General features: G+C 60.1%; 39 protein-coding genes and 1 pseudogene. 21 read left to right on the top strand and 19 right to left on the bottom strand.

The window, feature by feature from the left end:
- Positions 1–97 precede the first annotated feature (97 nt).
- Both KGA97_RS15255 and KGA97_RS15250 read left to right on the top strand, forming a co-directional pair.
- Positions 98–1681, top strand: a complete 1584-nt coding sequence (locus tag KGA97_RS15255) for a peptide chain release factor 3 (RefSeq protein ID WP_008024413.1) — start codon at positions 98–100, stop codon at positions 1679–1681.
- Between the two features lie 351 nt (positions 1682–2032).
- Complete coding sequence (locus tag KGA97_RS15250; protein WP_223450655.1) at positions 2033–2278, top strand: hypothetical protein; 246 nt, start codon at positions 2033–2035, stop codon at positions 2276–2278.
- 183 nt (positions 2279–2461) lie between these two features.
- On the opposite strand, the gene KGA97_RS15245 is transcribed toward KGA97_RS15250, so the two are convergent.
- The 10 genes from KGA97_RS15245 to KGA97_RS15200 all read right to left on the bottom strand — a co-directional run bounded on the left by KGA97_RS15245 (position 2462) and on the right by KGA97_RS15200 (position 16665).
- Positions 2462–3442: a peptide ABC transporter ATP-binding protein gene (locus KGA97_RS15245; RefSeq protein ID WP_008024408.1), complete on the bottom strand. Its 981-nt coding sequence runs from the start codon at positions 3440–3442 to the stop codon at positions 2462–2464.
- Positions 3442–4410, bottom strand: a complete 969-nt coding sequence (locus KGA97_RS15240) for an ABC transporter ATP-binding protein (RefSeq protein ID WP_223481018.1) — start codon at positions 4408–4410, stop codon at positions 3442–3444. The genes KGA97_RS15245 and KGA97_RS15240 overlap by 1 nt, the downstream gene beginning before the upstream one ends.
- A gap of 10 nt (positions 4411–4420) precedes the next feature.
- The gene (locus KGA97_RS15235; RefSeq protein ID WP_008024403.1) at positions 4421–5344 is read right to left on the bottom strand and encodes an ABC transporter permease subunit; all 924 of its coding nucleotides are present in this window, start codon (positions 5342–5344) and stop codon (positions 4421–4423) included.
- 10 nt (positions 5345–5354) lie between these two features.
- The gene (locus KGA97_RS15230; RefSeq protein WP_008024401.1) at positions 5355–6365 is read right to left on the bottom strand and encodes an ABC transporter permease subunit; all 1011 of its coding nucleotides are present in this window, start codon (positions 6363–6365) and stop codon (positions 5355–5357) included.
- A 74-nt stretch (positions 6366–6439) separates the two neighbouring features.
- Positions 6440–8035, bottom strand: a complete 1596-nt coding sequence (locus KGA97_RS15225; protein WP_008036266.1) for an ABC transporter substrate-binding protein — start codon at positions 8033–8035, stop codon at positions 6440–6442.
- A 77-nt stretch (positions 8036–8112) separates the two neighbouring features.
- Positions 8113–9531, bottom strand: a complete 1419-nt coding sequence (locus KGA97_RS15220) for an OprD family porin (protein ID WP_008036267.1) — start codon at positions 9529–9531, stop codon at positions 8113–8115.
- Positions 9532–9703: 172 nt separating this feature from the next.
- Positions 9704–11305, bottom strand: a complete 1602-nt coding sequence (locus KGA97_RS15215; protein WP_008024394.1) for an ABC transporter substrate-binding protein — start codon at positions 11303–11305, stop codon at positions 9704–9706.
- Positions 11306–11613: 308 nt separating this feature from the next.
- Positions 11614–13239, bottom strand: a complete 1626-nt coding sequence (locus tag KGA97_RS15210; protein ID WP_008036270.1) for an ABC transporter substrate-binding protein — start codon at positions 13237–13239, stop codon at positions 11614–11616.
- Positions 13240–13497: 258 nt separating this feature from the next.
- Complete coding sequence (locus tag KGA97_RS15205; protein ID WP_223434788.1) at positions 13498–15099, bottom strand: ABC transporter substrate-binding protein; 1602 nt, start codon at positions 15097–15099, stop codon at positions 13498–13500.
- Between the two features lie 849 nt (positions 15100–15948).
- Positions 15949–16665: an SIMPL domain-containing protein gene (locus KGA97_RS15200; RefSeq protein WP_192417392.1), complete on the bottom strand. Its 717-nt coding sequence runs from the start codon at positions 16663–16665 to the stop codon at positions 15949–15951.
- 240 nt (positions 16666–16905) lie between these two features.
- Between KGA97_RS15200 and KGA97_RS15195 the strand changes: the two genes are divergently transcribed.
- From KGA97_RS15195 to KGA97_RS15180, 4 genes are all read left to right on the top strand, one after another.
- Positions 16906–18168 (top strand): ATP-binding protein, encoded by a 1263-nt coding sequence (locus KGA97_RS15195; RefSeq protein WP_008037438.1) that lies wholly within the window; start codon positions 16906–16908, stop codon positions 18166–18168.
- The gene (locus KGA97_RS15190) at positions 18161–18721 is read left to right on the top strand and encodes a response regulator transcription factor (RefSeq protein WP_008026845.1); all 561 of its coding nucleotides are present in this window, start codon (positions 18161–18163) and stop codon (positions 18719–18721) included. Before KGA97_RS15195 ends, KGA97_RS15190 begins: the two co-directional genes overlap by 8 nt.
- A gap of 97 nt (positions 18722–18818) precedes the next feature.
- Complete coding sequence (locus KGA97_RS15185) at positions 18819–20546, top strand: ABC transporter ATP-binding protein/permease (protein ID WP_008037437.1); 1728 nt, start codon at positions 18819–18821, stop codon at positions 20544–20546.
- A 180-nt stretch (positions 20547–20726) separates the two neighbouring features.
- Entirely contained in the window at positions 20727–21476 is a 750-nt protein-coding gene (locus KGA97_RS15180; RefSeq protein WP_031318393.1) for a FadR/GntR family transcriptional regulator, read from the top strand.
- Positions 21477–21618: 142 nt separating this feature from the next.
- Here the strand turns inward: KGA97_RS15180 and KGA97_RS15175 are convergent, their stop codons facing one another.
- Entirely contained in the window at positions 21619–21822 is a 204-nt protein-coding gene (locus tag KGA97_RS15175; RefSeq protein WP_223481017.1) for a hypothetical protein, read from the bottom strand.
- Between the two features lie 14 nt (positions 21823–21836).
- Positions 21837–23141, bottom strand: coding sequence for a phospholipase (locus KGA97_RS15170; RefSeq protein ID WP_223481016.1), 1305 nt, complete (start codon positions 23139–23141; stop codon positions 21837–21839).
- Between the two features lie 247 nt (positions 23142–23388).
- Between KGA97_RS15170 and kdgD the strand changes: the two genes are divergently transcribed.
- From kdgD to KGA97_RS15145, 5 genes are all read left to right on the top strand, one after another.
- A complete protein-coding gene (kdgD, locus tag KGA97_RS15165) occupies positions 23389–24300 on the top strand; it encodes a 5-dehydro-4-deoxyglucarate dehydratase (protein ID WP_008026855.1) in 912 nt (303 codons plus the stop codon).
- Between the two features lie 59 nt (positions 24301–24359).
- On the top strand, positions 24360–25805 hold the full coding sequence (locus tag KGA97_RS15160) for an aldehyde dehydrogenase family protein (RefSeq protein WP_008026857.1): 1446 nt from the start codon (positions 24360–24362) through the stop codon (positions 25803–25805).
- A gap of 60 nt (positions 25806–25865) precedes the next feature.
- Positions 25866–27326, top strand: a complete 1461-nt coding sequence (locus KGA97_RS15155) for an MFS transporter (RefSeq protein WP_192227815.1) — start codon at positions 25866–25868, stop codon at positions 27324–27326.
- Positions 27327–27337: 11 nt separating this feature from the next.
- Positions 27338–28891 carry a galactarate dehydratase gene (gene garD, locus KGA97_RS15150; RefSeq protein WP_008037432.1) on the top strand — a complete coding sequence of 518 codons (1554 nt, stop codon included), beginning with the start codon at positions 27338–27340 and terminating at the stop codon, positions 28889–28891.
- 174 nt (positions 28892–29065) lie between these two features.
- Positions 29066–30007: an AEC family transporter gene (locus KGA97_RS15145; RefSeq protein WP_223481015.1), complete on the top strand. Its 942-nt coding sequence runs from the start codon at positions 29066–29068 to the stop codon at positions 30005–30007.
- Between the two features lie 108 nt (positions 30008–30115).
- Here KGA97_RS15145 and KGA97_RS15140 read toward each other — a convergent pair whose 3' ends face one another.
- From KGA97_RS15140 to gatC, 6 genes are all read right to left on the bottom strand, one after another.
- Positions 30116–30496: a carboxymuconolactone decarboxylase family protein gene (locus KGA97_RS15140; RefSeq protein ID WP_008026864.1), complete on the bottom strand. Its 381-nt coding sequence runs from the start codon at positions 30494–30496 to the stop codon at positions 30116–30118.
- Complete coding sequence (locus KGA97_RS15135) at positions 30493–31554, bottom strand: calcium/sodium antiporter (RefSeq protein ID WP_008037426.1); 1062 nt, start codon at positions 31552–31554, stop codon at positions 30493–30495. Before KGA97_RS15135 ends, KGA97_RS15140 begins: the two co-directional genes overlap by 4 nt.
- A 50-nt stretch (positions 31555–31604) precedes the next feature.
- Positions 31605–31976, bottom strand: a complete 372-nt coding sequence (locus KGA97_RS15130; protein WP_008037420.1) for a septal ring lytic transglycosylase RlpA family protein — start codon at positions 31974–31976, stop codon at positions 31605–31607.
- Between the two features lie 142 nt (positions 31977–32118).
- Complete coding sequence (gatB, locus tag KGA97_RS15125; RefSeq protein ID WP_008026871.1) at positions 32119–33564, bottom strand: Asp-tRNA(Asn)/Glu-tRNA(Gln) amidotransferase subunit GatB; 1446 nt, start codon at positions 33562–33564, stop codon at positions 32119–32121.
- A 10-nt stretch (positions 33565–33574) separates the two neighbouring features.
- Entirely contained in the window at positions 33575–35026 is a 1452-nt protein-coding gene (gene gatA, locus KGA97_RS15120) for an Asp-tRNA(Asn)/Glu-tRNA(Gln) amidotransferase subunit GatA (protein WP_008026874.1), read from the bottom strand.
- A gap of 16 nt (positions 35027–35042) precedes the next feature.
- Entirely contained in the window at positions 35043–35330 is a 288-nt protein-coding gene (gatC, locus tag KGA97_RS15115; RefSeq protein ID WP_008026876.1) for an Asp-tRNA(Asn)/Glu-tRNA(Gln) amidotransferase subunit GatC, read from the bottom strand.
- Between the two features lie 214 nt (positions 35331–35544).
- Between gatC and mreB the strand changes: the two genes are divergently transcribed.
- The 8 genes from mreB (at position 35545) to tldD (ending at position 46903) form a co-directional block, all read left to right on the top strand.
- Positions 35545–36582 carry a rod shape-determining protein MreB gene (gene mreB, locus KGA97_RS15110; RefSeq protein WP_002555108.1) on the top strand — a complete coding sequence of 346 codons (1038 nt, stop codon included), beginning with the start codon at positions 35545–35547 and terminating at the stop codon, positions 36580–36582.
- Positions 36583–36720: 138 nt separating this feature from the next.
- Entirely contained in the window at positions 36721–37872 is a 1152-nt protein-coding gene (mreC, locus tag KGA97_RS15105; RefSeq protein ID WP_081500181.1) for a rod shape-determining protein MreC, read from the top strand.
- On the top strand, positions 37872–38363 hold the full coding sequence (mreD, locus tag KGA97_RS15100; protein ID WP_008037410.1) for a rod shape-determining protein MreD: 492 nt from the start codon (positions 37872–37874) through the stop codon (positions 38361–38363). Before mreC ends, mreD begins: the two co-directional genes overlap by 1 nt.
- A 44-nt stretch (positions 38364–38407) precedes the next feature.
- Entirely contained in the window at positions 38408–39004 is a 597-nt protein-coding gene (locus KGA97_RS15095) for a Maf family protein (RefSeq protein WP_008037408.1), read from the top strand.
- A 57-nt stretch (positions 39005–39061) separates the two neighbouring features.
- Positions 39062–40519, top strand: coding sequence for a ribonuclease G (gene rng / locus KGA97_RS15090; protein WP_008037406.1), 1458 nt, complete (start codon positions 39062–39064; stop codon positions 40517–40519).
- A gap of 75 nt (positions 40520–40594) precedes the next feature.
- Positions 40595–44398, top strand: a complete 3804-nt coding sequence (locus KGA97_RS15085) for a YhdP family protein (RefSeq protein WP_008037404.1) — start codon at positions 40595–40597, stop codon at positions 44396–44398.
- A gap of 195 nt (positions 44399–44593) precedes the next feature.
- On the top strand, positions 44594–45442 hold the full coding sequence (locus KGA97_RS15080) for a carbon-nitrogen hydrolase family protein (RefSeq protein ID WP_008037403.1): 849 nt from the start codon (positions 44594–44596) through the stop codon (positions 45440–45442).
- 18 nt (positions 45443–45460) lie between these two features.
- Positions 45461–46903: a metalloprotease TldD gene (gene tldD, locus KGA97_RS15075; RefSeq protein WP_008037402.1), complete on the top strand. Its 1443-nt coding sequence runs from the start codon at positions 45461–45463 to the stop codon at positions 46901–46903.
- Between the two features lie 48 nt (positions 46904–46951).
- Here the strand turns inward: tldD and yjgA are convergent, their stop codons facing one another.
- The gene (yjgA, locus tag KGA97_RS15070) at positions 46952–47476 is read right to left on the bottom strand and encodes a ribosome biogenesis factor YjgA (RefSeq protein WP_008026892.1); all 525 of its coding nucleotides are present in this window, start codon (positions 47474–47476) and stop codon (positions 46952–46954) included.
- Positions 47477–47584: 108 nt separating this feature from the next.
- Between yjgA and pmbA the strand changes: the two genes are divergently transcribed.
- Both pmbA and KGA97_RS15060 read left to right on the top strand, forming a co-directional pair.
- A complete protein-coding gene (pmbA, locus tag KGA97_RS15065) occupies positions 47585–48931 on the top strand; it encodes a metalloprotease PmbA (protein WP_008026894.1) in 1347 nt (448 codons plus the stop codon).
- A gap of 238 nt (positions 48932–49169) precedes the next feature.
- Positions 49170–49348, top strand: a pseudogene (locus tag KGA97_RS15060) (FagA protein); the annotation flags it as partial.

Here is a 49348-nt window from a genome sequence, read left to right as displayed (position 1 = left end):
CTACAAAAGTCCGCGCGTCCGGGCGGGCGGTGGTCCGTGGCGGTCGGTTTGCGCTATACTCGCCGCCCTTTTTTGAATCACCGCCAGGCGATTTCCCATGACCAAACAGGCCGCCGAAGTCGCGAAACGCCGCACTTTCGCCATTATTTCCCACCCCGATGCCGGTAAAACCACCATCACCGAGAAGCTCTTGCTGATGGGCAAGGCGATTGCGGTTGCCGGCACGGTGAAGTCTCGCAAGTCCGACCGCCATGCCACCTCCGACTGGATGGAAATGGAAAAGCAGCGGGGTATCTCGATTACCACGTCGGTCATGCAGTTCCCGTATCGCGATCACATGATCAACCTGCTCGACACCCCGGGCCACGAAGACTTCTCCGAAGATACCTACCGCACCCTGACGGCGGTGGACTCGGCATTGATGGTCCTCGACGGCGGTAAGGGTGTCGAGCCACGGACTATCGCGTTGATGGACGTTTGCCGTCTGCGTGACACGCCGATCGTCAGCTTCATCAACAAACTCGACCGCGACATCCGCGACCCGATCGAACTGCTCGACGAAATCGAAGCGGTCCTGAAGATCAAGGCTGCGCCGATCACCTGGCCGATTGGTTGCTACCGCGATTTCAAAGGCGTTTATCACCTCGCCGACGACTACATCATCGTGTACACCGCCGGTCACGGCCACGAGCGCACCGATGTGAAAATCATCGAAAAGCTCGACTCCGATGAAGCCCGCGCGCACTTGGGCGACGAGTACGATCGCTTCGTTGATCAACTGGAACTGGTTCAGGGCGCCTGCCACGAATTCAACCAGCAGGAATTCCTCGACGGCCAACTGACCCCGGTGTTCTTCGGTACCGCATTGGGCAACTTCGGTGTCGATCACGTGCTCGACGCCGTGGTCAACTGGGCACCGAAACCGCTGGCCCGTGTCGCCAACGAGCGCACCGTGGAGCCGGTCGAAGAGAAATTCAGCGGCTTCGTGTTCAAGATCCAGGCGAACATGGACCCGAAACACCGCGACCGTATCGCCTTCATGCGCATTTGCTCCGGCAAGTACGAAAAAGGCATGAAGATGCGCCACGTGCGCACCGGCAAGGACGTGCGGATCGGCGATGCCCTGACGTTCTTCTCCTCCGAACGTGAGCAACTGGAAGAAGCATTTGCCGGCGACATCATCGGCCTGCACAACCACGGCACCATCCAGATCGGCGACACTTTCACCGAAGGCGAAGTCCTGGGCTTCACCGGCATCCCGCACTTCGCCCCGGAACTGTTCCGTCGCGTGCGTCTGCGTGATCCGCTGAAATCCAAGCAACTGCGCCAAGGTTTGCAGCAATTGGCCGAAGAAGGCGCGACCCAGGTGTTCTTCCCTGAGCGCAGCAACGACATCATCCTCGGCGCCGTCGGTGTGCTGCAGTTCGATGTGGTCGCCAGCCGCTTGAAAGAGGAATACAAGGTTGAGTGCTCCTACGAGCCGATCACCGTGTACTCCGCGCGCTGGATCGATTGCGACGATAAGAAGAAGTTCGAGGAGTTCCGGGTCAAGGCCGTGGAAAACCTCGCGGTCGACGGCGGTGGTCACCTGACCTACCTGGCGCCGACCCGCGTCAACCTGGCGCTGATGGAAGAGCGCTGGCCGGATGTGAAATTCCGTGCGACGCGTGAGCACCACTAAGCGCTGAGCTGCAAAACCAAAAGCCCCGGTTGCGAAAGCACCGGGGTTTTTTAATGCCCGACACAAATCCCCCCCTGTAGGAGCCAGCTTGCTGGCGATGGACCAGAGAACGCCGCGTTAATCCTGACAGCGCGCGTTATCGTTAACGACCATCGCCAGCAAGCTGGCTCCTACAGAAAAGCATCGTGTTAGCGGGTTTGGTTATAGGCCATATTCACAACCAATCTCTAAAGCCATCGCATTCCGTCTCTTCGTTAGCGTCCTATCTGGAGAACCCGGCTGATCGGAACTAGATTTCAAAGAGCGCCAGACAGGTACAGATGTTTCACCTGCAAAAGGATGGAATCGACTATGAACAGGTTGCTACGCGTTGTGCTGCTGTTGAAGGTTTTGCTGATGCTGGCCCTCGGCAGTTCGGCGGTCTGGGCCGAGTGTGAGGATCACGAAAGCCAGGCGTCGAGTGGGCAGGTGACGCACACCGGCATGATGATCGCCAAGTCCGAATCAGAGCCCGGTGATCAGGGGCAGGGCGGCAGTGCGGACGATGATGATACGACCACTGACGAACCGGACAGTGATGAGGAAGAAGGGGCCTGAATAGCAGGCAAAATAAAACCCCTTCGACCCGATTGACGCGCAATCGAAGCAGAAGAGGTTTTTGAACAGAACACCTATCCCTTGTAGGAGCGAGCCTGCTCGCGATGGAGTATCAGTAACAGCCGTGTTGGCTGACACTCCATCGCAGGCAGGCTCGCTCCTACAGGTTTTTTCAGCCCGCTGTTACGCCGCGCCGTCGAGGAACTGCTCGGCGTAGTGGCAAGCCACCTGGCGGTTATCGAGAGGGCGCAGGGCTGGCTCTTCGGTTTTGCAACGGTCGGTCGCGTACGGGCAACGCTTGTGGAAAGCGCAGCCCGACGGCGGGTTCAACGGGTTGGGCAACTCGCCGACGATCTTGATCTTCGGCTTGTTCGGGTCCGGGTGAATGGTCGGTGTGGCCGACAGCAACGCCTGGGTGTACGGGTGCAGCGGACGCTCGTAGATGTCGTTCTTCGGGCCCATTTCCACCGGGCGACCGAGGTACATCACCATCACGTCATCGGCAACGTGTTGCACCACGGCCAGGTTGTGCGAGATGAACACGTAGGCGGTGTTGAACTCTTGCTGCAGGTCCATGAACAGGTTCAGCACCTGCGCCTGGATCGACACGTCCAGCGCCGAGGTCGGTTCGTCCGCTACCAGCACTTTAGGCTGCAGCATCATCGCGCGAGCGAGGGCGATGCGCTGGCGCTGACCGCCGGAGAACATGTGCGGATAGCGCTGGTAATGCTCAGGGCGCAAACCCACCTGCTTCATCATCGCCTGCACTTTTTCGCGACGCTCGGCTGCGCTGAGGCTGGTGTTGATCAGCAACGGCTCGGCGAGTTGATCACCGACTTTCTGCCGAGGGTTCAACGAGGCGTACGGGCTCTGGAACACCATCTGCACGTCTTTGCGCAGTTGTTTGCGTTGAGCCTTGTCAGCACCGGCGACTTCCTGCCCGGCGATTTTCAAGGAGCCGGAAGACGGCTCTTCGATCAGCGTCAGGGCGCGGGCCAGGGTGGATTTGCCGCAACCGGACTCGCCCACGACAGCGAGGGTCTTGCCGGCTTCCAGTTCGAACGACACACCGTTCAGGGCGCGTACGGTCGCATGGCCCTTGAACAGGCCGCGGGACACTTCGTAGTGACGGGTGAGGTCGCGGGCGGTAAGTACGACGGCCATTACGCCACCTCCTGGTTCAGCGGGTAGAAGCAGCGGGCGAGGCTGTTGCTTTTCGGGTCAAGGGCCGGACGCTGCGCACGGCAGCTGTCCTGCACATACGGGCAGCGCGGCGACAGCAGGCAACCTTGCGGACGGTCGTAACGACCGGGAACGATGCCCGGCAATGTCGACAGGCGTGAGGCGCCGAGGCTGTGTTCCGGAATCGCCTTGAGCAGCGCTTCGCTGTACGGGTGCGCCGGAATGTCGAACAGTTGTGGCACATGACCGACTTCTACGGCCTGGCCGGCGTACATCACGCACACACGCTGGGCGGTTTCGGCCACGACCGCGAGGTCGTGAGTGATCAGCACCAGGCCCATGTTCTGCTCTTTCTGCAACGCCAGGAGCAGGTCCATGATCTGCGCCTGAATCGTCACGTCCAGTGCGGTGGTCGGTTCGTCTGCGATCAGCAGTTTCGGCTCGCCGGCAATCGCCATGGCGATCGCAACACGCTGGCTCATACCGCCGGACAGTTGATGCGGGTAGGCCTCCATACGGCTGGCGGCGCCCGGGATTTCCACTTTTTCCAACAGTTCGATGGCGCGTTTGCGCGCTTGCTTGCCGGACATTTTCAGGTGCAGGCGCAGCACTTCTTCGATCTGGAAGCCGACGGTGTAGCTCGGGTTCAGCGCGGTCATCGGGTCCTGGAAGACCATGGCCAGGTCTTTGCCGACGATTTGCCGACGCTGACGGTTGCTGAGCTTGAGCATGTTCTTGCCGTCGAAATTCAGGGCGTCGGCGGTGACGATACCCGGATGTTCGATCAGGCCCATCAGCGCCATCATGGTCACGGATTTACCCGAACCCGACTCGCCAACGATGGCCAGCACTTCGCCCTTGTCCACGGAAATGTCGAGCCCGTCGACCACCGGAACGGCGTTCTTGTCGCCGAAGCGAACGTTGAGATTCTTGATTTCTAACAGTGACATTTGAATCTCCTCAGGCGGCGTTCTTGAGTTTCGGGTCCAGCGCATCGCGCAGGCCGTCGCCCATCAAGTTGATTGCCAGCACGCTGAGCAAAATGGTCAAACCAGGCAGACTTACTACCCACCAGGCGCGTTCGATGTAGTCGCGAGCCGAAGCCAGCATGGTGCCCCACTCAGGGGTTGGCGGTTGTACGCCAAGGCCCAGGAAGCCAAGGGCTGCGGCATCGAGAATCGCCGAGGAGAAACTCAGGGTGGCCTGAACGATCAGCGGCGCCATGCAGTTTGGCAGCACGGTGACGAACATCAGGCGTGGCAGACCGGCACCGGCCAGACGCGCGGCGGTCACGTAGTCGCGGTTCAGCTCGCCCATCACCGCAGCGCGGGTCAGACGAACATAGGACGGCAACGAAACGACGGCGATGGCAATGATGGTGTTGATCAGGCCAGGGCCGAGGATGGCGACAATCGCCACGGCCAGCAGCAGCGAGGGCAGGGCCAGCATGATGTCCATCAGACGCATGATGGTCGGGCCAAGGATGCGCGGGAAGAAGCCGGCGAACAGACCGAGCAGGATGCCCGGGATCAGCGACATCACCACCGACGACAAGCCGATCAGCAGGGACAGGCGCGAACCGTTGATCAGGCGCGACAGCAGGTCGCGGCCCAGTTCATCGGTGCCGAGCAGGAACTGGATTTGCCCGCCTTCCAGCCAGGACGGCGGGGTCAGCAGGAAGTCACGGTATTGCTCGCTTGGGTTATGTGGCGAGACCCACGGCGCGAAGATCGCGCAGAAGATCACCAGCAACATGAACATCAGGCCGGCGACGGCGCCTTTGTTCTTGGAGAACGCTTGCCAGAATTCTTTGTACGGGGACGGGTACAGCAGGCTTTGATCGACTGTTACCGCTTGATTTGTAGTTGAAGCTGGAGTGGTCATGGTCATGATCTCAGCGCTGGTGACGGATGCGTGGGTTGGCGAAGCCGTAGAGGATGTCCACGATGAAGTTCACCAGAATCACCAGGCAGGCGATTAACAGGATGCCGTTTTGCACCACGGGATAATCCCGTGCGCCAATGGCTTCGATCAGCCATTTGCCGATGCCGGGCCACGAGAAGATGGTTTCGGTCAGGACCGCACCGGCCAGCAATGTGCCGACTTGCAGGCCGACTACTGTCAGTACCGGAATCAGTGCGTTGCGCAGGCCGTGTACGAACACTACGCGCGACGGCGACAGGCCTTTGGCCTTGGCGGTCCGGATGTAGTCTTCGCGCAGCACTTCGAGCATCGAAGAACGGGTCATCCGCGCAATCACCGCCAGCGGGATGGTGCCGAGCACGATGGCCGGCAGGATCAGGTGATGCAGGGCATCGAGGAACGCACCGACGTCATCGGCCAGCAGCGTGTCGATGAGCATGAAGCCGGTGCGCGGCTCGATGTCATAGAGCAGGTCGATCCGCCCGGACACCGGGGTCCAGCCCAGGGACACCGAGAAGAACATGATCAGGATCAGGCCCCACCAGAAGATCGGCATCGAATATCCCGCCAGGGAGATGCCCATCACCCCATGGTCGAACAGGGATCCTCGCTTGAGTGCCGCGATCACCCCGGCCAGAAGGCCCAGGATGCCGGCGAACAACAGGGCGGCCATGGACAGTTCCAGGGTCGCGGGGAATAGAGAGCTGAACTCGCTCCACACGCTTTCACGGGTACGCAGGGATTCTCCGAGATCGCCGTGAGCCAGTTTGCCGATGTAGTCCAGGTATTGGGCATACAGCGGTTTGTTCAGACCTAGGCGTTCCATTGCCTGAGCATGCATTTCGGGGTCGACTCGTCGTTCGCCCATCATTACTTCCACGGGGTCGCCTGGAATCATGCGAATCAACGCGAAAGTCAGCAAGGTGATGCCGAAGAACGTGGGGATCAATAACCCCAATCGGCGGGCAATAAAACTAAACATCTTCTGGTGTACCTCATCAGCCGGTTAGGCGTGCCTGGTGTCCCTGGAGTCAGGGACACCGGGAGTTTTCTTATCTACTTCACCTGGGTGGTGGCGAAGTTATTAGTGGTGAGGGGGCTAATGTGATAGCCCTCTACGTTGTTGCGCATAGCGGTGAACATTCTAGTGTGCGCCATGCTGATCCATGGCTGGTCCTGGTTAAAAATAACCTGGGCCTGCTCGTACAGCGCTGCCCGCTCGGCCGGATCGGTTTTTTCGCGAGCCTGGTCGATCAGCGCCTGGAACTTGTCATTGCACCAGCGTGCATAGTTTTCGCCGTTCTTCGCGGCTTCGCAACTGAGCATAGGCGTCAGGAAGTTATCCGGGTCGCCGTTATCACCCGCCCATCCGGCGGAAACCATGTCGTGCTCGCCGTTTTTCGCGCGTTTGAGCATTTCGCCCCATTCCATCACGCGAATGTCGATCTTGATCCCGACCTTGGCCAGGTCAGCCTGCATCATCTGCGCGCCGAGCATCGGGTTCGGGTTGGTCGGGCCGCCACCGTTGCGGGTGAACAGGGTGAAGGTGGTGCCTTCCGGTACGCCGGCTTCCTTGAGCAGGGCGCGGGCCCTGTCCAGATCACGGGCCGGGTTTTTCAGGCTGTGGTTGTAGCCCAGCAGCGTGTCCGGGAACGGGTTGACCGCCACTGTCGCATTGCCTTTACCAAACAGCGCGTTGACATAAGCCTCTTTATCGAAGGCGATGTCGATGGCTTTGCGCACCCGCACGTCGCTCATGTACTTGTGCGTGGTGTTCATGGCGATGTACGAAACGGTCATCGCGTTCAGTTCATCGACGCTCAGTTTGGCGTCTTTCTTGATGCTCGGGATGTCATCCGGCTTCGGATACAGCGCGACCTGGCACTCGTTGGCCTTGAGCTTCTGCAGGCGCACGTTGTTATCGGTGGCGATGGCCAGGATCAACGAGTCAGCCGGCGGCTTGCCACGGAAGTAGTCCGGGTTGGCCTTGAAGCGAACCTGAGCGTCCTTGGCGTAACGCTGGAAAACGAACGGGCCGGTGCCGACCGGTTTGTTGTTGAGGTCGCCGGTCTTGTTCGTCTTGAGCAGCTGGTCGGCGTACTCGGCAGGGTAAATCGAGGAGAACGCCATGGCGATGTCGGCCAGGAACGGCGCTTCGCGGCGGGTCAGGGTGAATTTGACTGTGTTGTCGTCAACTTTCTCGACGCTTTTCAGCAGTTCCTTGAAGCCCATGCTTTCAAAGTACGGGAAGCCCACGCTCGACAGTTTGTGCCACGGGTGATTTGGGTCCAGTTGACGCTGGAAGCTCCAGACCACGTCGTCGGCGTTCATGTCGCGGGTCGGCTTGAAGTATTCGGTGGTGTGAAACTTGACGCCTTTGCGCAGGTGGAACGTGTAGGTCAGGCCGTCTTCGCTGATGTCCCAGGACTCGGCCAGTGCCGGAATCACTTCGGTGGTACCGGGCTTGAAGTCCGCCAGGCGGTTGAAGATGGTTTCGGCCACCGCATCGGCTGTGACTGCAGTCGTGTATTGAACCATGTCGAAGCCTTCCGGACTGGCTTCGGTGCAAACCACCAAGGGTTTGGCCGAGACGCCAACGGCAACACTCAGCAACGCGGCAGCGATGGCCGCACGTAGGGGAAGCATTTTCATCAAGAGCCCTCTGCAATCAGTTAAGGACAAAAGCCGAACGGTAGATTCGTCACTGAATCAGCCGTTCGGCGGGTGCATTACAGAACGTTGAACGGGATGGTGGTCACGAGACGGAACTCGTTGAGGCTGCCATCCGCCTGGTTTTCGCTGGCGCGGTGAGCGGTGTAGGTCGCGCGGATCGCGGTCGCCTTGAGCGGGCCACTCTGCACGGCGTACGAAGCACCGATGCCGTATTCGTAATGGTGCTCGCCGTCCATTCCTTTCACGTCGCCGTAGCCGGTGCTGTTGTAGTGAGTACCGTCGATGCCCCAGCCGCGCGCCTGGTAGATGTTGAACTTCAGGCCTGGAACGCCGTATTCAGCCATGTTCAGGCCGTAGGCGACCTGGAAGGATTTCTCGTTCGGGCCGTTGAAGTCCGACAACAGGGAGTTGGCCAGGTAGATGCCGTTGGTTTCGTGCAGGTAGTCGAAGTACTCGTTACCGTTCACTTCCTGGTACGAGAAGGTCAGGCTGTGAGCCTGGTGGGTCAGGCCGAACGACAGGGAGTAGGTGTCGTTGTCGATCTGGCCGAGCTTGGCTTTACCTTCGTCGACGGTTTTGTAGTAGTTCAGGCCGGTGGTCAGGCTCAGGATCGAGCTGTCGCCCAACACATGGCTGGCGCCGAAGTAGTACTGGTTCCACAGGTCTTCAGCCTGGGTGCCCCACAGACTGGTGGTCAGGCTGGCGAACGGCTGATAGGTGATACCGGCGGTGTTGACGTGATCCGCTTCGGCAGTACCGTCGCCGTATTCGGAACGGAACTTGCGCTGGCTCTGTTCGGTACGTGGCGAGTTACGGTCGAAGGTGCCGAGGTCGAAGGACAGGTTTTCCAGCTCTTCGCTGTGCAGGGTCACACCTTCGAAGCTCGAAGGCAGGGGACGGTTACCGATGACATCCACTTGCGGGCTGCTGAAATTCTGGCGACCAGCCGTCAGTGTGGTGTTGGAGACGCGTGCCTTGACGTTGGCCAGGCCCAGTTTGCTCCACTGATCAACAGCGTCACCGCCATTTTCAGTCAGCGTACGGTTGTTACCACGGCCGGAGCGACCTGGCTCAGGCGCACCGCCGTTGCCGGAGGCGAGGTCTTTACGGTCACGGTCCAGGGCAATGGCGTTGTAGGCGGCGATTTCGGTGCTGAAGCCTACAGTGCCTTCGGTGAAGCCCGAGTTGTACTTGATGATCGTGCCTTGCACCCAGTTGATGCGGCGGTCAGTCGTGTGAGTCTCACCATTTTTACGATAGTTGAGCGTCGCGCCCCGCTTGAACGACTCATTCGCATACCAGTTACGCGTGGAGCCGGTGACCGATTGCCCTTCGACAAAGCCGGTGGCTTCGCTTTGGGCGCTCTTTTCCTTGACGGTGACCGGTGTGAAAGCCTGGCTCTGGGACTCAGCGTAGGCCGTGGCGGTAACGCTGCTGATGGCCAGGGCCAATAACGCGGTGCTGCTCAGTTTCATGGGTGAAGCTCCTTTCTTGCTTTTTTTATACCGGTCTTTTTTTGTGATCCGGCTATTGGTTTTGGAACTCATACAAGGCTTCGCAAACGTTTGCTGTCGGCCTGATCGGCAAATAACGGCAATACGCTTGCGTGAGGGCGGAATCCGCCCCCAGCGTTTTTTGGCTAATCGGTTATTTGTCGATACTGACGCCCGAGAACACGTTGCGGCCGAAAGGACTCACCTTGAATCCTTCGACTTTGGCGCTTAACGGCTGGTTGACCGTCGAGTGAGCGACAGGCGTGATCGGCACTTGCTGCTTGAGCAACTGCTGAGCCTGTTTGTAAAGCACGGTGCGCTGGTCACGGTCGGTGACGACCTTGGCCTGCTTGATCAGCTTGTCGTAAGCCGGATCACACCATTGGGAGTAGTTGTTGCCGCCAATGGCGTCGCAGCTGTAAAGCGTGCCGAGCCAGTTGTCCGGGTCCCCATTGTCACCGGTCCAGCCAATCAGGCTGACGTCGTGCTCGCCATTCTTGGTGCGCTTGATGTACTCGCCCCATTCGTAGCTGACGATCTTCACTTTGAGACCGATCTTCGCCCAGTCAGCCTGGAGCATCTCGGCCATCAACTTGGCGTTGGGGTTGTAGGGACGCTGAACCGGCATCGCCCACAGGGTAATTTCGGTGCCTTCTTTCACGCCGGCAGCCTTGAGCAGTTCCTTGGCTTTTTCCGGGTTGTAGGCGGCGTCTTTAATGGTCTCGTCGTAGGACCATTGGGTCGGCGGCATGGCGTTTTGCGCCAGTTGACCGGCGCCTTGGTAAACGGCGTTGAGAATGCTTTGCTTGTTCACCGCCATGTCCAGCGCCTGACGCACTTCGAGCTGGTCGAATGGTTTGTGGCGCACGTTGTAGGCGATGTAGCCGAGGTTGAAGCCAGGCTTTTCGATGAGCTTGAGATTCGCGTCGTTCTTCAGCGCTTCGACATCGGCGGGACGTGGGTGCAGGGTGATCTGGCACTCGTTGGCCTTGAGTTTCTGCACCCGCACCGACGCATCGGTGTTGATGGCGAAAATCAGGTTGTCGAGCTTGACCCGGCTCGGGTCCCAGTACTGCTTGTTGCCGCTGTAACGGATGTTGGAGTCTTTCTGGTAGCTCTTGAACACGAACGGCCCGGTGCCGATCGGCTTCTGGTTGATGTCGCTCGGCTTGCCTTCGGCCAGCAGCTTGTCGGCGTATTCGGCGGACAGGATGGCAGCGAAGCTCATGGCGATGTTCTGGATGAACGCGGCGTCCACGCTGTTGAGCGTCATGACCACGGTCAGCGGCCCGGTCTTTTCGACCTTGGCGATGTTCTTGTTCAGGCTCATCCCGTTGAAATACGGGAACTCGGTTGGATAAGCCTTACGGAAAGGTTGCTGCGGATCGAGCATGCGATTGAAGGTGAACAGCACGTCATCGGCGTTGAAATCACGGCTCGGCGTGAAGTACTTGGTCGTATGAAATTTCACCCCTTCGCGCAGGTGAAAGGTGTACTTGAGGCCGTCTTCGGAAATATCCCAGCTCTTTGCCAGGCCTGGTACGACGTTGGTGGCGCCTTTTTCGAATTCTGCCAATCGGTTGTACAACGGCTCGGCGGCGTCGTTATCGGTCGCGGTCGTGTACTGCGCGGTGTCGAAGCCAGCCGGGCTGCCTTCGGAGCAGAACACCAGGCTGTTGTTGGCGGCCTGGCTGATGGAAGTGGCGGCCAGCAGGCCGGTGCCCAGCAATGCGGATAAAACCAAGGTATGGCGCATGACGCTCCCTTCTCTCTTTCGCTAAGTGTTTTCAATGCGCCGCTGTCCCGTCCGGGGACGTGGAGGCGTCACTGATCTCAAGCCATGACGTGCAGCAATAACCGAGAACCCACGCGTGCACTGGTCAGAACCCGACGGTAAGAGCCGCGAGTCTGGCAGTAAATGCGTAGAGTCCTAAAGACTCGTAGGAAAGGGCAACGCGTCCGACGCCGCAGCTGTAATGCTCAGCGGAATAGGATGTAGGTTGTTTCCTGCTTTCTCGGTAGAAAAAGCAACGGCGACGTCAAAAACGTCGCCGTTGCCAAATCTTATTTGCTGACGCTAACGCCGTAGAAGGAGTTCAAGCCGAATGGGCTGATCTTGAAATCCTGCACTTCGTTGCGCATGGGTTGGAACACCGTCGAGTGAGCGATAGGTGTCATCGGAACAGCGTCTTTGAGGACGTGTTGCGCCTGCTTGTACAGTTCGGTGCGCTTGCCCTGGTCGGTCGTGCGCTTGGCTTCTTTGACGATGCCGTCGAACTTCTTGTCGCACCACTTGGAGAAGTTGTTGCCTTGCAGCGAGTCGCAGCCGAACAGCACGTTCAGCCAGTTGTCCGGGTCACCGTTGTCGCCGCTCCAGCCAATCAGCATCGCGCCGTTTTCGCCGCCTTTGGAGCGCTTGATGTACTCGCCCCATTCGTAGCTCTGGATTTTGGCCTTGATACCGATCTTCGCCCAGTCGGACTGCAGCATTTCTGCCATCAGCTTGGCGTTCGGGTTGTACGGACGCTGCACCGGCATTGCCCATAGAACGATTTCGGTGCCTTCCTTCACACCGGCTTCCTTGAGCAGCTCCTTGGCTTTCTCAGGGTTGTACGGAGCATCCACGATGGTGGTGTCGTAAGACCACTGGGTCGGCGGCATGGCGTTGACGGCCTTTTGACCTGCACCCTGGTAAACCGAGTCGATGATCTGTTGTTTGTTGACGGCCATGTCCAGTGCCTGACGCACTTTCAGTTGGGCCATCGGGTTCGGCTTGTCGTCACCCTTGATCTTGTCCATCACGTTGTAGGCGATGTAACCCAGGTTGAAACCAGCCTGGTCAGGCACCTTCAGGGTTTTGTCTTCTTTCAGCGCCTTCAGGTCGGCCGGACGCGGGAACAGAGTGATCTGGCACTCGCCCTTTTTCAGCTTCTGGATACGCACCGAAGGGTCGGTGGTGATGGCGAAGATCAGGTTGTCGATCTTGACGTCGTCAGGCTTCCAGTAGTCCTTGTTCCCGGTGTAGCGGATGTTGGAGTCTTTCTGGTAGCTCTTGAACACGAACGGACCAGTGCCGACCGGCTTCTGGTTGATGTCGGCGGCTTTGCCTTCCTTGAGCAGCTGGGCTGCGTACTCGGCGGACTGCACCGAGGCGAAGCTCATGGCCATGTTCTGGATGAACGCGGCATCTACTTCTTTGAGGGTGAACTTGACGGTGTGGTCGTCGACTTTATCGATCTTGGTGATGTTGGTGTCCATCCCCATGTCGGTGAAGTACGGGAATTCGGTCGGGTACGCCTTACGGAACGGATCATCCTTGTTAATCATGCGATTAAAGGTGAACAGCACGTCGTCGGCGTTGAACTCGCGAGTCGGCTTGAAGTACGGGGTAGTGTGGAACTTGACGCCTTCACGCAGGTGGAAGGTGTAAGTCAGGCCATCATCGGAGATGTCCCACTTGGTCGCCAGACCAGGAATAACGGCGGTGCCGCCGCGCTCGAACTGAGTCAGACGGTTGAACATGGTTTCGGCAGAGGCGTCGAAGTCGGTTCCGGTGGTGTACTGACCAGGATCAAAACCGGCCGGGCTCCCTTCGGAGCAGAACACCAGGTTAGTCGCCGCTTGGGCGAAAGGTGCGGCAGCTAACAAGCTGGCGCCGACTAAAAACGGAATGACCGCGTGTTTAAGCATGGTGGCCTCATGATTTGTTGTCATTTTTGAATTTGAGGACGACCTCGTGAGTCGTGCCTGCGGATACTTATGCAGGGGCCATACCCAATGCAAGATGTTGAATGGCCACAAGCCTTAAACAGTGGCACGAACGTACCTTAATGTCGCATATGTATAAATTGACGCGCATTTGACCGTTTGCGTGTATTTTTTTCGGTGCAAACCACGCACTGACGAAGGGCAACCGGGGCGCTGGGCGCACCCGGTTGGCGCGCGGTGTTACTTATTTATACCCACACCATAGAAGGGTGTGAGGCCGAACGGGCTGATCTTGAAGTCGGTGACTTCCTTGCGCAGCGGCTGGAACACCGTCGAGTTGGCGATCGGCGTGATAGGCACCTGTTGCTTAAGGATTTGTTGGGCCTGTTGATACAGTTTCACCCGCTGCTGTTTGTCCGTGGACACCTTGGCTTGCTGGACGAGTTTGTCGTAGGCCGGGTCGCACCACTTGGCGTAGTTGCTGCCCTTCACGGCCGCGCAGCTGTAGAGCACGCCGAGCCAGTTGTCGGGGTCGCCGTTGTCGCCGGTCCAGCCGTAGATCATCGCGTCGTGTTCGCCGTTCTTGGCGCGCTTGATGTACTCGCCCCATTCATAGCTGACGATGTTGGCCTTGATGCCGACCTTCTCCCAATCCTGCTGGATCATCTGTGCCGACATCCGCGCATTGGGGTTGGAGGCACGCTGCACGGTCATGGCCCACAAATTGATGGTGGTACCGGGTGCAACCCCTGCTTCTTTCAGTAGCGCCCGGGCTTTTGTCGGGTCGTAGGAAGCATCCTTGATGCTCGGGTCATACGACCATTGCGCCGGTGGCAAGGCGTTTTGCGCCAGTTGCCCGGCACTCTGGTAGACAGCCTTGATGATCGCCGGTTTGTCGATCGCCATGTCCAGGGCCTGGCGTACCTTGAGCTGGTCCAGTGGCGGATGCGTCACGTTGTAGGCCAGGAAGCCGAGGTTGAACCCGGCCTGCTTGAGCACGCGCAGGTTCGGGTCTTTCTCCATCACCTCGATGTCGGCCGGGCGCGGGTAACCGCTGACCTGGCACTCGCCGGCCTTGAGTTTTTGCAAGCGCACGGCGGCGTCCGGGGTGATCGAGAACACCAGGTTGTCGATTTTCACGTCCTCGGGTTTCCAGTACGCCTTGTTGGCGACGTAGCGGATCTGCGAGTCCTTTTGATAACGCTTGAACACGAACGGGCCGGTGCCGACGGGTTTCTGGTTGATGTCGGCTGCTTTGCCTTCCTTTAACAATTGCGCGCCGTACTCGGCGGATTGCACCGAAGCGAAACTCATCGCCAGGTTCTGGATGAAGGCGGCGTCGATGTTGTTCAGGCTGAAGCGCACGGTGTGTTCGTCGATTTTGTCGACGCTCTTGATCGTTTTGTTCAGGTCCATGTCGGTGAAGTACGGGGACTCGGCGGGATAGGCCTTGCGGAACGCATTCTCCGGGTCGAGCAGGCGCTGGAAGGTGAACAGCACGTCGTCGGCGTTGAAGTCGCGGGTCGGGGTGAAGTAGTCGGTGGTGTGGAATTTCACGCCGTCGCGCAGGTGGAAGGTGTAGGTGAGGCCGTCTTTTGACACGTCCCAGTTTGTCGCCAGCCCGGGTTCGACTTCGGTGCCGCCGCGTTTGAATTGGGTGAGGCGGTTGAAGACGGTTTCGGCCGAGGCGTCGAAGTCGGTGCCGCTGGTGTATTGGCTGGGGTCGAAGCCGGCGGGGCTGGCTTCGGAGCAGTAGACCAGGGTGGTGGCGGCTTGTGCGAATGGGGCGGTTGTTGCGAGGGCTAGGGCGAGCAGGAGTGGTTTGACGGTGGTTCTTTCCATGGAGTCCCCGGGGGGTTGGGTCGCTGTGTTTTCCTCAGGGTAGCGTCGTAGACGGGGTGGGCGGAAATATCCGTTTGTGAGGGGGACCCCTCTATCTCGGTATATTCAGGCTGTTTTCCGGATCTGCACACATCGACATGTAGGAGCCGGCTTGCTGGCGATGGCGGCCTGATAGCCGACCATTTTCTTCCGGGTGTACATATCCATTCCTGCGGTAACGGCCTCCTATGGTTTCGCCCTTACGGCGAGTCCCTTTTGGCAAACGCCCCAAAAGGAACCAAAAGGTCTCGCCCCGGCGTCCGGCCCCTCGCTTAGGCTCGGCGTTCCCTCGCTCCGGTCCTGCTCCGTGGGCCCGCCGCCATCGGCCATCCATGGCCGGGGGCGGCTAGCCCGGCATCCATGCCGGGCTGCCCACTGCGCAGAACCTCCACTCGGCCTCCCGAAGGGGCGGGCAGATCAAAATCAAAAGCTGCAGGCGAGCTAACGCTCGGCCTGATGAGTGGTGAGAAGCGGGTGTACGCCGACCTGCCTTTGTAGGAGCCGGCTTGCCGGCGATGGCGGCCTTCCAGCCGACCCGATTTCGCGGATGTACCCGAACTTTTGTAGGAGCCGGCTTGCTGGCGATGGCGGCCTGCCAGACGACCTGATTTCGCGGATGTACCCGAACCTTTGTAGGAGCCGGCTTGCTGCGGGCGGCGTTCCGACGATGGCGTGCGTAGCAGCGCCGCAAAATCCGGAATTTTTCGCCAGCAAGCCGGCTCCTACAGGATCGGGTGGCGTCGATTTTCCGGGGGCATAAAAAAACGGCGATCACTTTGGTGGTCGCCGTTTTTTGTACTGGCTATCGAATCAAGGCATCAATACTTCAATCGACCCATCCGCCGTCATGCTGACCTGGCTGGTGCCGGCTTCAACTTCCGGCGTAACCGGTGCGGCATCCATGCTGGCCGCTTTCATCATCATCGGCCCACGCATGTACGGTTGTGGATAACCGTTGCTGTTCAGGTTCAGGTTGACGATTTTGTAACCCTTGCCACCCAGCGCGTCAGTCGCCAGTTGTGCTCGGGCTTTGAAGGCGGTCACGGCGTCTTTGAGCAGGGCGTCTTCGCTGGCCTTGCGGGTTGGTGTGGCGATGGCGAAGTCCATGCCGCCCATTTTCAGGTCGGTGAGCAGTTCGCCGGTCAGTTTCGACAGGGCGGCGAAGTCGGAGCTTTCCAGGCGCAGTTCGGCGCGTTCGCGCCAGCCAGTGATTTTCTGGCCCTTGGTGTCGTAGATCGGGTAGCTGTTGCGGCTGCCCTGGCGCAGGGTGATGTCTTTGACTTGCTTGGCCTGGGCCAGCGCTTTGTTCATGGTGGTGCTGACGTCGGCCGCGAGTTTGGCCGGGTCGGTGTTTTGTTCTTCGGTGTAGAGGGTCACGATCATCAGGTCGCGGGCAACTTCCTGACTGACTTCGGCGCGCAGGGAAATCTGGTTGTAATGCAGCTCGTCGGCGGCCAGGGCCGGGAGGCTGGCGACGGTGCCAACGCTGAGGGCGAGAAGGGCGGCGCTGCGGCGGAAAGTGTGCATGAAAACTCCTTGGACGATGCGCAGGGGTTAGGTCCGAGCCTGCGTGAAACCATCAGACTCTAGCTTTAATGATCCGGTTCGCACAGTTACAACTTCTATACAGATGGTTGCCCGCGAAGGCGGCCTTATAGACGCGGCTGATATTCCTGCCATGTGGCCGTTTGCCGCACTTTTGCCTGTCAGCCCCCGTGCTTGGTTATACTCCGTGCGATCTGCCTGGAGCGCTCATCAGGAGAGCTCATGCTCGCCCCCGTTCAAATCACTTCCGCAACTCGTCAGAATCTCTGGCGGCTGACGTTCATCCGCACATTGGTGTTGGCCGCTCAGGCCGGTTCCGTGGGCCTGGCCTACTGGCTCGACTTGCTGCCGCTGCCTTGGTTCCAATTGGCAGCGACCCTCGGTTGCTCGATGTTGCTGTGCGCGTTCACGGCCATTCGACTGCGCACCTCCTGGCCCGTCACTGAGCTCGAATACGCCGTGCAACTGGCCTGCGACCTGTTTATCCACAGCGCCTTGCTGTATTTCTCCGGCGGCTCGACCAACCCCTTCGTCTCTTATTACCTGGTGCCGCTGACCATCGCCGCCGTGACGCTGCCATGGCGTTATTCGGTGATTCTGTCGGGCATCGCCCTGGCGATGTACACCTTGTTGCTGGCGGGTTTCTATCCGCTGCAAACCTTCCCGATTGCCCGGGAAAACCTGCAGGTCTACGGGATGTGGCTGAGCTTCGCCCTCGCCGCGGCGGTCATCACCTTCTTCGCCGCGCGCATGGCCGAAGAGCTGCGGCGGCAGGAAGAGCTGCGCGCCATCCGTCGCGAAGAAGGCCTGCGTGATCAGCAATTGCTGGCCGTCGCGACCGAGGCCGCCGGTGCCGCCCATGAACTGGGCACGCCGCTGGCGACCATGAGCGTGCTGCTCAAGGAAATGCGCCGGGACCATCACGATCCGATGTTGCAGGACGACCTCAGCGTGCTGCAGGATCAGGTCAAACTCTGCAAAGAAACCTTGCAGCAACTGGTGCGCGCCGCCGAGGCCAATCGCCGCTTGGCTGTGGAGATGCAGGACGTCACCGATTGGCTCGACGAAGCGCTGAACCGCTGGCACTTGATGCGCCCGGAAGCCAGTTACCGCTTCCAGCGCCTGGGCCAAGGCACCGTGCCACGCATGGCGCCGCCTCCGGACCTGACCCAGGCGTTGCTGAATTTGTTGAACAACGCCGCTGATGCATGCCCCGAAGGGCTGCAAGTGACGCTGGACTGGAATGCCGAGGACTTGACCATCAGCATTCGCGACCACGGCGCCGGTGTGCCGCTGGCCATTGCCGAACAGATCGGCAAACCGTTTTTTACCACCAAGGGCAAAGGTTTCGGCCTGGGCCTGTTTTTGAGCAAGGCCAGCGTGACACGCGCCGGCGGCTCAGTGAAACTCTACAGTCATGAGGAAGGCGGTACGCTCACCGAGCTGCGCCTGCCCCGTGTCGCCCGAGGAGACGAACATGAGTGAAGAGATCCAAGTCGAAGGCGAAGAACTGCCGCATTTGCTGCTGGTAGATGACGACGCCACGTTCACCCGCGTGATGGCGCGCGCCATGGCTCGCCGTGGTTTTCGCGTCAGCACCGCCGGCTCCGCCGAAGAAGGCCTGACCATCGCCCAGGCCGATATCCCGGATTACGCCGCGCTGGACCTGAAAATGGACGGCGATTCCGGCCTGGTGTTGCTGCCAAAACTGCTCGAACTCGACCCGGAGATGCGCGTGGTGATCCTCACCGGTTACTCGAGCATTGCCACCGCTGTCGAAGCGATCAAGCGCGGTGCCTGCAACTACCTGTGCAAACCGGCGGATGCCGATGATGTCCTTGCTGCGCTGCTCTCCGAGCACGCCGACCTCGACTCCCTGGTGCCGGAAAACCCGATGTCGGTGGACCGCTTGCAGTGGGAGCACATCCAGCGCGTGTTGACCGAACACGAAGGCAACATCTCCGCCACTGCCCGCGCCTTGGGCATGCACCGCCGTACGCTGCAGCGCAAACTGCAAAAGCGTCCCGTTCGTCGCTGAACCTGCGCTGAACAAATGCCGGCCGCGCCTCGCGACAAACCGAGCCGATCATCTATGATCGGTTCGTGCGTGTTCTTTTCTTTATCGAGCCTTTTCCATGAATCAGAACGCTGAATATTCCGCGGTCAACGATGCCGTGCGCGGGCAGTTTTTTCGCAAAGTCTGGGCGATGATCACGCCTTATTGGCAAAGCGAAGAGAAGGTCAAGGCCTGGACACTACTGATCGCGGTGATCGCGTTGTCGTTGATCAGCGTGGGGCTCTCGGTGTGGTTCAACACCTGGTACAAGGACTTCTACAACGCTCTGCAGAAGAAGGACGAAGCCGCGTTCTGGCAGCTGATTCTGTATTTCTGCGGGATTGCGGCGGTGGCGATCATCGGTGCCGTTTACCGGCTCTATCTGACGCAGATGCTGACCATCCGCTGGCGTGCCTGGCTCACGGAAAAGCATTTCGCCCGCTGGCTCGGCAACAAGAATTACTACCAGCTGGAGCAGGGCGGTTACACCGATAACCCGGACCAGCGGATTTCCGAAGACCTCAACAACTTCACCTCCAATACCCTGGAGCTGGGCATCGGTTTGCTGCGCAACATTGTCAGCCTGGTGTCGTTCTCGATCATTCTGTGGGGCGTGTCGGGCAGTATCGAAGTGTTCGGTTTCACCATCCCCGGCTACATGTTCTGGTGTGTGCTGGTGTATGCCGTGATCGGTAGCTGGCTGACGCATCTGATCGGTCGTCGCCTGATCGGCCTGAACAACCAACAACAACGCTTTGAAGCCGACCTGCGTTTCTCCATGGTACGGGTTCGCGAAAATGCCGAGACCATTGCCCTGTACAACGGCGAACCCAATGAAAATCGTCGCTTGAGCCACCGCTTCGGGCTGGTCTGGCACAACTTCTGGGACATCATGAAGGTGTCCAAGCGTCTGACGTTCTTTACCGCAGGTTACCAACAGGCCGCCATCATCTTTCCGTTCATGGTCGCGGCCCCACGTTATTTCGCTGGCAAGATCGAACTCGGTGATCTGATGCAAATCAGTTCGGCGTTCGGCAATGTGCAGGAGAGTTTCAGCTGGTTTATCAGTGCGTACCAGAACCTCGCCTCATGGCGTGCCACTTGTGATCGTCTGCTGAGTTTCCGTCAGGCCATGACCGACAACGAAGAGCGCGCGCCGGCCATCGACGTACAGAATCAGGGTAATGGGTTGAAGATTCACAACCTGGGCCTCGATCTGGCGGACGGTCGGCATCTGCTGACCAATGCCGACATGACCGTGGAGGAGGGCGAGCGCGTGATGCTCAGCGGCCGTTCCGGCAGCGGCAAGTCCACGTTGCTGCGAGCGATGGGGCATTTGTGGCCAACAGGCCATGGCAGCATTCGTCTGCCGGCGGCGCGCTATTTGTTCCTGCCGCAAAAGCCTTATCTGCCGATTGGCACGCTGCGCGAGGTGCTGAGTTATCCACAGCCTGGCGAGACCTATCCGCAGGAACGCTACGTACATGTGCTGGAAACCTGTCGTTTGCCACACCTGGTTTCGCGCCTGGATGAAGCGAATCACTGGCAACGCATGCTTTCGCCGGGCGAACAGCAACGTCTGGCCTTTGCCCGTGCGCTGCTTTATGCACCGCAATGGCTGTACATGGACGAAGCGACTTCGGCGATGGATGAAGAGGATGAAGCTTCGCTGTATCAGGCGTTGATCGATGAGATTCCGGGGCTCAGCATCGTCAGCGTCGGGCATCGCAGCAGCCTGAAACGCTTCCATCCACGGCATGTGCGCATCGATAACGGCCATCTGGTGGACCAGACCGTAACCGCCTGAGCACCCCCGCCCCTGTAGGAGCGAGGCTTGCCCGCGAAGGCCGTTATGCGGTTTGTAATTAAGACCGCGTCATCGTTCTTCGCGGGCAAGCCTCGCTCCTACAAAGGGGTGATGGTGATCGTACAACCGCGTTGAGCTATGATGCGGTTTCAGCCGAATTTTTCGAGACAGACGTTCACCATGGAAAACCCGATCGACGCACCACGCCTCCCTCGCAAGCGCCGCAGCCTCGCACAGGAATTGGTGACGGTGCTGTCCGAGCAGATCCGCGATGGTCACCTCAAGCGCGGCGACAAATTGCCCACCGAGTCGGCGATCATGGATGCCCATGGCGTCAGCCGCACCGTGGTGCGCGAGGCGATTTCCCGTTTGCAGGCGGCCGGGCAGGTGGAAACCCGCCACGGCATCGGCACCTTCGTGCTCGATACACCGAGCCCGAGCGGTTTCCGTATCGACCCGGCGACGGTGGTGACGCTGCGTGATGTGCTGGCGATTCTGGAGCTGCGTATCAGCCTCGAAGTGGAATCCGCGGGGCTTGCTGCGCAACGTCGCAGCCCTGAGCAGTTGGCGTTGATGCGCGCCGCCCTGGACGCCTTGAACGAAAGCGCGGCCCACGCCAGCGATGCCGTGGCCTCGGACTTCCAGTTCCACCTGCAAATCGCGCTGTCGACCGGCAACCGCTACTTCACCGACATCATGACCCATCTGGGCACCAGCATCATTCCGCGTACGCGCCTCAACTCTGCGCGCCTGGCCCATGACGACCAACAGCACTACATGAGTCGCCTGAGCCGTGAGCACGAAGAGATTTACGATGCGATCGCACGCCAGGATTCCGATGCGGCGCGGGCGGCGATGCGCTTGCATCTGACGAACAGCCGCGAGCGGCTGCGTCATGCGCATGAAGAGGCTGAGGCGCAGCGGGGTTAATATTTCAACCCGGGTTACGGGTTGTCCGAGAGACCGCCATCGCCGGCAAGCCGGCTCCTACAGGAACTGTGTCGTACGCAAATTTTGTGTACGACGAAGAACCTGTAGGAGCTGGCTTGCCAGCGATGGCGGTCAGTGGCCGTTACACCACAGCGCAGCCAGCACGAAGAATCGAACGATCCACCCTCACCGCCAACCGACCTGCACCGGGCTTGGCATCGAACACCACTTCCCCATGCTTACCCACCACCGCTTTGGCAATGGCCTTGCCATCAGCCAGCAATTCCAGCGGCGCACCCTTCAGCGAATCGCCCGAAGCCAATTCCAGTTTCAGTTTGATAGTCATCATCGATCTCCTTATCAGGCCACGTTGCCAGTCGGGTTGTAGTCCTTGAGCAGCAGGTAAGTGCTCCAGCCCCACCAGTCATCGACGGTGGCGGTGTCATTCAGGTTATTGACGTCCTTGCGCCGCAACACCTTGTTGCCCTCGACCTTGAACAGCGGCGAGAAATTGCCCGTCGGGTTCAGTACCGCTTGCAGGTCAGGCAGTTTTTTCAATGCCGCGAAACTGCCGGGCGACGGGGCGATGCCGCTGAGGTACGTCGCGAAAATTTCATCCGCCGACACCTGGACCGCTAGATTGACCTGGACGCGATTGGCGCTGTCGATTGCATCGAAGTAGCGCTTGTCGCCATAAGCGTGCCATTGAACGCCGTCACCGTTGCGCACATTGAGGCCGAACTTGCTGTCTTCGTCGTGCATGAAGCGGGTAATCAACGAGCCCAGGTCACTCGGCGTGACCACCGCTGCCAACTGTTTGCGCGGCACCCGCAGGTGGCCGGCGGAAAACAGGTCGGTCAGGTAGTGATCGGCGAAAGCGTTCATCGCGTAAGCCAGTTCCAGCGACGCGTCATCGCCACTGTTATGGGCGACCACCGCTTGTTGCAATGCCGCCGTATGCCCGGCGATGTAGGCCAACAGTGCCCACTCGGCGAAGTGGTCAGCGTTGTTGGCGGCCAGTTTCAGGTAGCGGCCCAATGGATACAGGGCCGAGACGAAACTGCCGCCGCCGGTGATCTTGTTCCACTCTTCCGACAACGTATCACCCAATGCGTCATACGCCTCGTGGGGCTGTTTGCCGTCCTTTATCGCCTGTTTAACCGCGGCGATTTCCTTCTGCATGACTCCGAGGATCAGCTTCGCTTCGGCATTTGACGCCGGCAGCACCGCCAGGGAATTGAAGGCCTCGGTAAAGCGCTGGATCCGGTCGGCAGCGGTTGCGCCTTCGCTGACCGGTTTGTCCGGGATTCCATAGAAATCACCGCCCAGTGCAACAACCTGCCCATACGTCAGGGCCAGGCCGTTAGGCAAATGCAACTCGACCTGCGAGGCTGTTATCGCCGGTGCATCTTTGGCGAAACGCAGCAGCGTGTTGTCGCCGATGGCGGTGTGTTCACCACCTTCGAACCTCAGCTGTGGCTTGCCTTTCAAGGCGTTGCCGAATGCAGGGGCGGATGGCTGGTGGGTGTCGGTTTGGTGCTCGTCGAGGCGCAGGACCAGATGGTCATTACCCGTAATGGCGATGCCGTTCTCGGTGAACAGATCATCCAGACCGGCAATGACCTGTTTTGGTTTTTCCTGAGTTTTTGTGTGTAGACCTGACATTTCTATCTCCTTGATATGTCGTCGGTATGTTTCAAGATAACTGTATGTATATACAGTTGTTCAGAGCATAGAGGAGATCTTTCCTACGTCAAGAAAATACTTTTCCGACGCATAAATTTTGGGTGCGGCGATGAAATGCAGTTGACGGTTGTTTTTTAAGTTGTACGATGACCTACAACTTCGGCGCAGGCTGAACGGTTTTCTCACACACACATAAACAAACGTTGCTACCCAGGGTGTTCGAATAATGAATCCACAAGAACTGAAGTCCATCCTCTCTTCCGGTCTGTTGTCTTTCCCGGTTACCGATTTCAATGCTCAGGGCGACTTCAATCGCGCGGGCTACATCAAGCGTCTCGAATGGCTGGCCCCATACGGCGCCTCGGCTCTGTTCGCCGCAGGCGGCACCGGTGAGTTCTTCTCCCTGGCGGCCAGCGAATATTCGGAAATCATCAAGACTGCCGTCGACACCTGCGAAACCAGCGTGCCGATTCTGGCCGGCGTTGGCGGTTCGACCCGTCAAGCCATCGAATACGCACAGGAAGCCGAGCGTCTGGGCGCCAAAGGCCTGTTGCTGCTGCCGCACTACCTGACCGAAGCCAGCCAGGACGGCGTTGCCGCCCACGTTGAAGCCGTGTGCAAATCGGTGAAGATCGGCGTGGTGGTTTACAACCGTAACGTCTGCCGCCTGACCGCGCCGCTGCTGGAACGCCTGGCCGAACGCTGCCCGAACCTGATCGGCTACAAGGATGGCCTGGGCGATATCGAGTTGATGGTGTCGATCCGTCGTCGCCTCGGTGATCGTTTCAGCTACCTGGGTGGTTTGCCGACCGCCGAAGTCTACGCCGCTGCCTACAAGGCCTTGGGCGTACCGGTTTACTCCTCGGCGGTGTTCAACTTCATCCCGAAAACCGCGATGGATTTCTACCACGCCATCGCTCGCGAAGATCACGCCACCGTCGGCAAGATCATCGACGACTTCTTCCTGCCGTACCTGGACATCCGTAACCGCAAATCCGGTTACGCGGTGAGCATCGTCAAGGCGGGTGCAAAAATTGCCGGCTATGACGCAGGTCCTGTGCGTGCGCCGCTGACCGATCTGACCGGCGAAGAGTACGAAATGCTCGCCGCGCTGATCGACAAGCAAGGTGCGCAGTAACACACCCGATTAAACAAGGCCGCTGAGCAATCAGCGGCCTTTTGCGTGAGGAGATTGTTGTGGCTGATACAAAGCGTTTTGATAACTACATCAACGGTGAATGGGTTGCCGGCAGTGAATACTGCGCCAACATCAACCCGTCCGAACTGACCGACACCATCGGTGAATACGCCAAGGCTGATCTGGCCCAGGTCCACGCCGCCATCGACGCCGCTCGCGCTGCGTTCCCGGCCTGGTCGACCTCGGGCATTCAAGCCCGCCACGACTCGCTGGATAAAGTCGGTACTGAAATCCTCGCTCGCCGCGAAGAGCTCGGCACCTTGCTGGCTCGGGAAGAGGGCAAGACCCTGCCTGAAGCCATCGGCGAAGTGACCCGCGCCGGTAACATCTTCAAGTTCTTCGCCGGTGAAACCCTGCGTCTGTCCGGCGACTACTTGCCGTCGGTACGTCCGGGCGTCAACGTCGAAGTCACTCGCGAAGCCTTGGGCGTGGTCGGTCTGATCACCCCGTGGAACTTCCCGATCGCCATCCCTGCGTGGAAAATCGCCCCGGCCCTGGCCTACGGCAACTGCGTCGTGCTGAAACCGGCGGATCTGGTGCCGGGTTGCGCCTGGGCGCTGGCTGAAATCATCTCCCGCGCAGGCTTCCCGGCCGGCGTGTTCAACCTGGTGATGGGCAGCGGTCGCGTGGTTGGCGATGCAATGGTTCAGAGCCCGAAAGTCGATGGCATCAGCTTCACCGGTTCCGTCGGTGTCGGTCGTCAGATCGCCGTCAGCTGCGTGTCGCGCCAGGCCAAGGTTCAGCTGGAAATGGGCGGCAAGAACCCGCAGATCATTCTCGACGACGCCGACCTCAAGCAAGCGGTCGAACTGTCGGTACAGAGCGCGTTCTACTCCACCGGCCAGCGTTGCACCGCTTCCAGCCGCTTCATCGTCACTGCCGGCATCCACGACAAGTTCGTCGAAGCGATGGCCGAGCGCATGAAGTCGATCAAGGTCGGCCACGCGCTGAAAACCGGCACCGACATTGGACCGGTGGTCTCGCAAGCTCAGCTTGAACAGGACATGAAGTACATCGACATCGGCCAGTCCGAAGGTGCACGTCTGGTCAGCGGCGGCGGTCTGGTGACCTGCGACACCGAAGGCTACTACCTCGCGCCTACGCTGTTTGCCGACAGCGAAGCGGCGATGCGCATCAGTCGCGAAGAGATCTTCGGCCCGGTGGCCAACATCGTTCGCGTGGCGGATTACGACGCTGCACTGGCCATGGCCAACGACACCGAATTCGGTCTGTCGGCGGGCATCGCCACCACGTCGCTGAAGTACGCCAACCACTTCAAACGCCACTCCCAGGCCGGGATGGTGATGGTCAACCTGCCGACGGCGGGCGTGGATTACCACGTTCCATTCGGTGGGCGTAAAGGTTCATCCTATGGTTCCCGCGAGCAAGGTCGCTACGCGCAAGAGTTCTACACGGTTGTGAAGACCTCCTACATCGGTTCCTGATTCACGCAATACCTGTGGGAGCTGGCCTGCCAGCGATGGCATCACCGCGGTGTGACTGACATACCGAAGTGTCCGCATCGCTGGCAGGCCAGCTCCCACAAAAAACAAAACCGTTATTACCCGCATAAAAATAATCAGTGGGAGTACATCTACATGCAAGCGACCAAGCCGACCCACGTCCGCTATTTGATTTTGCTCATGCTTTTTCTGGTGACCACGATCAACTACGCCGACCGGGCAACCATCGCAATCGCCGGCTCCAGCCTGCAAAAAGACCTCGGCATCGACGCGGTCACCCTCGGTTACATCTTCTCCGCATTCGGTTGGGCCTACGTGGCCGGGCAAATTCCCGGTGGCTGGCTGCTGGACCGTTTCGGCTCGAAAAAAATCTATGCGCTGAGCATTTTCACCTGGTCATTGTTCACCGTGCTGCAGGGCTATGTCGGCGAGTTCGGCATGTCCACGGCAGTGGTTGCGCTGTTCATGCTGCGCTTCCTGGTGGGCCTGGCCGAAGCGCCATCCTTCCCCGGTAACGCACGCATCGTGGCCGCCTGGTTCCCGACCGCTGAACGCGGCACCGCCTCGGCGATCTTCAACTCGGCGCAATACTTTGCCACCGTGTTGTTCGCACCGCTGATGGGCTGGATCGTCTACAGCTTCGGCTGGCAGCACGTGTTCATCGTGATGGGCGTGATCGGCATCATCTTCTCGGGCATCTGGCTGAAGGTGATCTACAGCCCGCGCCAGCACCCGATGATCAACGACGCCGAGTTCAAACACATCGCCGACAACGGCGGCATGGTCGACATGGACCAGGACAAAGGCAAAGGCAAAAAAAGCGACGGTCCGAAGTGGGACTACATCCGCCAGTTGCTGACCAACCGCATGATGCTCGGCGTGTACCTGGGCCAATACTGCATCAACGGCATCACCTACTTCTTCCTGACCTGGTTCCCGGTGTACCTGGTGCAAGAACGCGGCATGACCATCCTCAAGGCCGGTTTCATCGCCTCGTTGCCGGCGATCTGCGGTTTCATCGGTGGTGTGCTCGGCGGGGTGATTTCCGACTACCTGCTGCGCAAGGGCCATTCACTGACCTTCGCTCGCAAGGCGCCGATCATCGCGGGCTTGCTGGTTTCCAGCAGCATCGTGGCTTGCAACTATGTCGATGTTGAATGGATGGTCGTCGGCTTCATGGCCTTGGCATTCTTCGGCAAAGGCGTGGGTGCACTGGGTTGGGCCGTGGTGTCCGACACCTCGCCAAAACAGATCGCCGGTCTCAGCGGTGGCCTGTTCAACACCTTCGGCAACATCGCGTCGATTACCACGCCGATCGTCATCGGCTACATCATCAGCTCCACCGGTTCGTTCAAGTGGGCGCTGGTGTTTGTCGGTTGCAACGCACTGGTTGCAGTGTTCAGCTACCTGGTGATCGTTGGCCCGATCAAACGTGTGGTGCTCAAAGAGCCACCGGTCAGCGGCCCTGAAACAAACAACAAATTGTCACAAGCGCATTCCTGAGGAGCGGCGTCATGCAGTTGATTGAACATTCCGACTCGCCGCGCTACATCCGTCTGCACGAGCGAGACAACGTCGTGATCGTGGTCAACGATCAGGGCGTGCCGGCGGGCACCGAGTTTCCCGATGGCCTGGTCACCGTGGACTTCGTGCCGCAGAGCCACAAGGTCACCCTCGAGGACATTCCCGAGGGCGGTCAGGTGATTCGTTACGGCCAGACCATTGGCTACGCGTTGCAGCCGATTCCGCGCGGCAGTTGGGTCAAGGAAGATCAACTGCGCATGCCCACCGCGCCACCGCTGGACAGCTTGCCGCTGTCCACCGAAGTGCCGGCGGCGCAGGCACCGCTGGAAGGCTTTACGTTCGAGGGTTATCGCAACGCCGACGGCACCGTCGGCACGCGCAACATTCTCGGGATTACCACCACGGTGCAGTGCGTCACCGGCGTTCTGGATCATGCGGTCAAGCGCATCAAGGACGAGTTGCTGCCCAAGTATCCGAACGTCGATGACGTGGTCGCGTTGACTCACAGCTACGGCTGCGGCGTGGCAATCACCGCGACGGATGCGTACATCCCGATCCGCACCGTGCGTAACCTGGCGCGCAACCCGAACCTGGGCGGCGAAGCGCTGGTGATCAGTCTGGGCTGCGAGAAATTGCAGGCCGGGCAGGTGATGCACGAGAACGACAGCTCGGTGGATTTGAGCGATCCGTGGCTGTATCGCTTGCAGGATTCGAGTCACGGTTTCACCGAAATGATCGAGCAGATCATGGCCCTGGCCGAGACCCGTTTGAAGAAGCTCGATCAACGTCGCCGGGAAACCGTGCCGGCGTCCGAACTGATTCTCGGCATGCAGTGTGGTGGCAGCGATGCGTTCTCCGGCATCACCGCCAACCCGGCGCTGGGTTACGCCTCTGACCTGTTGCTGCGCGCCGGTGCGACGGTGATGTTTTCCGAAGTCACCGAAGTGCGCGACGCGATTTACCTGCTGACGTCCCGCGCCGAAACCGAGGAAGTCGCTCAGGAACTGGTGCGGGAAATGGACTGGTACGACCGTTACCTGGCCAAGGGTGAAGCGGATCGCAGCGCCAACACCACGCCGGGCAACAAGAAGGGCGGGTTGTCGAACATTGTCGAGAAGTCCCTTGGGTCGATCGTCAAATCCGGCAGCAGCGCGATCAACGGCGTGCTGGGTCCTGGCGAGCGCTTCAAGCGCAAAGGCCTGATTTTCTGCGCGACCCCGGCCAGCGATTTTGTCTGCGGGACGTTGCAACTGGCGGCCGGGATGAACCTGCACGTGTTCACCACCGGGCGTGGCACGCCGTATGGCCTGGCGATGGCGCCAGTGGTGAAGGTGTCGACCCGGACCGAACTGGCGCAGCGCTGGCCGGACCTGATCGACATCGATGCCGGGCGGATTGCGACTGGACGGGCGTCGATCGAGGATCTCGGGTGGGAGTTGTTTCACTACTACCTGGACGTGGCCAGCGGGAAGAAACAGACGTGGTCGGAGCGGCACAAGCTGCATAACGACATTACCCTGTTCAACCCGGCGCCGATCACGTAAGACCGCGTCATCGTTCTTCGCGGGCAAGTCGGGTCGCCGCACCGCTCGCTCCTACAGGTCCGGTGATCTTCTGTAGGAGCGAGGCTTGCCCGCGAAGGCTTTCTACCAGACGCCAACGTCTTGGGTGGCTTATCATTAGCCCCCTAACGACGCCCACCCAAGGTGACCCCCGGCATGCTGGCTATCTTCCTCGAAACCCTGAACATCACCGCGCCGGTGTTTGCCATGCTGTTTCTGGGCGTGCTGCTCAAGCGCATCAACTGGATCAACGACAATTTCATCCACACAGCGTCGGCTCTGGTGTTCAACGTCACCATGCCGGCGTTGCTGTTTCTGGGCATCCTGCATGCCGACTTGCACGCCGCGCTGCAACCGTCGCTGCTGATCTATTTTTCGATTGCCACGCTGGTCAGCTTCGCCATCGCCTGGGGCTGGGCGATCTGGAAGTGCCCGCGTGAAGACCGCGGGATTTACACCCAGGGTGCGTTTCGCGGCAACAACGGCGTTATCGGCCTCGCGCTGGCAGCGAGCATGTACGGCGATTACGGAATTTCCCTCGGCGCGATTCTCGCGGCACTGGTGATCCTGTTTTACAACACGCTGTCGACCATTGTGCTGGCGGTGTACAGCCCGGTGATCAAGTCCGACCCGTGGAGTATCTGCAAAAGCGTGATGAACAACCCGCTGATCATCAGCGTGTTTGCGGCGGCGCCGTTTGCATATTTCAATATTGTCTTGCCGGGCTGGCTGGAGAAGTCCGGGCAGTACCTGGCGCAAACCACGTTGCCCTTGGCGTTGATCTGCATCGGCGGCACGCTGTCGCTGGCGGCGATGCGCAAAAGCGGCAACATGGCGCTCAGCTCCAGCCTGGTGAAGATGATCGGCCTGCCGGTGCTGGCGACGCTGGGCGCATGGCTCTGGGGTTTTCGCGGGGCGGAGTTGGGGATTCTGTTCCTGTACTTCGGCAGCCCGACCGCGGCGGCCAGTTTTGTCATGGCGCGTCAGGCCGATGGCAATCATGAGCTGGCGGCGGCGATCATTGTGATCACCACGCTGATGGCGGCGGTGACCACCAATATCGGGATCTTTTTGTTGCAGTGGGGTGGGTGGATCTAGCTTCAGATTCTCTGTGCGCTTTAGATCCATTCGCGGGCAAGCCTCGCTCCTACAGGTTCGGTGATCTTCTGTAGGAGCGAGGCTTGCCCGCGAAAGCGGCGGACCTGCTTACTCCGGCTTCTGATAGCTATCGATCACTTCCTGCGCCGCCCGAAACGCATCGATCGCCGCCGGCACACCGGCATACACCGCGCAATGCAGCAGTGCCTCGCGGATCTCTTCCACGGTGCAGCCATTGTTCAGTGCGCCGCGCACGTGGCCTTTCAATTCCTGCGGGCACTTCAACGCGGTCAGCGCGGCGAGGGTGATCAGGCTGCGGGTTTTCAGCGGCAACCCTTCGCGACTCCACACACTGCCCCAGGCGTGTTCATTGACGAAATCCTGCAACGGCTGGGTGAACTCGGTGGCATTGCCCAATGCGCGATCGACGAACGCGTCGCCCATCACTTGGCGGCGGACTTCAACGCCGGTTTTTTTATTGTCGGTCATGGCAATTCCTTCTTGTGGTGTTGGCGACGCCAGGCGCGCAGCGACGTGAACAGCAAAAACGCCAACAGCGCCGGCAGGACGAAAAACAGCATCAGGTGTTCAAGCTTGCCGGCCAGCGGCATGCCGGTGGTGAACGACACCACGTGCAGGCCGTAAGCCAGGTACAAACCCAAAAACAGCAGACCTTCGGCGCGGGTCACCCGGTAGCCGGAATAGAACACCGGCAGGCACAGCGCCGCGACGCCGAGCATCACCGGCAAGTCGAAATCCAGCGCGTTGGGCGAGACTGACAGCGGCGACGGCGCGATCAGTGCGGTAACGCCCAGCACGCCCAACAGGTTGAACAGGTTGCTGCCGATCACGTTGCCTACGGCGATGTCGCGCTGGCCGCGCAATGCCGCGATCAACGAGGTCGCCAGTTCCGGCAGGGAGGTGCTGACGGCGACGATTGTCAGGCCGATGATCCGTTCCGACAGCCCCAGGTCCGTGGCGACCGACACCGCGGCGCCCAGCAGCAAATGCCCGGCGTAGATCAGCATCGCCAGGCCCGCGACGATCATCAGCAGGCTGCTGAACCACGGAACTTCAGGGCCTTCATGCGGGCTCGTTTGTGGGCGCGCCGAATGCCGCGACTGGCGCAGCAGCAGGCCCAGATACACCATCAGCGCCGCCAATAGCAGGACGCCGTCGACCCGGGTCAGTTCTTCATTCCATGCCAGGACGAACACCAGCAGGCTGGCGCCGATCATCAGTGGAATATCCAGGCGCACCAGTTGCCGCGAGACCCGCAGCGGGATGATCAGCGCCGAAAGCCCGAGGGTGACGAGGATGTTGAAGATGCTGCTGCCGATCACGCTGCCGACGGCGATGTCGGCGTTCTGCGCCAGCGTGGCTTGCAGGCTGACGGCCATCTGTGGTGCGCTGCTGCCGAGGGCGACGATGGTCAGGCCGATGATCAACGGTCGAACGTGCAGTCGCGCGGCCACGCGCACGGCGGCGCGCACCATCAGTTCGGCACCGGCGATCAGTAGAACCAGGCCGCTGAGCAGTTCAATCACGCTGAGCAGGGGTAAGTCGGCAAGTCCGAAAATGGTCGGGGCTCCGTGAGTCAGTCGAGGGCTTGCACGCGAACCCGTGCGGTGCCGCTTTTGATCATGCCCAGTTGCTCGGCGGCTTCGTGAGACAAGTCGATCAGGCGCCCGCGAGTGTGCGGCCCGCGATCATTGATGCGGACTACACAGGATTTGTCGTTTTTCAGATTGGTGACCTTCACCCGCGTACCAAAGGGTAGTTGGCGGTGGGCAGCGGTCATGGAATTTTTGTCGAAACGTTCACCACTGGCGGTGCGTTTGCCCTGGTGTTTGGCGCCGTAGTAGGACGCCACGCCTGTCTGGTCGTAACCGTGAGGATCGACGACATCGGTGCTGGCGCAACCGGCCAGTAAAGACAACAGGGCGCAGGCCCCCAGTAGACGTTTCATTGTAAAGCTCCCACAAACAACTGTAGGAGCGAGCCTGCTCGCGATGGTGTGTCAGCTACATCAATGTCGACTGACACACCATCGCGAGCAAGCTTGCTCCTACAAGGATTTGAGCCAGGCGTAACATCTGGCTCCATGCTCATCAGCCTTCGAGCTTGCTTTTCAGCAGTTCGTTGACCTGTTGCGGGTTGGCCTTGCCTTTGGAGGCTTTCATGGCCTGGCCGACGAAGAAGCCGAACATCTTGCCGCGTTTGGCTTCGTCTGCCGCGCGGTATTGTTCGACTTGCTCGGCGTTGGCCGCGAGCATTTCGTCCAGCACCGCCGAGATCGCGCCGGTATCGGTCACTTGCTTCAAGCCGCGCTTGTCGATGATCTCGTCTGCGCTGCCTTCGCCATTGGCCATCGCTTCAAACACCACTTTGGCGATCTTGCCGGAGATGGTGTTGTCCTTGATGCGCAGCAGCATGCCGCCCAGTTGCTCGGCCGAAACCGGCGACTGATCGATGTCCAGGCCTTGTTTGTTCAACAGGCTGCCCAGTTCAACCATGACCCAGTTGGCCGCCAGTTTGGCGTCGCCGCCAATGCTCGCGACTTTCTCGAAGTAATCGGCTTGCTCGCGGCTGGTGGCCAGGACGCTGGCGTCGTAGACCGACAGACCGAACTGCTCCTGGAAACGCTCGCGTTTCTGCGGTGGCAATTCCGGCAGGGTGGCGCGCACGTCGTCGAGGAACGAGTTCTCGATGACCACCGGCAGCAGGTCCGGATCGGGGAAGTAACGGTAGTCGTTGGCTTCCTCTTTGCTGCGCATCGGACGGGTTTCGTCCTTGTTCGGGTCGTACAGGCGAGTCTGCTGGATCACCTTGCCGCCGTCTTCGATCAGTTCGATCTGACGCTGCACTTCGGTGTTGATCGCCTTCTCGATGAAGCGGAACGAGTTGACGTTCTTGATCTCGCAACGCGTGCCGAACTCAGCCTGGCCTTTCGGACGGATCGACACGTTGCAGTCGCAACGCAGCGAACCTTCGGCCATGTTGCCGTCGCAGATGCCCAGGTAGCGCACCAGCGCGTGGACAGCCTTGACGTAAGCCACGGCTTCCTTGGCGCTGCGCATGTCCGGCTCGGAAACGATTTCCAGCAGCGGCGTGCCGGCGCGGTTCAGGTCGATGCCGGTGGCACCGTTGAACTCTTCGTGCAGGCTTTTACCGGCGTCTTCTTCCAGGTGCGCGCGGGTGATGCCAACGCGTTTGACCGTACCGTCTTCAAGGGCGATGTCCAGGTGGCCCTTGCCGACAATCGGCAATTCCATCTGGCTGATCTGGTAGCCCTTGGGCAGGTCCGGGTAGAAATAGTTTTTGCGGGCGAACACGTTGTGCTGGCCGATCTCGGCATCGATAGCGAGGCCGAACATCACGGCCATGCGCACCGCTTCCTGGTTCAGCACTGGCAAGACGCCAGGCATGCCGAGGTCAACCAGGCTGGCCTGGGTGTTCGGCTCGGAACCGAAAGTGGTGGAGCTACCGGAAAAGATTTTCGACCGGGTGGTGAGCTGGGTATGAATCTCCAGCCCGATCACGACTTCCCATTGCATGTGTTTCTCCTCAGAAGCCGGTTGGGGTGCGGGTGTGCCAGTCAGTGTTCAACTGATACTGATGGGCAACGTTCAACAGGCGACCTTCCTGGAAATACGGGGCGAGCAGTTGCACGCCGACCGGCAGGCCATCGACGAAACCGGCGGGCATGGACAAGCCCGGCAGGCCGGCGAGGTTGGCGGTGATGGTGTAGACGTCTTCCAGGTAGGCAGCGACCGGGTCGCTGCTCTTGGCGCCAAGCTTCCAGGCCGGGTTCGGCGTGGTTGGGCCGAGGATGATGTCGACTTCATTGAAAGCCGCCATGAAGTCGTTTTTCACCAGGCGACGAATCTTCTGCGCCTTCAGGTAGTAGGCGTCGTAGTAGCCGGCCGACAGCGCGTAGGCGCCGACCATGATCCGGCGCTGCACTTCTGCACCGAAACCTTCGCCACGGGAACGCTTGTACAGGTCTTCCAGGTTTTTCGGGTCCTCGCAGCGATAGCCGAAACGCACGCCGTCGAAACGCGACAGGTTGGAAGACGCTTCTGCCGGGGCGATCACGTAGTACGCAGGAATCGCGTGCTGCATGTTCGGCAGGCTGATTTCCTTGATCACGGCACCGAGCTTTTCCAGCTCCTTGATGCTGTTCTGGATCAACTCGGCGATACGCGGGTCGAGACCGGCGCTGAAGTATTCCTTCGGCACACCGATGCGCAGGCCTTTCAGCGAATCGTTGAGGCTGGCGCTGTAATCCGGCACGGGCTCGTCGATGCTGGTGGAGTCATTGCTGTCGAAACCGGCCATGCCTTGCAGCAGGATCGCGCAGTCTTCGGCAGTGCGCGCCAGCGGGCCGCCCTGATCGAGGCTGGACGCGTAAGCGATCATGCCCCAGCGCGAAACGCGACCGTAGGTCGGTTTCAGGCCGGTGAGGTTGGTGAACGCGGCCGGCTGGCGGATCGAGCCGCCGGTGTCGGTGGCGGTCGCGGCTGGCAACAGACGAGCGGCAACGGCCGCCGCCGAACCACCGGACGAACCGCCCGGCACGTGTTCCAGGTTCCACGGGTTTTTCACCGCGCCGTAGTAGCTCGACTCGTTGGCCGAACCCATGGCGAATTCGTCCATGTTGGTCTTGCCCAGGGTCACCGCGCCGGCGGCTGCCAGTTTGGCGACGACGGTGGCGTCGTACGGTGCCTTGAAGTTGTCGAGCATCTTCGAGCCGCAGCTGGTGCGCACGCCCTGGGTGCAGAACAGGTCTTTATGGGCGATCGGCGCGCCGAGCAGGGCGCCGCTCTCACCATTGGCACGGCGTGCGTCAGCGGCTTTCGCCTGCTGGAGCGCCAGGTCTTCGGTGAGGCTGATGAAACTGTTGAGCTGTGGATCGAGCTGGGCGATGCGCGCCAGCAGGACTTTGGTCAGCTCTTCGGAAGAAAACTTTTTATCGGCGAGTCCGCGGGCGATCTCGGCCAGAGTCAATTGATGCATTGCAGGCTCTTTCCCTTTAGTCGATGACTTTCGGAACCAGGTACAGGCCGTTTTCGACCGCTGGTGCGATGGACTGATAGGCCTCGCGATGATTGGTCTCGGTCACGACGTCTGCACGCAGGCGCTGGCTGGCTTCCAGTGGGTGGGCGAGCGGCTCGATACCGTCGGTATTGACCGCCTGCATTTCGTCGACCAGTCCCAGAATGCTGTTCAGGGCCGAAGTGATGTGTGGAAGATCGGCATCATTGAGGCCCAGACAGGCCAGATGAGCGATTTTTTCCACGTCGGAGCGTTCAAGCGTCATGGGATTCTCCAGTGGAAGGAAAACAGAACGGATGCTATCCGTGTGTTAGATTGTCGGAACACTACCGCATTTCTACGGTCATAAGGCCGCGATTGTGGGGGTTGGTGCACAGAAAAGCGGCCAATTTAACATATTGGCGCCTTGCCCAAAATCCCTGTCGTTGTTAGAGTTTGCCGCACTTTTTTACCCACGCGTTGCCTAGGGTCCCTTTCCCATGTTCAAGAAACTGCGTGGCATGTTTTCCAGCGATCTTTCCATTGACCTGGGCACTGCCAACACCCTTATTTACGTGCGCGAGCGCGGAATCGTCCTGAATGAGCCATCGGTTGTGGCTATTCGGACACACGGTAACCAGAAAAGTGTCGTTGCTGTCGGCACCGAGGCCAAGCGCATGCTCGGCCGTACGCCGGGCAACATTGCCGCCATTCGTCCGATGAAGGATGGCGTCATTGCCGACTTCAGCGTCTGCGAAAAGATGCTGCAATACTTTATCAACAAGGTTCACGAAAACAGCTTCCTGCAGCCTAGCCCTCGTGTGCTGATCTGCGTTCCGTGCAAATCCACTCAGGTTGAGCGTCGTGCCATCCGTGAATCGGCCCTTGGTGCCGGCGCACGTGAAGTGTTCCTGATTGAAGAGCCGATGGCGGCTGCGATCGGTGCCGGCCTGCCGGTTGAAGAAGCACGCGGTTCGATGGTGGTGGATATCGGTGGTGGTACCACTGAAATCGCACTGATCTCCCTGAACGGTGTGGTTTACGCCGAATCCGTACGGGTTGGCGGCGACCGCTTCGACGAAGCGATCATCACCTACGTGCGTCGCAACTACGGCAGCCTGATCGGCGAATCCACCGCCGAGCGCATCAAACAGGAAATCGGTACTGCCTACCCGGGCGGCGAAGTTCGCGAAGTCGACGTTCGCGGCCGTAACCTGGCCGAAGGCGTTCCACGCGCATTCACCCTGAACTCCAATGAAGTGCTGGAAGCTCTGCAAGAGTCCCTGGCCACTATCGTTCAGGCTGTTAAAAGCGCACTGGAGCAATCGCCTCCGGAGCTGGCTTCCGACATCGCCGAGCGTGGCCTGGTACTGACCGGTGGTGGCGCCTTGCTGCGTGACCTCGACAAGTTGCTGGCCCAGGAAACCGGTCTGCCGGTGATCGTTGCCGAAGACCCGCTGACCTGCGTTGCTCGCGGCGGTGGCCGCGCATTGGAAATGATGGATAAACACACCATGGATCTGCTGTCGAGCGAGTGATCGCCCGATGCAACTATGCTGTTGAGCGCGCAGGCGGCACTTTGCAGTGCTGCCTGTTTGCGTTTACCTTCTGTCAGTCTGTATCCAGGCCGGTCTGCCGTATGAATAAAGAAAACATTTGCCTGGGAGGAGCGGCTTATTAAACCGCTTTTCACCAAAGGGCCTTCACTGGGCGTGCGCTTGTTGGTGCTGGTCGTGCTATCGGTCGCGCTGATGGTGGTCGATGCCCGCTTCACACTGCTCAAGCCAGTGCGTAGCCAGATGTCGCTGGTGCTGATGCAGTCTTACTGGATCACCGACCTGCCGCAGCGGCTATGGCAAGGTGTGGCCAGCCAGTTTGGCAGCCGTACCGAGCTGGTCGCCGAAAACGAAAAACTCAAGACCGAAAACCTGCTGCTGCAGGGTCGCATGCAAAAGCTTGCCGCCCTCACCGAGCAGAACGTTCGGCTGCGCGAGTTGCTCAATTCCTCCGCGCTGGTCAACGAGAAGGTCGAAGTGGCCGAGTTGATCGGCATGGACCCCAACCCCTTCACCCATCGCATCATCATCAATAAAGGTGAGCGCGACGGTGTGGTCCTCGGTCAGCCGGTGCTCGATGCCCGTGGCCTGATGGGCCAGGTGGTCGAGTTGATGCCGTACACCTCCCGTGTGCTGTTGCTCACCGACACCACCCACAGCATCCCGGTGCAAGTGAACCGTAACGGACTGCGAGCGATTGCCAGCGGCACCGGCAACCCGGAACGTCTGGAACTGCGTCACGTGGCCGACACGGCGGACATCAAGGAAGGCGACTTGCTGGTCAGCTCCGGTCTCGGCCAGCGATTCCCGGCGGGTTACCCGGTGGCGACGGTCAAGGAAGTGATTCACGATTCCGGCCAGCCATTTGCCATTGTCCGCGCCGTGCCGACCGCTGCCTTGAACCGTAGCCGTTACCTGTTGCTGGTGTTCAGCGATACGCGTACACCGGAAGAGCGTGCAAACGACGCCGCTCAGGCTCAGGAAAACCTCGATGCGCAAGGCGGCGGGCCAATCATTCCCGCCACCGTGCCGAAACCTGCTGCGGTGATTGCACCTGCTGCTGCCGCCGCCGTTCCAGCGACTGCACCTGCTGCGACCCCGGCCAAGCCTGCTGCCACAACCCCGGTCAAACCCGCTGCCGCACACCCTGCCGCCGCCAAGCCGCCCGCGACTGCACCCGCCGCCAAACCACCGGCGACACAACCCGCTGTCGTGAAGCCCGCTGCCAAACCGCCTGTCTCTGCACCGGCTACCACTGGGGGAAGAGAATAATGGTCGGTGCTACCGCCTCCCGAAATGGCTGGATGATCTGGCTGACGTTCGCCATCGGCATGTTGCTCAGCGTTTCGCCGCTGCCGCAATTCATGGAAATCCTTCGCCCGCTATGGCTCGCCTTGCTGCTGGCGTTCTGGGCGTTGGCCCTGCCGCAGAAAGTCGGCATGGTCACCGCGTGGTGCCTGGGCCTGGCCGAAGATGTGCTTTACGGCACGCTGCTGGGCCAGAACGCACTGATCCTGACGCTTATCACGTTCCTGGTGCTGTCGCTGCAACAGCGGCTGCGGATGTTCCCGATGTGGCAACAGAGCCTGGTGATCCTGGTGATCTTCGGCCTCGCGCAGCTTGTTCAGCTGTGGCTCAGCGCCCTGACCGGCAATCGTCAGCCTACGCTGGCGCTGGTCTTGCCGGCACTGGTCAGCGCGTTGCTCTGGCCGTGGATCAGCTTCGGTTTGCGCGGTCTGCGTCGACGTTACAAAATTAACTGATTCGGTCAGGCATTTGCCCACACCATGACAAGGGAGTTGTCTTGATGAAACAGCTATTCCTCGCCTCAGGCTCGCCGCGTCGGCGTGAGCTGCTTACGCAGATCGGCGTGCCGTTCTCCGCCATCAGCGCGGACATCGATGAAACCCCTTTGAACCATGAATCGCCGTCGGCCTATGTCGAGCGTCTTGCGCGCGGCAAGGCTGAAGCCGGGCGTGGCGCGGTCGTGTCCGACGCCGATTTTTGCGTGCTGGGCGCTGATACCGCCGTAGTGCTCAACGGCAAAATTCTCGGCAAACCGGTGGACGAAGCCGACGCGTGCGCCATGCTTATGATGTTGGCAGGACAAGAACATGAAGTGCTGACCGCCATTGCCGTGCTTGACGGTGAGCGTTGCGAGTCTCGTGTTGTGCGCAGCCTGGTGCGTTTTCGCCCCATTGATCTCAATGAAGCGGCAGCCTACTGGGCCAGCGGCGAACCTCGGGACAAGGCGGGTGGCTATGGCATTCAAGGACTGGGCGCGGTGTTTGTCGCCGGGCTCAATGGCAGCTACTCGGCGGTGGTCGGATTGCCGCTGTGCGAAACCGCTGAGCTGCTTGGCCATTTCGGCATACCCTGTTGGCAAACCCTTAACGCGCGCTGAGCGTCGTACTGACAAGATGCGGCCATTATCGTGAACATGCCTGAACGAGACCCTGCCATGAGTGAAGAGATCCTGATCAACATCACGCCGATGGAATCGCGCGTGGCGGTGGTTGAAAACGGTGTCCTGCAAGAGGTCCACGTCGAACGCACGCAAAAACGCGGTATCGTCGGCAACATCTATAAAGGCAAAGTCGTGCGGGTGTTGCCGGGCATGCAGGCGGCATTCGTCGACATTGGTCTGGACCGCGCTGCGTTCATTCATGCCTCGGAAATTTCCCTGCGCGAAGGCCCTGCGGTCGAAAGCATCAGCGCGCTGGTTCATGAAGGCCAAAGCCTGGTCGTGCAAGTCACCAAGGACCCGATCGGTTCCAAAGGCGCGCGCCTGACCACACAACTATCAATACCTTCGCGTTATCTGGTGTACATGCCGCGTACCGCGCATGTCGGCATTTCCCTGAAGATCGAAGACGAAGCCGAGCGCGAGCGCCTCAAGCAAGTGGTCACCGATTGCGTGGCCACGGAAGGCATCAAGGAAGCCGGTGGTTTCATCCTGCGTACCGCCGCCGAAGGCGCCGGGGCCGATGAGATCCTCATGGACATCCGCTACCTGCGCCGGCTCTGGGATCAGATCAACGAGCAGATCAAAACCATCAGCGCGCCGAGCGTGATTTACGAAGACCTTGGCCTGGCATTGCGCACTTTGCGCGACCTGGTCAGCCCGAAGATCGAGAAGATCCGCATCGACTCCCGGGAAACCTTCCAGAAAACCACGCAGTTCGTGGCCGAACTGATGCCGGAAATCGCTGATCGCCTGGAGCATTATCCGGGCGAGCGGCCGATCTTCGACCTGTACGGCGTCGAAGACGAAATCCAGAAAGCCCTCGAGCGCAAAGTCCCGCTGAAGTCTGGCGGTTACCTGGTGGTGGACCCGGCGGAAGCCATGAGCACCATTGACGTCAATACCGGGGCGTTCGTCGGTCATCGCAACCTTGAAGAAACCATCTTCAAGACCAACCTCGAAGCCGCGACCGCCATTGCTCGCCAGCTGCGCCTGCGCAACCTGGGCGGGATCATCATCATCGACTTCATCGACATGGAAGACGAAGAGCATCAGCGTCAGGTGCTGCGCACGCTGGAGAAACAACTGGAGCGCGACCACGCCAAGACCAACATTATCGGCATCACCGAGTTGGGCCTGGTGCAGATGACCCGCAAGCGCACTCGCGAAAGTCTCGAACAAGTACTGTGCGAGCCGTGCAACAGTTGCCAGGGGCGCGGCAAGCTCAAGACACCGGAAACGGTCTGCTACGAAATTTTCCGCGAAATCCTCCGTGAGGCTCGCGCCTATCAGGCGGAAGGCTATCGTGTATTGGCGAATCAGAAAGTCGTCGACCGCTTGCTCGATGAAGAGTCGGGCAACGTCGCCGAGCTGGAAGGATTTATCGGACGCACCATTCGGTTCCAGGTGGAAACCATGTATTCCCAGGAACAATACGACGTGGTGCTGCTCTGAATCGCTGTGTTTCAACCCGACTAGAACAGCTGGCCTCAGCTTTTTGCAGTAATTTTGCCATGGGAGCCAACTGACATGGACCGTCTGACACGCATTTTGGCCGCACTGACCCGCTGGGGTCTGGGCCTGTGCGCGTTGGCTTTGGTGATGATGGCGCTTTACGTCAGTCTCGGTCGCGAGCTGGCGCCGCTGGTGGCCGAGTACCGGGCCGAAGTCGAAACCAAAGCCGGCGCTGCCCTGGGCATGCCGCTGCATATAGGTGAGCTGGAAGGCAACTGGAGTGGCTTCGCGCCGATTCTGCTGGCTCACGACGTGATGGTCGGCGAGGGCGCCAATGCCCTGCGTCTGGATCAGGTGCGCGCGGTGCCGGACCTCTGGGCCAGCCTGGCGGCCCGTGAACTGCGCATCGCTCATCTGGAACTCAACGGTCTGAAGATCAGCCTCAAGGAAGGCGAGGACGGTCATTGGGCGCTGGAAGGCTTGCCGGTGCAGCAGGATCAGCCGCTGGATCCGGAACAACTGCTCAATCGCATGCAGATGGTCCAGCAGTTGTCGGTGCTCGACAGCCAAGTGACCTTGCAGCCACTGGATCACCCGCCGCTGACCTTGACCTACGTTGGCCTGAATCTGAAAACCGGCGTCTCCCGGCAGCGACTCGACGCACGGCTGACCCTGCCCGACGGCCAGCCGGTCGCCATGAGCGTGCGCACCCGCATTAGCGCCAGTCAGTGGCAGGACGGTGCAGCGGATGCGTACCTGAGCCTGCCGCAAAGCGACTGGTCGAAATGGCTGCCCGAGCGTGTGACCCAGCAATGGAATTTTTCCGAGATCAAGGCCGGTGGCGAACTCTGGGTCAACTGGGATAAGGGCGCTCTGCAAAGCGCCGCGATCCGCTTGAACGCGCCGCAACTCAAGGGCGCCTACGCCGAGCGCAAGCCGATCCAGATCAACAACCTGGCGCTCAACAGTTATTTCCAGCGCAGTGCTGAAGGCTTTCTGGTGACGGTGGACTCGCTGTCCATGAACTTCGGTGAGACCCGCTGGGAATCGCACCTGCAACTCAAACAGAGCCTGGCCACCGACACGACCGAAGAGCTCTGGCATCTGCAAGCCGACCGCCTCGACCTCACCCCGCTGACTCCGCTGCTGAATGCCTTGGGGCCATTGCCCGAAGGCCTCGCCACCGCCGTCGAGCGGCTCAAGGTGACGGGTGGTTTGCGTAACGTGCTGGTCGACATCCGGCCCAACGCCACCGACGACAGCAAGGTCAGTTTTGCCGCCAACCTCGACCGGGTCGGCTTTGATGCCTATCACGGTGCCCCGGCAGCACGGAATGTCAGCGGCAGCATCAGCGGTGATCTGGGTCACGGCGAACTGCGCATGGACAGCAAGGATTTTTCCCTGCACCTGGACCCGATATTCGCCAAGCCATGGCAATACATTCAGGCCAACGCCCGTTTGACCTGGAAGCTCGACAAAGAAGGTTTCACCCTGATCGCGCCGTACCTGAAGGTGCTGGGCGAAGAGGGCAAGATTGCCGGCGACTTCCTGATCCGCCTGCATTTCGATCACACCCAGGAAGACTACATGGACCTGCGGGTCGGCCTGGTGGAGGGCGATGGCAAGTACACCGCCAAGTACCTGCCCGAAGTGCTCAGCCCGGCGCTGGACGAATGGTTGCGTACGGCGATTCTCAAGGGCGCGGTGGACCAGGGCTTCTTCCAGTATCAAGGCTCGCTGAACCATGGCGCCGCCGACACCGCGCGCAGCATCAGCCTGTTCTTCAAGGTTCACGATGCCGAGCTGGCGTTCCAGCCGGGTTGGCCGCATGTCAGCAAGGTCACTGGCGACGTGTTCATCGAAGACAGTGGCGTGCGGATTCTGGCCAGCAAAGGTCAGTTGCTCGACACACAAGTCAGCGATATTTACGTCAATATTCCCCACGCGCCCGCCGGGCAAAACCCTCACCTGTTGCTCGATGGCGCTTTCGCTGGCGGGTTGGGCGATGGCCTGAAAATTCTCCAGGAAGCGCCGATCGGCACCGCCGCCACCTTCGCCGGATGGGAAGGCGAGGGCGAGCTGAAGGGAAAGCTGAAACTGGATATTCCGCTGGCCAAAGGCGAACAGCCGAATATCCTCGTCGACTTCAAGACCGCCAAGGCGCGCTTGAAACTGGCCGAGCCAGTCCTTGAACTGACTCAGTTGAAGGGCGATTTCCGCTTCGACAGCACCAAAGGTTTGAGTGGGCAGAACATCACCGCTCGTGCCTTTGACAAACCCGTCACCGCACAGATTTTCGCCGATGGCAGTCCAGGCGACATCAAGACGCGCGTCACCGCTTCCGGCCAGGTCGAGGTCAAAAAGCTGACTGACTGGCTGAGTGTCACGCAGCCGTTGCCGGTCTCTGGTTTGATCCCGTATCAGTTGCAACTGAACCTGGATGGCGCAGACAGCCAGTTGATGGTCAATTCCAGCCTCAAAGGCGTGGCCGTCGATTTGCCGGCGCCGTTCGGCATGGCGGCCGACGTGGGGCGCGATACGACGTTCCGCATGACCCTGCAAGGGCCGGAACGGCGTTACTGGGTCAAGTACGGCGAATTGGCCAGCTTCACGTTTGCAGCGCCGGCCGGCAGTTTTGCCGACGGTCGCGGTGAACTGTTCCTCGGTGGTGGCGATGCCGTATTGCCAGGCGGCAAAGGCCTGCGGGTGCGCGGCGTGCTGTCGGAGCTGGATGTCGGCCCGTGGAAGGATCTGGTGGACAAGTATGCCGGCCAGGATCCGGGCGGCAGCGCCAAGCAGTTGCTCAGCGGCGCGGATTTCAAGGTTGGCAAGCTCAGCGGCATCGGTACCACGCTTGATCAGGCCTCGGTGCAGTTGAACCGAAAGCCGAGTGCATGGGCCCTGCAACTCGACAGCCAACAGGTCAAGGGCACCGCCGGTATCCCCGATGCGAAAGGCGCACCGATTGCGATCAATCTGCAATACGTGCGTTTGCCGGCACCGGACCCAACGGTTTTGGCCGATGAAAATTCGCCGGATCCATTGGCCTCCGTGGATCCGACGAAGATCCCGGCGCTGGATATCACCATCAATCAACTGTTCCAGGGGCAGGATCTGGTAGGGGGCTGGTCGCTGAAAGTGCGTCCGACCGCCAAAGGCATCGCGCTCAATACGCTGGATCTGGGCCTCAAGGGCCTTCTGTTGCAGGGCAGCGGCGGCTGGGAAGGCGCGCCTGGTGCTTCCACCAGTTGGTACAAGGGCCGGGTCAGCGGCAAGAATCTGGCGGATGTGCTGAAAGGCTGGGGCTTTGCGCCCAGTGTCACCAGCGAAGAGTTTCATATGGATGTCGACGGTCGCTGGCCCGGTTCACCGGCCTGGCTGGCCACCAAGCGCTTCTCCGGGACGCTTGATGCGTCGCTGAACAAAGGCCAGTTCGTTGAAGTCGAGGGTGGCGCTCAGGCGTTGCGGGTGTTTGGCCTGCTCAACTTCAACTCCATCGGCCGGCGCTTGCGGCTGGACTTCTCCGATCTGTTTGGCAAAGGCTTGAGTTACGACCGGGTCAAAGGCCTGCTGGTCGGGACCAACGGCGTTTACGTGACCCGTGAGCCGATTCTGCTGACCGGTCCGTCGAGCAATGTCGAGCTCAATGGCACGCTGGACCTGGTGGGTGATCAGATCGATGCGAAACTGCTGGTGACCTTGCCGGTTACCAACAACTTGCCGATTGCCGCGCTGATTGTCGGTGCACCGGCCATCGGTGGGGCGCTGTTCCTGATCGACAAGCTGATCGGTGACCGCGTGGCACGTTTCGCCAGCGTGAAATACACCGTCAAAGGCCCGTGGAAAGAGCCGAAAATCACCTTCGACAAACCTTTTTGAAAAGCCACTCCCCAAGCCTATGGAGTAGCATGGCCCTAGGCTCTAATGCTCCGACGCTAATCTCTGTAGGAGCGAGCGATGCGGCGACCCGACTTGCCCGCGAACCGACCCACCGAGGTGTGTCAGGAACGACGCTTTCGCGGGCAAGCCTCGCTCCTACGGGGTATCTATTGATTTCCAGGTAAAGGGAAGGCCATGTCTGTAGCGGTGATTCAAATGGTCAGCCAGAGCGACGTGCTGGCCAATCTGGCCCAGGCCCGTCGGCTGCTTGAACAAGCGGCCGTCGGGGGCGCAAAGCTTGCCGTGCTGCCGGAAAACTTCGCCGCCATGGGCCGACGCGACATCGCTGACATCGGCCGCGCCGAAGCGTTGGGCGAAGGTCCGATCCTGCCCTGGTTGAAACAGACCGCCCGCGACCTCAAGTTATGGATAGTGGCCGGCACATTGCCGTTGCCGCCGGCGGATCAGCCAGCGGCGAAAGTGCATGCCTGCTCGCTGCTGGTCAATGATCAGGGCGAAACGGTGGCACGCTACGACAAGCTGCACTTGTTCGACGTGGACGTGGCGGACAACCGTGGGCGTTATCGTGAGTCCGATGACTATGCTTATGGCAGTGACGTGGTGGTCGTGGACACGCCCGTCGGTCGAGTCGGCCTGACGGTCTGTTACGACCTGCGCTTCCCGGAGCTGTACAGCGAATTACGCGCTGCCGGGGCGGAGTTGATTACCGCGCCGTCGGCCTTTACTGCGGTGACCGGTGCGGCGCATTGGGATGTACTGATTCGCGCGCGGGCCATTGAGACCCAGTGTTATGTGCTCGCGGCTGCCCAGGGTGGAACGCATCCGGGGCCGCGAGAAACCTGGGGGCATGCCGCAATTGTCGACCCGTGGGGTCGAGTGCTGGCGCAACAGGATCAAGGCGAGGCCGTGCTGCTGGCCGAACGCGATAGCAGCGAACAGGCGTCCATCCGGGCGCGGATGCCGGTGTCCAGTCACCGGCGCTTTTTCTCGCAGGGCGCCCGGCGACCTGCCTCAGAACGATGAATTTAAGGCGTAAAGCATATGAGCGAGTTGTTGTCCTCAGTCAGTGAACACCTCCTGGCGCCCGGCGGCGTTACCATCGAAAGCCTGCAAGGTGTGCTCGGCGATCTGGCCGGCCCGGGCATCGATGCCGCCGACCTGTATTTCCAGGGGCAGATTTCCGAGTCCTGGGCCCTGGAAGACGGCATCGTCAAGGAAGGCAGTTTCAACCTTGACCAGGGCGTTGGCGTGCGCGCGCAATCGGGTGAGAAAACCGGTTTTGCCTACAGCAATGCCATTACCCTCGAAGCCCTTGGCGCTGCGGCCCGTGCTGCGCGCTCGATCTCCCGCGCCGGGCAGAACGGCACGGTGCAGGCCTTCACCACCCAGGACGTCGCCCAGTTGTACGGGCCGGACAACCCACTGGAAGTGATGACCCGCGCCGAGAAAGTCGAACTGCTCAAACGCATCGATGTCGCGACTCGCGCTCTCGACCCGCGTATTCAGCAAGTCACGGTGAGCATGGCCGGCGTCTGGGAGCGCATTCTGGTGGCCTCCACCGACGGCAGCCTGGCGGCGGATGTGCGGCCGCTGGTGCGCTTCAACGTCAGCGTCATCGTCGAGCAGAACGGTCGCCGCGAGCGCGGCGGCCATGGCGGCGGCGGACGTACCGATTACCGTTATTTCCTCAGCGACGACCGCGCCATGGGCTACGCCCGTGAAGCGTTGCGTCAGGCGCTGGTCAACCTCGAAGCCATTCCGGCACCGGCCGGTACGTTGCCGGTGGTGTTGGGTTCGGGCTGGTCCGGTGTGCTGTTGCACGAAGCGGTCGGTCACGGTCTGGAAGGCGATTTCAACCGCAAGGGCAGCTCCGCTTACAGTGGCCGTATGGGCGAGATGGTTGCGTCCAAGCTCTGCACCATCGTCGATGACGGCACGCTGGCCGGTCGTCGCGGTTCGTTGAGCGTCGACGACGAAGGCACCCCGACCGAGTGCACCACGCTGATCGAAAACGGCGTACTCAAAGGCTACATGCAGGACAAGCTCAACGCGCGCCTGATGGGCGTCGCCCGCACCGGCAACGGTCGCCGTGAGTCCTACGCGCACCTGCCAATGCCGCGCATGACCAATACCTACATGCTGGCGGGCGAAAGCGATCCGGCGGAAATCATCGCCTCGGTGAAGCGCGGCATCTACTGCGCCAACCTTGGCGGCGGCCAGGTGGACATCACCAGCGGCAAGTTCGTGTTCTCCACCAGCGAGGCGTACCTGATCGAAGACGGCAAGATTACGGCGCCGGTCAAAGGCGCGACGTTGATCGGCAACGGGCCTGAAGCGATGAGCAAGGTGTCGATGGTCGGTAATGACCTGGCGCTGGACAGCGGCGTGGGCACGTGCGGCAAGGATGGGCAGTCGGTGCCGGTGGGTGTCGGCCAGCCAACGCTGAAAATCGATGCGATCACTGTGGGTGGTACAGGATCGTAAGGGATGGAGCTTCGGGTGAGCCGCGTGGCGGCTCACCCGAGAAGAGATTCAACGCAGACCGCGTTGAGTCTCGTCCAGCTCACGGATGTACTTGAAGATTTTACGGCTCGATGCCGGTGGCTTGTTGGTCGCCAGTTCGTGCTGGGCCTGACGGATCAGGGAGCGCAACTGCTGACGATCAGCCTCCGGGTAGTCGAGCACGAACTTCTCCAGGACTGCATCGTCGCCCGCGATCAAGCGATCGCGCCAGCGTTCCAGGCCATGGAAACGTTCGTTGTACTGCCGGGTGGAGGCATCGAGTTGATCGAGCAAAGTCAGAATGGCGTCAGTGTCCTGATCGCGCATCAGTTTGCCGATGAACATAAGGTGCCGTTTACGCGCGATATTCGCGGTGTGCTTGGGCGCATCGCCCAGAGCCCGGCGCAGAGCGTCGGTCAACGGGAGTTTTGCCAGCAAGTCAGGCTTGAGCGTTGTAAGGCGTTCGCCGAGGTCAACCAGAGCATGCAGCTCGCGTTTAACCTGGGATTTGCTTTTTTCTCCCGTATCGAGGGAGTCGTCGTAAGAATCAACCATGGTGGCCGTCCGCAAAGAAACGCCGCCATGATAACCAGTCGGGGGCCGCTTGTCCGGCCCGGTCGCTCGAAGGCCTTTACCGAAAGCAGAATTTGAGTGGAGAACAGCATGAGTGCAGTTGAAAGCGTCGGCCCACAAGCGTTGCCGGCACTGCAAGAACAAGTCGAGCAGATCATCGCTGAAGCCAAGCGTCAGGGCGCCAGTGCCTGTGAAGTGGCGGTGTCCCTGGAGCAGGGCCTGTCCACATCGGTGCGTCAGCGCGAGGTCGAAACCGTCGAATTCAACCGCGATCAGGGCTTTGGCATCACCTTGTACGTCGGGCAGCGCAAGGGCTCGGCCAGCACCTCGGCCAGCGGTCCTGAAGCGATTCGTGAAACCGTCGCTGCGGCGCTGGCCATCGCTAAACATACCTCCGAAGACGAAGCTGCCGGTCTGGCGGATGCCGCTCTGATGGCCAAGGATCTACAGGATTTCGACCTGTTCCATCAGTGGGACATCACACCGGAACAAGCCATCGAGATGGCACTGAGCTGTGAAGCTGCGGCATTTGCCACCGACAGCCGGATCAAGAACGCCGACGGCACCACCCTCAGCACGCATCAGGGCTGCCGCGTTTACGGCAACAGCCACGGTTTTATCGGCGGCTATGCATCGACTCGTCATAGCTTGAGCTGCGTCATGATCGCCGAAGCCGACGGCCAGATGCAGCGTGATTACTGGTACGACGTCAATCGCCAGGGCAACTTGCTGGCCGACCCGGCGAGCATCGGCCAGCGTGCCGCGCAGCGGGCGGCGAGCCGACTGGGCGCGCGTCCGGTGCCGACCTGTGAAGTACCGGTATTGTTTTCCGCTGAGCTGGCCGGTGGCTTGTTCGGCAGTTTCCTTTCGGCGATTTCCGGCGGCAGTCTGTATCGCAAATCGTCGTTCCTTGAAGGGACCTTGGGTCAGAAGCTGTTCCCGGAATGGCTGACCATCGATGAGCGTCCGCATTTGATGCGTGCAATGGGCAGCTCGGCGTTTGACGGCGATGGCCTGGCGACCTACGCCAAACCGTTCGTCGAAAAAGGCGAGTTGGTGTCCTACATCCTCGGCACCTATTCCGGTCGCAAACTCGGCATGCCGAGCACGGCCAACGCCGGCGGCGTGCACAACCTGTTCGTCACCCATGGCGATGAAGATCAGGCGGCGTTGCTGCGCCGCATGGGCCGTGGCTTGCTGGTCACCGAGCTGATGGGCCAGGGCCTGAACATGGTCACGGGCGATTACTCCCGTGGCGCGGCGGGTTACTGGGTCGAGAATGGCGAAATCCAGTTCGCCGTCCAGGAAGTGACCATCGCCGGCAACATGCGCGACATGTTCAAGCAGATCGTTGCGGTGGGTAACGACCTGGAATTGCGCAGCAACATTCGCACAGGTTCGGTGCTGATCGAGCGGATGACAGTCGCAGGCAGCTAACCCGCGACCGCTACACAAAAGGCGCGTCACCCATCGGGTGGCGCGCCTTTTTTTGTGCCCGCATAACACACCTGTAGGAGCCGGCTTGCTGGCGATTGCGGTCAATCAGTCGACATCGATGTTGAATGCCAGATCGCAATCGCCAGCAAGCCGGCTCCTACAAGGGACCATGCTCGGGCTTGTTTTGGTTCTCATTATCATCTAATAATAAATCTCATTAACGAGTGAGCCCCGGATCATGAGTTCTGCCTTGCACGAGCAGCCTTACCTCGAAAGCTGGCGCTGGATGAGTCGCCAGATCCGTTGCGGGATGGACCCTGACGAGCCGCGCCTGATCGACCACTACCTGGCCGAAGGCCGGTATCTGGCGTGTTGCACGGCGACTTCACCCTGGACCATCGCTGAAACCTCTTTCCG

It is taken from the genome of Pseudomonas sp. BF-B-15, from assembly GCF_019946675.1.
Taxonomy (GTDB): Bacteria; Pseudomonadota; Gammaproteobacteria; order Pseudomonadales; family Pseudomonadaceae; genus Aquipseudomonas; species Aquipseudomonas migulae.
Note: the sequence above shows the minus strand (reverse complement) of the source record. Positions and strands in the feature narration are given on the sequence as shown.

What these genes read in the sequence shown, in the direction of transcription:
- KGA97_RS15255 (WP_008024413.1), top strand. Translation starts at nt 98, where the DNA reads ATGACCAAACAGGCCGCCGAAGTCGCGAAACGCCGCACTTTCGCCATT.
- KGA97_RS15240 (WP_223481018.1), bottom strand. Translation starts at nt 4,410, where the DNA reads ATGTCACTGTTAGAAATCAAGAATCTCAACGTTCGCTTCGGCGACAAG.
- pmbA (WP_008026894.1), top strand. Translation starts at nt 47,585, where the DNA reads ATGAGTGCAGTTGAAAGCGTCGGCCCACAAGCGTTGCCGGCACTGCAA.
- KGA97_RS15180 (WP_031318393.1), top strand. Translation starts at nt 20,727, where the DNA reads ATGGAAAACCCGATCGACGCACCACGCCTCCCTCGCAAGCGCCGCAGC.
- tldD (WP_008037402.1), top strand. Translation starts at nt 45,461, where the DNA reads ATGAGCGAGTTGTTGTCCTCAGTCAGTGAACACCTCCTGGCGCCCGGC.
- yjgA (WP_008026892.1), bottom strand. Translation starts at nt 47,476, where the DNA reads ATGGTTGATTCTTACGACGACTCCCTCGATACGGGAGAAAAAAGCAAA.
- KGA97_RS15220 (WP_008036267.1), bottom strand. Translation starts at nt 9,531, where the DNA reads ATGAAACTGAGCAGCACCGCGTTATTGGCCCTGGCCATCAGCAGCGTT.
- KGA97_RS15230 (WP_008024401.1), bottom strand. Translation starts at nt 6,365, where the DNA reads ATGTTTAGTTTTATTGCCCGCCGATTGGGGTTATTGATCCCCACGTTC.
- KGA97_RS15085 (WP_008037404.1), top strand. Translation starts at nt 40,595, where the DNA reads ATGGACCGTCTGACACGCATTTTGGCCGCACTGACCCGCTGGGGTCTG.
- KGA97_RS15200 (WP_192417392.1), bottom strand. Translation starts at nt 16,665, where the DNA reads ATGCACACTTTCCGCCGCAGCGCCGCCCTTCTCGCCCTCAGCGTTGGC.
- gatC (WP_008026876.1), bottom strand. Translation starts at nt 35,330, where the DNA reads ATGACGCTTGAACGCTCCGACGTGGAAAAAATCGCTCATCTGGCCTGT.
- rng (WP_008037406.1), top strand. Translation starts at nt 39,062, where the DNA reads ATGAGTGAAGAGATCCTGATCAACATCACGCCGATGGAATCGCGCGTG.
- kdgD (WP_008026855.1), top strand. Translation starts at nt 23,389, where the DNA reads ATGAATCCACAAGAACTGAAGTCCATCCTCTCTTCCGGTCTGTTGTCT.
- KGA97_RS15225 (WP_008036266.1), bottom strand. Translation starts at nt 8,035, where the DNA reads ATGAAAATGCTTCCCCTACGTGCGGCCATCGCTGCCGCGTTGCTGAGT.
- KGA97_RS15205 (WP_223434788.1), bottom strand. Translation starts at nt 15,099, where the DNA reads ATGGAAAGAACCACCGTCAAACCACTCCTGCTCGCCCTAGCCCTCGCA.
- KGA97_RS15185 (WP_008037437.1), top strand. Translation starts at nt 18,819, where the DNA reads ATGAATCAGAACGCTGAATATTCCGCGGTCAACGATGCCGTGCGCGGG.
- KGA97_RS15195 (WP_008037438.1), top strand. Translation starts at nt 16,906, where the DNA reads ATGCTCGCCCCCGTTCAAATCACTTCCGCAACTCGTCAGAATCTCTGG.
- KGA97_RS15215 (WP_008024394.1), bottom strand. Translation starts at nt 11,305, where the DNA reads ATGCGCCATACCTTGGTTTTATCCGCATTGCTGGGCACCGGCCTGCTG.
- KGA97_RS15210 (WP_008036270.1), bottom strand. Translation starts at nt 13,239, where the DNA reads ATGCTTAAACACGCGGTCATTCCGTTTTTAGTCGGCGCCAGCTTGTTA.
- gatA (WP_008026874.1), bottom strand. Translation starts at nt 35,026, where the DNA reads ATGCATCAATTGACTCTGGCCGAGATCGCCCGCGGACTCGCCGATAAA.
- KGA97_RS15145 (WP_223481015.1), top strand. Translation starts at nt 29,066, where the DNA reads ATGCTGGCTATCTTCCTCGAAACCCTGAACATCACCGCGCCGGTGTTT.
- KGA97_RS15140 (WP_008026864.1), bottom strand. Translation starts at nt 30,496, where the DNA reads ATGACCGACAATAAAAAAACCGGCGTTGAAGTCCGCCGCCAAGTGATG.
- mreB (WP_002555108.1), top strand. Translation starts at nt 35,545, where the DNA reads ATGTTCAAGAAACTGCGTGGCATGTTTTCCAGCGATCTTTCCATTGAC.
- KGA97_RS15095 (WP_008037408.1), top strand. Translation starts at nt 38,408, where the DNA reads ATGAAACAGCTATTCCTCGCCTCAGGCTCGCCGCGTCGGCGTGAGCTG.
- KGA97_RS15080 (WP_008037403.1), top strand. Translation starts at nt 44,594, where the DNA reads ATGTCTGTAGCGGTGATTCAAATGGTCAGCCAGAGCGACGTGCTGGCC.
- mreD (WP_008037410.1), top strand. Translation starts at nt 37,872, where the DNA reads ATGGTCGGTGCTACCGCCTCCCGAAATGGCTGGATGATCTGGCTGACG.
- KGA97_RS15190 (WP_008026845.1), top strand. Translation starts at nt 18,161, where the DNA reads ATGAGTGAAGAGATCCAAGTCGAAGGCGAAGAACTGCCGCATTTGCTG.
- KGA97_RS15235 (WP_008024403.1), bottom strand. Translation starts at nt 5,344, where the DNA reads ATGACCACTCCAGCTTCAACTACAAATCAAGCGGTAACAGTCGATCAA.
- KGA97_RS15250 (WP_223450655.1), top strand. Translation starts at nt 2,033, where the DNA reads ATGAACAGGTTGCTACGCGTTGTGCTGCTGTTGAAGGTTTTGCTGATG.
- garD (WP_008037432.1), top strand. Translation starts at nt 27,338, where the DNA reads ATGCAGTTGATTGAACATTCCGACTCGCCGCGCTACATCCGTCTGCAC.
- KGA97_RS15130 (WP_008037420.1), bottom strand. Translation starts at nt 31,976, where the DNA reads ATGAAACGTCTACTGGGGGCCTGCGCCCTGTTGTCTTTACTGGCCGGT.
- gatB (WP_008026871.1), bottom strand. Translation starts at nt 33,564, where the DNA reads ATGCAATGGGAAGTCGTGATCGGGCTGGAGATTCATACCCAGCTCACC.
- KGA97_RS15175 (WP_223481017.1), bottom strand. Translation starts at nt 21,822, where the DNA reads ATGACTATCAAACTGAAACTGGAATTGGCTTCGGGCGATTCGCTGAAG.
- KGA97_RS15170 (WP_223481016.1), bottom strand. Translation starts at nt 23,141, where the DNA reads ATGTCAGGTCTACACACAAAAACTCAGGAAAAACCAAAACAGGTCATT.
- KGA97_RS15245 (WP_008024408.1), bottom strand. Translation starts at nt 3,442, where the DNA reads ATGGCCGTCGTACTTACCGCCCGCGACCTCACCCGTCACTACGAAGTG.